Raw genomic sequence first — 57,671 nt, forward strand, 5'->3', positions numbered from 1 at the left:
TTTGATGGCGTAAATTCATAAAAACCAGACTGTGGCAGTGGAGATTGAAAACCAAACGTATAAACACTGTCCGCCAATGTCACGGTTGAATTCGGCGAGGCATCAACTATCGATTTCAAATAAGTATTAGAGAGAAAAACTTCAATATTCTGTGAGCCATTATTAAAAATCTCAGACATATTTGTTGTTGAAGACCAATTCGTCCAGCGTGTGCTATTACTGCCTTTGTATTGGATCTGTGCAGCAGCAGGGGCCCTTGCTAAACCTAATTTTGCACTATCAATGTACATCCGAACCGTAAATGACCCACTAATTGATGATCCTTTGGTTTCTAACTCCACCAATTTACAAATTACGCCAGACGTATTTCCAACAATACCGGTAGAACAAAAGTTCGAACCAAGCCCAATGGTTGGATTCCCATTACTGTCCACAAACACTTCTTGCAAGGCGCCCGTGCCTTTCAAAATAATGCTCCCTTTTTTATTGGTTGGAATGTAATGTTGCTGTGTACTTGTTCGCCCCCCGCTGGTCATACAGGTCGTGTTATTTAAATCGTAATCATCACGACTCGTACATGTTCTTAAATCAAAGGTGTATTCAGTTCCTGGCGGAATTTCCGCTAACCAGCGATAAAACGCTTCCGATAAAATAGGCCTTGAATAACCCGATTCACCCGGCGTACCTGTTTGCTGTATTTTATATGCTCCATTATCCCGTAATTGCTGAGCGGGCCAATAAGAGGTTGCAGGGCAATTTCGGTTGTTCGTCATACAACGGTTTCCAACAAACGGTTGGTTGACAGGGGAATTTTCTAACCAAATATCACCCATATTATAAGCAGAACTAAATGGCGTACCGGTATACCCCATATAACCTAAACTCAATTGGCTATTACGTTGGTATTTTGTGAAAACATTGGAACCCGAAAAACGCGGGTCAACTCTATTTGCCACAATAAAAAATTCATTATCAATCTGGTTTTCAACAATGACATATTCTTGCAGTGGAGCGGTTGCTGCAAAAGAATTCGGCGTTAAAACAGCGAATGAAAAAAAGAGTGCTGTTATCGATAATAATCGCATATTAAATTAGCCTTTAAAGAGATAATTAACGTTTAGCAAATGCTTCTTGAGGCTCACAAGTCACCTCACCAACCCATAATGCACCGCGTGCACCTTGCAGGTTTAAATCGGCTTCGCAAATAGTCTGTTGGTCGTCTTGTAATAGTGATATCACGGGATATCGAACATCAACGTCCATGGAAAACTCACCATTTTGGTCTGTTTTTGTTCGGCCGATGTGGTTTCGAATGGAGGCATATTTTATATATTCGCCATTAGGAGATTTCAGACGCCCAAATACGGTCACTAATTGCCTGACTTCGGGTTGATAAAGGGCAATATTTCCAGGATATAATGTGACGGATTTATTTCGGCCAGAGACAATATCAAAACTGTCTTTTGATTTGCCGTCATTCATTAATTGGATGTCATAGTCAGAATAAGGAGACAATGGAATAAACGTATTTTTTCCGCTAATTGGGTAGTTTTGGCCATTCACTTTAGCCACCATGCTGCCACTACCTTTAATATCTGAGTTAATAATGACGCCAGATTTACCTTGCTGCCCGCTCGGCGTGATCATTCCGTTACTGTAGGCCACTGAACCACGTGAAGTTAAGTTACCATTGAGTCGGTTATTATCAGGCCGGTTAATCGTCACAGTTCCTGAATTGTATTTCGTGTCGTAAGACGCATAACCTAGCGTTGAAAAATCAGACTCGCCATTATCTTTATCACGAACTAATTTTGAAACTGAAACCCCCGCATTGGTAATCACAGAGTCTTCAAAATTCTTATTCGCATAAATATTGGCTTTTACGTTCCCGTTTGTCGAAGAAACGCCCGTACTTAACCAAGTAGAGAGCGGCAAAGAGAAGTCAAGATTCACGTATTTTTCGTTGGTACTGTTTTGATTATCATAGTGATAGCGCTGAACGCCCGCTCTTAACCCTACGGTGCCATAACGACCAGAGAATAATGTATTGGCGTATTCATAGTTAATTGAGTCACTGCCAACACGGCGGTCTTTGGTATTACTGATAGTAAACGAGCCTGTTCTATCAATGATTTTGTCAAAATTAATCGTGCCGCCGTAAGAATAACTATCCGCATCATAAAGTGGTAAATCGCCCGTCACGACAGTCTTTTCTTTAGATGCCCATAAAGAACCGTACCCCTCAGGGATATTGACTGAAATCGTTGCAATGTTGCGATGGCTACCATGATTTTCTAACATGCCTTGCCAAGCAACTGAAATATAGTTATTTAAAGACGCATTAACGCTAGTTTCTTGTACAACAAACTTATCAAATCCATAGTTGGACATTTGGAAACGAACACCCGATAACACCGGGAAGTTATAGGCAAAAGAAACACCCGCTAAATAACTTTTTTCAGGGGTTTGACTATGTGAGCCCTCACCTCTCACATAATGGCGTTTATCGAAATCAATATATCCACCATAAATTTCCCAATTTAGTTTGTCGTAATTTCCCGTTATCGCACCGAAGGATTTATTAATTGTTTGGTGCTGCGTGGTGACAACTTTTCCATCAACAACCGTTTCGATAGTGACTTCATAAATACCATAAGGCAATACGCTCGTATCAACTTCAAAATTACCCATCGGGAAATTTTGAATATTTAATAATTTACCTTGGCGGTAAATACGCACTTCCCCAGGGCTATTTAAAAAAGCATAAATGGGCGTTAACGACTGTTGTTTGTTTACCACCATACTGGATGAATTATTCCCGATGGAAGCGGCATAAATTTTACTGCTACTGAGCGCGGTTAAACTGGCAATTGATTGCAGGTTCCATGTGCTCATTAAACCGAGCGCAAAGCGGAATCCATTAAAATCGCGTTCATACATTGCACGGTAAAGCTCAACATTCGAATTCGATTTTCCGATACTGTAAGCCGAAGCATTCACGTTAAAGTGATGCTCTGCGGCAGCAAATAAGGTATCTAAATTAAAATAGCTACTTGATGAGTCTTTCGCGTCTTTGACCCGGCTCTGAAACACACCTAAATCATAATTGGCGACGGCTGAAAGTGAATTAACTGAAGAATTTCCTAAGACAGATTGTCTCGCATGCTCTTTTGCTGCAAAAGCGGCTTTATCAACATCTAATGATAGGTTGAATGAAGAGATATTTAATTGAAGAACGGCATTGTTATCAATAACAATGCCGTTATTTTCATTAAAAATGGCATTTTGCTTACTTTCAAGCTTCTCAACTAATAAGTTATTAAGTTTCGCACCCTGATCATTATCAATGAGATGAAGACTTGATAATTTAATTTTATCCTGATCAATGACAATAACTGCATCCGCAATTTTGCTTTCACTCTGGCTTTTTTTAGCCTCATCATTCAGACGTAAAAAAACAGGTACAGACATTCCTTCCTCCAATGCACTCACAAATGCAGGAGGAATAATATATCCGCCAATCTTAATACTTTTCATTTCATCAGCATTAATCGAATTCGAAAAAATAATACTCAATATTGATAAAGCAATAGCACTCTTACGCATGATTTAAGTCCATTCTTCATTATTTGACAACAATGAACTCTCCTTTGTGCCAAATACCTACGCTTGATTTTTTATTTGAGAGATCGACAAATTGCAATTTAACGGCTAAATGTGGCATAAGGTAATATCGCTCACGGCAAACACCATCCACTGCATATTTTTGTTTTTCTGCTAAACAAGGTCCTGAAGCCACAACACGAAAAGAACTATTACCCGTATTCGCAACTTGGGAATTAATATATTGGTAATTAAAGTTTTCAATTCTTGGTGCGACAACTAAAATCGTACTAATTGTTGCCGATGTTGTTGCTGATGCAGATTTTGAACTTTGCGTAACCCCACTTTCACCAATAGGGTCATCTTTCCAATTCAATCTGTAATAACGTTCTTTATCATCCTTTGGCCCCTGATAAATAATTTTAAAAACATCTTTTGCTTTACCAGGAAGAATTAAATTAGCTGGTGTTGACAATATTTCATTAGGATCATTGACAGGAATAACCTTTCCATTTTCAAGTGGAGAGTCAATTTTTTCGATTGTTAGATTTACCAGTCTTGCTGTATCAACTGTATTTTCAATTTCTTTCGCTATCGTGTCTTCATCGGATGGTATTATCTCAGTAATATTCCCCACATTAACAGCGAAGCTATTTTTTAATGGGAGCCATGATAATAAAATTAAGGCTAATGTTATTTTTTTCATAATCATAAATTTCTAAGAAAGGAATAACGATAAAGATATTATTTCCTTATAGTATCTTTATCGTAGTATTCAATTATCCAATAAAGGGATAATTAAGGAGCTGGAGTAAAAGTACCGTCCCAAGTTGCGGTAAATTGAACTTTCACATCACCATCCCATGTACCGTCTGTTAATGCTTTAAAGTCTGTTGCTGCACCAGCCGCTTCAGCACTTGCAATAACAAAGGTGAATTCACCACGGTCTGTAGCACGGTCAGAACCATTGTAGATACCATCAGCAGCTAAGTTATCTAAACCAGAAGTTAAACCTTTTGATGTATCAATTAAGACTAAATCTGTATTTTTATTTAGATCTTCGCCATTCCATTTAACACCAACAGTTAATTTAGAATCGTCAGTTGTTCTTGCTAATGTGTTAGCAATAATTTTTGATGCTAATTTAAAATCTGTAGCGCCAGCTTGACCTTGAATTGCAATGTCGAACGCACCATTTTGCTGGTTAAAGCTTTTTTGGCCTTCAGCATAATTAAACGTTAAACTTTTTAATGGAGTAACAACTAACATACTTGTTGTATCTTTAATTGCTGTTGCTTGCCAAGTCGCAGTCGCTTGAGCAGTACGTGTATCGGCATTAGCAACGGTTGCAAAAGAAGCAGCAATAACTGTTGATAGCAAAACAGATGCCATTTTTTTATTTAACATATTATTCTCTCTAATTTAAATTTATATCAAAAAATAATTACATAGTATAAAAAACACTTTTAACCGTGCTTTTTATAAAATATAATCAATAAAATAATCAGAAAATCTGATTATTTTATTCAGATTACCCTAATAATTAGAAGTTATTTATAAAGTTTTTAGTAGAATAGCCTTTCCATGAAAGATATTTATTTTTACTTTCATTTTTTTCTGTTTTTATTCCAACTACCGATTCATCTTCAAGAAACCGAATTACATCTATCCATCTTTTATCCAGTATTCTCAAAAATTGTTCTAATTGATCTAGCGTAATAGATGTCGTTCCTATTTCATAACGAGAAATTTGTTGTTGGCTAACATTCATTAATTTAGCCAACTGCTTTCCTGTCATATTTCTTTCTTTACGGGATCGCCTTAAGAAAATACCAACATGACTACTGATTATATTAGATTTCATTAACTACACTCCAATATAAAATAATTAATTAAACATTTAATTCTCATTAATAATAAATACATTGAAATAAGAGTAAAAACGTTTATACCGATCAAATAGCGAAATTTGATAGTCGCAGCCTATTAAATGATGAATATTGATCACTTTAACTTATTGATATACGCATATCATGGGTATTTAAGATAAGAAATAGATAATTAACTGCCTGATAAATATATTAATTAAATATTATTAGTATATTTTAATTTATGGCAGGTATTATTGCGTGTAATTCCAAGCGAGTAATTACTCCTATAAGGATTAAAACACATAAAGTTACATTGAATTACAAATTGACACAAAGTACATTAATTTTAATCACGCGAACTCATAATATGAGTAAAATAATAAACTATAAACATAGATAGTTTTGGTTTTACTCATTAACAGCAATAACAAATTCAATATATATCTCTAAAAAAATAAAAATTCACCTTAATAAATCAATTAGAGGCTAAGGAAAAGTAAGGCTATCAGCCTCTTTACATGGCACATTTATCATTACTCATATTTCGAGTACGCGTAAATCAAATTTATTTTTGATATTTAGGTGAATACGCGCTTAAGCCCAAAAAGGGAAATCAGCTCCTTTAAAACAAAGCACCGATAGTAAGTGGATTCACTTAGAAGAACAATCAATATTATAATATTGAAATAAAAGAAGGGATTTATTAAAAAGCATCTCACGAAAAGCGCCATCAAAGATAGCGCTTCAGTACTCAATTTTCAGGCCTATCTAAATACTAATTTTTGCATGAATTCAATCGTTTTACTGTCTCTTCAATATCTATTTCATCTTCTGAAAACGTCAACGTCGTGCCATGCAGTGTGGTGATGGCTAATTTTTTCAGTGAACGCATATCACCGGGTTTAATTTCCGTTTTTGGGCGAATACTACTCATCAATGCACCGACCGATAACACGGTATTCGCTTTATCAATACCCGCATCAGCAGGAACTTCTTCACTGTAAACGAGGAAAGATTTAATCGCAGTGAGTTTTAAACGCTCACCTGCAATAAAAATATACTTGCTCTCAGGGATCACCTTGACTGCAAAAGCAGACAAACCTTTATTGTTGGTTGTGGGTTCAAAGGTGACTTCAGCGCCTTTTTTGATCAGCTCAGGGTTAGCAACCTTAATCACATGAAAATAACGGTTATCGCCATTTTCATCTTTGATAAATCCGAAGCCTTTATCGTCAAACCACGTTGTGATTGTTCCTTTCATTGCATTACCACCTAATTAATCGTTTATGAACTCAGTTTCTCTGGCAGCAGTATAAAGCACAAAGCAGGCTCAGACCATGCCTTTGGTTTTACGCTGAGAGTAAATTTCCCTGATCTCAAAAGCGACGAGGAGAGAAAAATTAGCTATTATGTGTTGCCATTCTTTACCCTGAGAACTCGATGTCTACGATTATTGATACCTTTATTGCCCCACCTTGCCATGAGCAGATTGATATCCTCTATCAAGACGAACATTTGCTGATTATCAATAAGCCTTCAGGGTTACTTAGTCTTTCGGGAAAGAATCCTCAAAATTTAGATTCAGTACATTATCGACTGGTGAAGTTATTTCCGGATTGTACGCTTGTCCATCGCTTAGATTTTGGCACTTCAGGGCTGATGATCATTGCCCTCAATAAAACCATCAATGCAGCACTGTGCCAGCAGTTTAGCCAACGAACCGTTGCTAAAGTTTATCAAGCATTACTGTGTGGGCACTTGGATGATAATGAAGGGATAATTGATACGCCGATTGCAAAAGACCCAGCGCTATTTCCACGGATGTCTATTGGCGAGGTAAATGGAAAACCTGCGCGTTCCCGTTATTTGGTGAAGGAACGCTTTCAACAGAAAATGGGGGATGGTACGACTGCCCCATTAACACGAGTGCAGCTCACCCCTGAAACGGGCCGCACCCACCAGCTACGTATTCATTGCCAATATTTGGGGCACCCCATTTTGGGCTGTGATTTATATGGCGGCCAATGTTTATCTGGCACAAAAAATGCGCCTCGGCTGATGCTACACGCCAGCGAACTGCATTTTATGCACCCAATTAGCCATAAACCACTTCATTTTATTCATGGAAGCCCATTCTAATACTCTAGGTAGTTCAATTGTCGCTAGGCGACAAGAAAGGGTAACCTTAGAAAGATAACAACGCTGCAGCTTGAAGTATGACGAGTATTACCACATCAAATCATCTGGGATCTGGAACTCCGCATACGGGTCATCTTCATCCAAAGCCTCTTCGCTTAATGCATTATTTAACACAATGCTGTCCACATCCCTTTGCGTAATTTTATCGGCGACAACCGCTGGAATAATTGCGTATCCACTTACATCACTGTTATCAATGAGCAAACGCGCAATCGCCAAGCGACCACTAATAAGTTGTTTTTGCGTAGTTTTATCTACCATCACTTGTTTAATGACATTGTTGTCGGTGAAGTTAAACGCAATATCGCCTTTTGCTATCTCAATTTTATTCATTTCGATTAGCTGCTTCACTTGCGCTTTATATTCTTTCGATAAAGCGACTTGTTTTTGCTGTTCACTCAACTGCTTGTCACGCTCAAGCTGTGCTTTTTTGTTTTCTTCTACGGCTTCTCTCGCTTCACGCGCTTGTACCCGTGATTTTTTCGCGGTTCTTTGAACTTTTGCCATTTTTTTACTGGTGACTAACCCTGCTTGTAGCATCTGTTCTTGTAAGGTGAGTTTTGCCATTTCTATTTCCGCATCAATTAAATTGTCAGTGAGATAATGGGGGGATTATACCTGTAATTTTTGAGCATGTACCGAGTCGAAAAGAAAGGCTCTATGTAGAAGAAGAGTAATAAATATTACTGCCGCTATTGTGGTTTGTAATTTCCCTGCTAAATATTTGAACAAGTGATACCAATAAACCCTAATAGCTATTTACCACGCCGTTAGGGTTTATTTTTATGAAACAATTAACCTATTTCTAATATTAATTTTTAATTTCTTCTGTTAAATCATCGCTATAAGTTTCTTTTGTCACACAAACACAAGCAATTGTGACTAAGGCCATGCAAGCTAAAAATGCAGAGATAGGCCATGAATTCCCTCCCGACCACACCAGTAAAAGCGTACCAATCATAGGAGTAAGCCCACCGACAATATTTGCGAGTTGGAAACCTAAAGACACACCGGTGTACCTAACTTTTGTATCGAATAGTTCAGAGAAAAATGCAGGTTGTACGCTAAACATCATTCCTAACCCAACTGAGTAGCAAAAAGAGGTTGCGAACATAAACATTTTAACGGAGCCGCTATCAATCATCCAAAATAAAGGAAAAGCAAAGATAAAAGTAATTGTAGCACCCGCTAAATAAACAGGCCGGCGACCGATTTTATCCGATAACCAACCAAAAAATGGGAAGGTAAAAATGCCACAGAAACTCGCTAGCAATAAACCGTTTAATGCTGTTTCACGCGTGAAATCTAATTCACGAGTCACGTAAGACATAAAAAATGCCACGGTTAACCACCCTAATACAATTTCCCCCATGCGCATACCCATAGCCAGAAATACAGATTTACGATAATGCTTTAACACCGTTAATACTGGATATTTCTGTTCTTTCGTTTGGCTAGCTTCTTGCTGACGTTGGTTTTCTTTAAAAACAGGGGTTTCTTCAATATTTGAGCGGATATATAACCCAATAAATAATAATAAGATGCTGACTAAGAAAGGCATTCTCCAGCCCCAGGACATTAAATCATCCTCAGGCAACATGACAACTAAAGCGAAAACACCGGTTGCAATAAATAACCCTAACACATTTCCTAACTGAACAAACGTCCCAAAAAAACCACGTCGATGTCGCGGTGCATATTCCGTAATGAGTGTTGTCGCGCCTCCCCACTCACCTCCGATGGCAAAACCTTGGCAAAGACGCAAAAAAATCAAGAGCAACGGAGCTGCATTTCCTATTGAGTCATAAGAAGGAATTAATCCAATACAAAAAGTGGATATCCCCATGATCATCAATGAAATCACCAACGATTTTTTACGACCAATTTTGTCTCCATAGTGACCAAAAACGATAGCACCGATGGGGCGGCTCACAAAGGTAATCGACAATGTTAAAAATGAAACGATCAATGCCATTAATGGCGATAAGTTTGGGAAAAATAATGTTGGAAAGACTAATGCTGCCGCTGTGCCATAAATAAAAAAATCATAAAATTCAATGGTTGTTCCTGCTAATCCTGAACCAAGAACGGTAACAAGCTTACGTTGTTGCTTTTTTTCTTGTTCACTTTCTTCATGTACCTGAGCCGTACTCGTTGTGGGTGTTAGTAGTGTCATTTTCAAATCCTCTACATAGTGATTATCTGTATGCTTGCATTAGTTATATTATGTAAATATTTTATTAATTTGCTAACTCGAGTTAGCTGATAATAGCAAAGGATATGGTTGCTCAAAGTTATTATTGATAATTTTGTGATGGCGATCTTTCAAACTTTTTTATCATAATGATTAATATATAAAAAATATTTTATTTATTAATGTGGCATTATATTTTTGTTGATTTCAAGAAAAAAAAACTGAAGACAATCAAATTAAACCTAATAATTAAAGTCAACATAATAAAAACAAATGGCGCAAATTATTAACAATTTATAAAAAGAAAACAAATTCATACTTTTCAAGAAAAAAACAAATCCTTTAATTACAGTAAATTAAAAAACCAATCATGAGTTCCGTCACATATTTGATTTAAACGAATTGAGTTAGACAACTAATAATAATAACTTGCTAACTCGAATTAGCACAATTAGAAACACAGCATCTATCATCAGGAGAGCTTCCTATGTTGACTTTTACCCCACCAGCCCATCCAAAACTAATAACAACTCAATCCAATGAAGTATTATTGGTGACAAATGCTGACTTACGCGAACCTGCGAACGTGACCTGCTGGCCGACTCAAGCTCTGTATGAACAACGTTTAGCAGATGCATTAAACAAGCTTGGTTACCAAGTCAAACGGGCACACCCCGTAGATAATGAGAGAGGTCATGGGTTCATCAGTAACCAGCGAGAAGGAAGTGATATTTTTGCGCAAATAGCACCTGACGCTCCTGTTATTGTGTTATTAACAGCATGGCAATATTCACACCATATTGCCCCTTCATTAGCTCATCATCGCGGTCCCATTTTATTGTTAGCCAACTTCGATGGCACATGGCCTGGGCTGGTTGGTATGCTATGTATGGCAGGTTGTTTAACAAGCTTAGGTTGCCATTATTCACGGTTATGGTCAGATACATTTACTGATGACTTTTTTATGAAAGGCCTGCAAACGTGGCTTGATGATGGCTTTCTCAATCATAAGTTAGATTATTTATACCCACTAAAATCAACTGATGCCGTTATGGGAACCCCTGAAGGTAAGATTGGTCGTGAAATGGGACAAGCCATGTTGCGGGATAAAGCCATCATTGGGTTATTTGATAGCTTTTGCATGGGGATGATTAATGGTGTTTTTCCACAAAAATCAATGATTGATATAGGGATGCCAATTGAATCCTTATCTCAATCCGCCTTATTAATTGAAATGCAAAAAGTACCGCAATCCCTACGAGAAGATTGCTTAACATGGTATCAGTCTCAAGGAATGACATTTAAGTTTGGTACAAACCACAGCAATGAATTAACCCGTGAGCAAGTATTAGAGCAATGTGCCATGATGATTGCGATGGCTCGATTCACGAAAAGGTTTGGTTTAAGTGCCGTTGGGGTGCAATACCAACAAGGCTTGAAGGACAGTTGTGCTGCTTCAGACTTTGCAGAAGGCGCTATCGGCAATTCAGCTCGCTTTCCTATACCCGATGAAAACGGCGAAATTATTGCTCCAAACTTACCTATCACCTGTATTAATGAAGTTGATATGGGTAGTGCTATCCCACAAGTCATCATGGCTAAGCTATTACAATCATTAAATATCCCCAGTGAAACAACGTTACATGATATTCGTTGGGGAAGTGAGTATGACGGTACGTTTTACTGGGATTTTGAAATTTCAGGCGCGGTTCCGTTTGCACACCTAAAAGGTGGTATTGCTGGGGCAACAGGTTATCGCCAACCGCCAATGTTTTTTCCTTTTGGAGGCTCAACAATCGCAGGGCAAGGAAAAAAAGGTCGCTTCATCTGGGCTAGGGCACATTATGAAGGGCTCCAAGTCGTTATGCATATTGGAACAGGTACCGCAGTTGAGCTTCCTGATGCTGAATTTGAGCGCCGCCGCCGAGCAACAAACTATGAGTGGCCATTATTAAATGCTGTACTTGATGGCATCTCTCGTGATTCATTAATGGCGGGACATCAAAGTAACCACCTATCGATTGCCTATGTTGATGAAGATATATTAGGCAATGTAGTCCAAGCCTTTGCCGCACAAGCGATGACGCAAAATATTCACGTGTTGATTGCAGGGGATGCTCGTCAATATTTTATCCATCAATAAATAAAAGAATAAGGAACTCGTTATGACTGACCCACTTTTTTCGCTACAAGATAAAACTATTATTGTCACTGGTGGATTAGGGCAACTTGGTGCGCAGTACGTCAAGACCCTTCATGAACGTGGCGCTAATGTTGCGGTATTAGCGACCCACGTTACACAAGCACGTTTGGCTCAAGTATTAGGTTCATTGCAAGACTCCCCTCGCATCGCATGTTATGAAGTTAATATTACTGATAAAATAAGTATTAATCGTGTATTAGATCAAATTGAATCTTTATGGGGAACACCCGATGGTTTAGTGAATAACGCGGGTATCGATACTCAACCAAGCGCACCGCCTGAAGTCTCTGGACCATTTGAAGATTTCCCAGAAGACGTTTTCCGTGAAGTGGTTGATGTAAACCTAGTTGGCACTTTTTTAATGACCCAACAAGTTGGAAAACGCATGAGGAAAGCGAAAAAAACGGGTTCTATTGTCAATATTGGCTCGATTTATGGTGTTGTGTCACCTGTTCAAGATATCTATAGCTATAAAAAAGAAGATACTGGCATTCCTTTTATTAAGCCTGTTGCCTATGCAGCTGCAAAATCGGGTATCTATAATTTTACTCGTTACTGTGCAACTTATTGGGGAAAAGAAGGTATTCGAGTGAATACGTTAACGCTCTCTGGTGTTGCTCGACAGGATCAAGACCCTCGCTTTCAAAAAAATTATACTGACCGCATTCCAATTGGCCGTATGGCTAATCCTGATGAATTTAATGGCGCTATTGTCTTTATGCTTTCAAACGCATCTTGTTATATGACAGGTGCGAACCTTGTCATTGATGGAGGTTGGACAGCATGGTAAATCAACAACAAGATAAATGGGCTAAATTTCGTGGGATTATGTCGGCTATTGTGACTCCAATGCATGACAATGAAGATATCAATACAGCAGCATTAGAAACGCTGGTGAGGCACCAGATCGCACGTGGTGTTGAAGGATTTTATTGTTGCGGATCATCTGGTGAAGGACCTCTTTTACATTTAGATGAACGAAAACAAGTTCTAGAAACTATTATCAATAGCAGTGAAGGAAAGGTGCCTGTAATTAGCCACATTGGCGCACCAAGAACTCAGGATGCCGTCGAATTAGCAAAACACGCAGAAAGTGTGGGTGCGAGCGCTGTTTCTTTAGTTCCCCCTTACTATTATAAATACAGTAATGAAGCTATCATTCGCTATTACCAACGTATTTTAGATGAAACATCACTGCCTGTTATTTTGTATAACATTCCTCAATTTACAGGGGTAGAGTTAGATCTCGAAACAGCGAAGACGTTATTCAGCAATGAACAAACACTGGGAGTGAAACATACCTCTCACAACCTTTACGCTTTAGAGCGTATGGTAGATAAACACCCTGAAAAAGTTTTCTTTAATGGCTTTGATGAAATTTTTCTTTCCAGTTTAGCGGCAGGAACCACGGCAACCGTGGGAACAACCGTGAATATTCAACCTGAGCTCTTTCTCGCGGTTCGCCATTGTTTTGCAAAAGGGGATTTTATCACTGCACAAAAACTGCAACATCAAATCAATGATGTTGTTGAAACTATGGTCAATAACGGTATTTTTCAATCAACAAAATACTTGGCAGGATTAGATGTCACCTATTTAGGCCCTGTAAGAGAACCATTTATTCCCTTGAATGCAGAACAAAAGCAAGCACTTGACTGCCTTCATTCCCGTTTACAAGGATATATCCACGCGGCACGCACCTTCATTTAATGAATAATGAGCCCTTATTCTCAGGGCTCATTCTTTCTTATATATCCCTAGCGACTGATAACGGCCGATAAATTAACGTCATTGGCACCGTTATTTTCACATTTGTCTTATCACCTTGGAGCTTATTTTGCATTAGATGAAAAGCATGTTGTGCCCACGCATCTTCATTCTGCCCCATAGACCAAACTGCATTTGGTAAAAAACCAAGCATGTCACTTTCATCAAAAGTGCCTATCGGAATTTCCTGAGGAATAAACCCATAAACTTGACGAAGCGCGCTCAAGGTACCTTCTAAGATAGGCAATGACGAAGTAATAAAAGCGGAGGGGGGTTGCTTATTTTTCTTTAAGAATTCATGCATTAAGCTCTGCCCATCTTCCTTACGATTATGGCGTGCAGTCAAAACCCAGCTTTGTCGCTCTGGCATTTCATTTAAATAACCTTGCAAACGACTTTGAATTGACGGCTGTTGGGTATCACCTGCAATAAAAAATAATGGTTCGACATTAACGGTCTTTTTAATCGACTGTACTAATGTCTTACTACCGCTATAGTTGTCACTTAAAACCAAAGAGACATCCATTTCGCCGAAATCTCGGTCTAAAAATATAATGGGGCGCTTACGGGCTAATTTTCGATGATGTTGCTGAGTTTCTAAAGAGGAAGGAACAATAAACAACCCATCTACATTGCGCTCTAATAAGCGGCGAACAACTTCTTTTTCATGCTTAGGGTCACTATAAGAACACGCAATGATCAGCTGATATCCTGCTGTTTGGCAACACGTCTCAAGCTTTTCTGCCAAGGTTGAGAAAAATAAGTTCGATAAACGAGGAACAACAAGGGCAAGCGTGTCAGTTTTGTTTAATTTTAAACTGCGCGCAGCATAGTTAACCACCAGCCCATGAGTTTCAACATAAGACTGGATCCGTTCTTGGGTCGCTTTGCTAATACGGTATTGCTCCGCTTTTTGACTTAAAACTAACCGAACCGTTGTCACAGAAAGGTTTAAGTCGTTCGCAATTTGCTCAACAGTTTTTGCCATAAGTTCGCTATAATCATTTATCAATAAGCTTAAGTATAAACTAATTCGAGTTAGCAATACAGACTAGGCATGTGGCTGTTAAGCTGAGTGCACAAAAAATCAAGTGAGCAAATCACTCTCACTTACGCTTTCTTCTTTAGGAAAAGCAACTCAATATACTGAAGATAATAACAGCTGAGTATAAGGGTGCTTAGGTTGTGTAAAAATCTGATCAACACTACCCATTTCCACAACTTTTCCGGACTTCAATATCACAATACGATGGCTAATATGCTGTACAACACCCAAATCATGGGAGATAAACACCATCGCTAGCCCCAGTTTTTTCTGTAACGAAAATAATAAGTCCAATACTTGAGCCTGGGTTGTCACATCAAGGGCGGATACTGGCTCATCACAAACGAGAATATCGGGTTCACAGGCTAATGCTTGAGCAATCGAAATACGTTGCCGCTGCCCGCCAGACAGCGAAGCTGGCCTACGTTTCAATAAATGACTATCAAGCGAAACTAAAGATAATAGCTCGTGCATTCGCTGTTGTTTCTGCGCAGCGGAAAGAGTGGAATGCAGCTCTAGCGGCTGCAACAAGACTTGTTCAACCGTATGTTGTGGGTCAAAAGAACTTAAAGGGTCTTGCACTATTGTTTGAATACGTGGACGAAGAACCCTGCGCTGACGCTCTTTTAGCATGCTCCATGGCTGGTTAAGCAACTCAATATTGCCATCATCCGGTGTTTGTAGTGCTAAAATCAGCTTCCCTAGTGTCGTTTTACCTGACCCAGACTCACCAACAATACCTAAAGTTTCCCCCCTTTTCAGGGTTAACGAAATATTATCAACCGCCTGTAATTTCTGTCCATTTGGCAACCGAAAAGCACGAGAAACCTGCTCAACAGCTAGCACCGTATCCGGCTCAGCGTCTTCTGGCGATAGAGACACGGGTACTGACCAATTTGCCAAAGGGTCGCGCCCTGTCAGCCAAGTTCCTCGTGAATGTCGGGTAGGTACAGATGACAATAGTTTTATTGTATATGGGTCTTTGGGAGACTTAAGCACTTGATGAACATCCCCACTTTCTCGTGGCCGCCCGTGCTGCATCACAATCACGCGATCGGCAATATCGGCAACCACTGATAAATCGTGTGTAATGAGTAAAATACCAATCCCTAAGTTCGCTAATGATTTGAACTCTTCCAATATCTGCTTTTGGATAGTGGCATCCAACGCGGTCGTCGGCTCATCCGCAATTAATACGCGTGGTTGACCAGCCAATGCAGACGCAATTAACGCTCTTTGGCGCAATCCGCCCGATAATTCGTGGGGGTACATTTGTGAGCGATTAGCTGGGTCAGGTATTCCAACCATCTTAAGTAACGTATTTACTTTTTGCGGAATTTCACGGCGAGAAACCAATCGGTGAGCCAGCAATGGCTCCGCAATTTCTTGACCTATTTTACGCAGTGGGTCTAAAGACGTCAGAGCATCTTGCAAAACAAAACCAATTTCTCTTCCGCGTATTTTTCGCCATTGAGATTGGCTTTGATGGCGTAAATCAATGTCATAACTTACCCCTTTTGAGTCCTTGCTCAATAACGCTAAGCGTTTGGCTGATACCTCTGCGTTATCCCCCGTGAGGCCAACTAGAGTGCGTGCTGTGACGGACTTTCCTGAACCCGATTCCCCAACTAATGCGATAATTTCACCTGCATGCAATGTAAAAGACACACCAGCAACAGCATGAAAATCCGTATTTTGGGATAAAAAGCGTACATGTAGGTCTTCAACCTGCAAAATAGGTTGCCCAGGCTTTGTTATTTTAGGGTTCATTAAAATTCACCTCGTGCAATCAATCGCTGTATGCGTCTTCCCGTCAATGTAATCGTGATCACTGATAATGCAATCACCGTTGCAGGCATTAAGCTTATCCATGGCGCACTGTCTAAATAGTTTCGACCATCGGCAAGCAAAGCTCCCCATTCTGCGGTTGGAGGAGTGACACCCAAACCTAAAAAACTCAATGCAGAAGCAGCTAATACCGCGTGACCAACACCAATAGTAGCTAAGATGAGTAAAGGGCGTAGTGTATTGGGAATAATATGTCGAAAAATAATGCGCCACGATGGCGTTCCAAGGGCAATCGCATGTTCAACATAACCTGATGATTTAACCAATAACACTTGTGAACGGACTAGGCGCGCATACCCAGCGATCGCTGCAACCCCGACCGCCAGTAATGTATTCTCAGGCCCGCGACCTAAAACGGCTATGACTAATAGCGCAAGCAATAAATCCGGAAAAGCCAACATGATATCGAGCAAACGCACGAGTGGTGTGCGAATAAATCGAGGGGCTAATACTGCCGCATTTCCTAATAATATCCCGCCTAAACATGCAATTAGAGTCGCTCCTAAACCGATACTCAGTGATAACGAAGTACCATAAACCACCCGTGTATATACATCTCTTCCAAGTTGGTCTGTCCCAAACCAATGATCTGTACTTGGGGGCTGCAAGATTGCCGTTAAATCTACCTCATCTGGCGCATAGTGCGTAAACCAAGCAGGGAAAAACATCGCGAGCAACAACACCGCCAGCACCATACTCGGTAGAAATAAGCCATGATATTTCATCACAAACTGAGGGATCACCTGCGGTCGTGTTGTCTTGATCCCAAATGTGTCACTACTCATCAGATAGCCTCCTGTTTGCGTAAGCGAGGGTCGATTAACAAATAAAGGCCATCAATCAATAAATTAATCACTACAAATAAAAAAGCAGAAAACATAACAAGCCCAAGTACCAACGGCATATCCCGGTTTTCAATCGCACCTAACATAATTTGACCAATGCCTGCTCGGCCAAAAACCGTCTCCGTTAATACTGAGCCTCCCAACACTGACGCTAACAATGTGCCTGTTAAAGTTGATATCGCTAATGCTGCGTGTCGCAAAATATGACGTGCTCGCAACATAAGCTCACTCACTCCACGCGTCCTAACTGTCGTGGCAAAAGGTTGGGCTAATGCCTCTTCCATTCCATCACGCAGTACCTGGCTTAACACCGCGATTAACGGCAAACTCAATGTGATCACAGGTAATACCAATGACATCACGCCATCATTTCCCGTTACAGGAAACCACTGCAATGAAAAACTAAAAATACTGAGCAGTAAAATACCAATCCAATACACCGGCGTACTCAGTAAAATGAGTTCTAAGCCAACAATCAGGTCTTTCGCTTGATGTCGGCGCCCAGCAGTTAGAACGGCATTAATAATCGAAACCAATAACGCAAAACCTAGTCCGCCCAACGCTAAAGGCAAGGTCTCTTTTAGCCCATTGCCAATCACAGAAATAACAGGTTGCCGATACAGATAACTTTGACCTAAATCCCCCGTCAATGCATGCCCTGTGTAATTGATGTATTGCTGCCACACTGGTTTATCCAGCCCAAATTGCTGAATAATCTCTGCCCTGACAGCATCATCAACCACACCTTCCCCGCCCGTTATCACGCTAACGGGGTCGCCCGGTATAAATTTTACCACCGTAAATGAGAGGGTTGCCGCCCCCCAAAGCACGGCAACGATCATCAATATGCGATGGCTAAATAACCGGAAATTACGGTTTAATCCAAGCATCATAGAAATTCGGTTTCGCATTAGTCGCCCAGTTAATACCTTGGACTTGTTTAGATACGCCCAACTGATACGCTGGGATGTAAAGTGGTACAACATAAGCCTGATCAATAATTTGCTGCTGGATTTCATGATATAAGCGCTCACGCTCTTTATCATTCGTCCCTACCGCCTCTGACAATTGCTTATCTAAGGTATTCACACGAGCGTGGTTATTGCCTTGTGGTGGCGTAAACGCAGAATGAAACACGGTACGTAAAATGTCAGGCTCAGGACGAACAAAGAAATTTGATGCGATATCATAGCTACTTGAAGCGGTTCGCTCATCAAATACACCTGCATCCACAGGGTCAAACTGGAGGTTAAAGCCCGCTTTTTTGACTTGCTGCTGAACAGCTTGGAACAAAGTGACATCTGCGGCTTCGACGTTAGTTGGAACATAAGTAAAGCGAACAAGCAATTGCTGGCCATCTTTTGTTCGGTATCCGTCTTTATCTCGCTGATTCCAACCCGCTTCATCCAACAAACGCCCAGCTTTTTCTAGGTCATAGCCCCATAAATTACGCACTGATGGGTCGTAATACAGCGTGGCGGGCCCCAACACATTATCGGCGGCACGTAGTGAACCGAAGAAAGCAGCATTCACCGCGACAGCTGGGTCAACCGCACTTTGGAAAGCCTTACGCAATTTCACATCTGAAAAGACACCTTTCCCAGTATTCAAATACAATACGCGGTTAACGCCTGGGTTTTCATGAGTGATCACATTCAATTTAGGGTTGCTTTTTACTTGCTTGAAATTTACTGGCGGAACGGCATCAATTGCTTGAATTTGCCCACTATTTAATGCCCCTAAACGAACAGATGCTTCAGGTAAATATTTAAACTCGATATGATCTAAATACGCAGGGCCTGTATGGTTTGCATAACCAGGCCCCCAATTATAGTCAGCGCGCTTGGTTAACTTGCTGCCACTTCCCTTAACAAATGAATCTAAAAGAAATGGCCCAGAGCCCACTAACGTGAAGCTAGTATTTGGGGTATTTTTCAAATAGGTGGGTGATTGAATACCCAGATAAGGCAAGCTCAAACCTTGCAGTAACGGTGCAAATGATTCTTCATAGCGAATAACAACGGTGTACTCATCTGGTGTAGTTATCGATTTAATCGGGCCTAATAGTGATTTCGAATAATGAGAAATAGTTTTAGGGTCTAAGATCCGCTCAAAATTATATTTAACTGCTTGCGCATTTAGTGGTGTGCCATCACTAAATGTGACGTCTTTACGTAAATGGAACACATACTCTTTATTGTTATCATTAATTTCCCAACTTTCAGCAAGCCATGGCGTAAAGCGATTATCCTCCGCTTGCCCAACTAATGAATCTAGCACATTACGCGATACCACAGCGGCAACTGAATACGCCGTCAATGATGGGTCTATAATCGGCGTGTCACTACCTAACCCCACCGTTAATGTTCCACCACTCACAGGTGTTTCTGATGCAGCAAAGCTTGAGGATGTCGCGAATAAACTTAACGCAACGGTCGCCGCCGTTAAAATACTGGCGTTTGGCTTTTCAAAATAGATGTCTCGTTTACTCATTCTTTATCCCTTTTCATATGATTGCTGCACGAATTACATTAGCTCTACTCTATGAAGAGGGATTTAAAGTGAGAAAGAATAAAAAAAACTGAGTTATTTAATTTAATTATAAGATGAAATTTGAAGATATTTACCCTCACTTATTCAATAACGAATTTAATACACTAAAATAATGAAATTAAAACTTATAATAATTAATTATACGAAAATAAAAATAGTTATATATCTATTTTATCATTGAGTTAATTTGTATTTCATTCATCAAATAGTTTTTGGTTAAAAACACTATTGAACACTCCAAAAAAACCATTACACCATGATAAATAATAGATTTATCTAAAAATCACGTTTCAAAAAATAACATTTCAATATCTGAAAGCATTTAATAACCCCCTGTTGAATATAACTTATATTTTTTAATTCTTATCGTTTTATAACCGCAATGATATTTTATGAAAAAATCATCTTGTTAAATAAATTCAGTTATAAGGCAGAACAAAATGGCCTCACATCTTATCGACTTTATATTAATTGGTAATAACTTTGGCACAGAGGAAATGCGCCATGTTTGGTCGGAACATAATCGACTAAAAAGCCAAGTTGCCGTTGAAGTAGCACTCGCGAAAGCAGAAGGTGAACTAGGTTTGATCCCAACCCAAGCCGCACAATATATCGAGCAGCACGCAGATGCAGATAAACTGAATATTGAAGAGATTGCGAGCCAAGGCGCGCAAATGAAGCATTCGTTAATGCCAACCTTGATAGCATTGCAAAAGCAATGTGGTGAAGCAGGTGAGTACATTCATTATGGTGCAACCACGCAAGATATCGTGGATACCGCCACCATGTTGCAGCTAAATAGTGCATTTAACATCATTGAGCGTGATGCCAAAGCATTAGTTATCGCACTAGCAAATAGTGCAAAACGCTATCAAAACACACCAATGGTTGGCAGAACGCATGGGATGCAAGCACTTCCAACGACCTTTGGTTTTAAAGTCGCCGTTTGGTTAGATGAATTTTTGCGCCATAGCCAACGCTTGAATGAAATTAAATCACGGGTATTAACTGGAAATATCAGTGGCGCTATCTGTACTTACGCGGCATTTGGCGACAAAGGGCCTGCTGTCGAAAAACGCACATTGGATATTTTAGGGTTAAGCACCCCGACTATCGGGTGGCAATCTGCGCGAGATCGATTCAGTGAATTCGCTTCTGTTTGTGCATTAATCAGTGGCACTCTCGGCAAAATCGGGAACGAATTATACAACCTGATGCGCACTGAAATTAATGAAATCGAAGAGCCATTCTCTGCGGGGAAAATTGGTTCCACAACCATGCCTCATAAGCGTAATCCTGCGGCTTTAGAGGGTTTGGCAAGTTTGACCCATCCTCTTTTAAAGAGCGTTTCCCTCATTTATGAATCCATGCATGTTGAGCATGAAAGGGACGCCATGAGTTGGCGCGCAGAATGGATAGCGTTACCTGAGATTTGTATTTACCTGTCAGCGCAGCTGAAAAATGCCATTGCTGTTATCGAGGGCGTCACCGTCAACGAAAAACAAATGCGCCGTAACCTTGACCTACAAGGCGGCTTGTTACTATCTGAAAAAGTGATGTTCGAATTAGGCACCAAAATCGGCAAACAAACGGCGCACCATATTGTGTATGAATGTGCGATGCAATCCTACGAGGAACAACGTTCATTCAAAGCTGTTTTGCAAGCCAATGAACAATTAGCTGGATTAATTTCTGAGCAAGAACTCGACGCATGGTTAGATCCAATTAACTATTTAGGGTCAGCACCTCAAAAAGTTGACCAAGTGATCGCCCACGCGAAAGCACTCGGTTTATTCGCAGAATAAGGACAAAGCCGTTATGTACCAATACCGTCAATTACTCGCTGCTGATGCAACTGTATTTTACCAACTACTTCATCATGCTTACGCAGAAATTAAGCATTTGGGTATTCGTTTTGATGCGGCAATCGCTGACTTAGCAGCAATGACTCAACACCTCAATAATCACGCGGTTTATGGGATGTTTGAAGACGGTATTTTAATTGCTTCTGTCACTTTACGTTACCCATGGGGCAAGCAACCCGGCCCGTTTGGTCTACCTCATATTGGCTGGTTTGCGACAGCACCCACACACCGAGGCCAGCAGTTAGGTAAAAAAATATTAGCGTGGTTTGAAGATAGTATTTTATCGCAACAGCTGCGGGCACCGGCTTATTCACTCGGTACCGCCGAGAGCCACCCATGGCTAGTCAATTACTATCAATCTTTGGGCTTTCAAATCATTGAAAAAAGGGATTTAGGCAAAGGCCACATAACTATTTTTATGCAAAAAATCATTGAACAACAACGTTATACACAATGGTTAGCAATTTCTAATCAACCGGAGAAAACACGATGAAAAAATACATTACGCTGATCGCAGGTCTCGTCGCGGCAACGACTTTGCTGACTGCTTGTGATAACAAAACCGAAAAAGCACCTGAGGCACAATCCAGCCAAGAACTGCGTATTGGTGCCACTGGGCTCAGTTTCCCAAGTGCCTATAAAAAAGATGGCAAGCTCACTGGCTTTGACGTTGAATTGGCAGAAACCATCGCAAAAGACCTCAATTATAAAATTGTCTGGGTCACCTCTGACTTTAGCGGCTTAATGGGGCAACTTGAGGCGAAAAAGCTAGATACTGTCGCAAACGTGGTGTCAATCACCCCCGCTCGACAAGAAAAATATGATTTCACGGCACCTTATAGCTACTACGGTAGTCAGCTTGTGACCAATAAATCAAACGAAAACATCAATACTGTCGATGATTTAAAAGGAAAAACAATCGCTGGGGTTTTGGGTTCTAACCACCTCGTAAACCTGAAAAAAGCCTTTGGTGACAATGGTGTCACTATCCGCACGTATGAAAGTCGTGATGCCGCAATGAATGATGCGATTAACAACCGTGTTCAAGCTTATGTTAACTCGCGTCCTATCCTATTAGCCGAAATCAAAGAGAACAATCTGCCATTAAAACTGGTCGGTGAACCCTTAGTGATTGAAGCTGTCGGTTTCCCTTTCCAGAAAGATGAAAAAGGCAACGAGCTCAAAGCGGCATTTGATAAAGAATTAGACGTGTTACGCCAAGATGGACGCTTAAAAGCGCTGTCAGAAAAATACTTTGGTGAAGATATCACCGCTAAAAAAGCCAACTAATTAGTCTAGGCTCTTACCAGCCTTAAGGACTCGGGCTGGTAAACATTTGTAAGGCATGAATGATGAATTTAGATTTCGACTATATTGTGCGGATCTTTCCGCAAATTTTAAGCTACCTACCTGTCACGCTATTTCTTGCTATTGTTTCAATGGCTTGTGCGATGACATTGGGGTTGACGCTCGCACTACTGCGGATTACAGGTATCAAAGCCGTTGTTAAAATCGTGGACTTATACGTGTCCTTATTCCGTGGAATTCCAACGCTAGTACAACTGTTTATTATCTATTTCGGCTTACCTCAAGCCTTTCCCATTTTTAGTGGGATGGATGCGTTCACGGCGGCAATTATTGGCTTTAGCCTCAAAAATTCTGCCTATATGGCCGAAATCTATCGTGCTGGATTAACCTCGGTCGACTTTGGGCAAATGGAGGCAGGCTTATCTATTGGCATGCAAAAGCGCCAAATTTACCGCCGTATTATTTTGCCACAAGCGATGTTAAACACGCTCCCTGCTACAGGTAATACCTTTATTTCATTGATAAAGGACACTTCAGTCGCCTTTGCTCTTGGCGTCACAGAACTGTTTGCAGAAGGTAAAATGATCGCTGCTGAATCATTACGCTACTTCGAAACATTCATTGTTGTTGGGCTCATTTACTGGCTCACCGTACTTATCTATAGCCGTCTTCAAACGGTGTTAGAAAAACGCTTAAGCCAATCATTACAACGTTAAGGAATGATAATGATCCGTGTATCGCAACTGAATAAAAGCTTCGGCGAAAATACTGTTTTAAATAACATTTCCCTCGATATTGAAGAAGGGGAAGTAGTGGCTATTATCGGTCCATCAGGCTCTGGAAAATCCACATTACTACGCTGCCTAAACTTGTTGGAACACCCTGAGTCCGGCACCATACAAATTGGCGATGTCCAATTAGACACACATAAGCACAGTGTTAATGAAGCCTATGCCCTACGACGTCAAACAGCAATGGTATTTCAAAATTACAACCTATTTAAAAACAAGACTGCCCTTGAAAACGTGACAGAAGGGTTAATTACCGTCAAAAAAATCGCCAAAAGTGAAGCCGATAAAATTGGCTTAGCCCTGTTGGAGAAAGTGGGTCTTGCAGAACATAGCCACAAGTATCCCGTCACCTTATCTGGCGGGCAACAACAGCGGGTGAGCATTGCTCGCGCACTTGCCGTCAAGCCACTCGCCATTTTATTTGATGAGCCAACCTCGGCTCTCGACCCTGAAAGAGTATTCGAGGTTCTTCAGGTGATTAAATCTCTTGCACAACAAAAAACCACCATGGTGATCGTGACTCATGAAATGGAGTTTGCAAAAGAAGTGGCTGACCGCGTGATTTTTATGGCCGATGGGCACATTGTCGAACAAGGCCCCGCTGAGCAAGTTATTCGCTTCTCTGAAAACCCACAAACGCGCCGCTTCTTACGTCAATTGACCAATATAGAGCCAATCGACGAATTCAATATATAACCAAAAAATATCCACAGGCACCTGCACCTCAATTGGGAGAAATTAAATGAACATTAGCCACCACGAGCAAGCACTTGCAGATAAAATTCAGGCATTTCGCCATGAAATGCACCGTTTTCCTGAATTATCGAATCAAGAACATCAAACAACACAGCGTATTCGTGATGCCTTAACGGAAGCAGGGATCACCATTTTACCCCTTCCACTCGCAACTGGGTTAGTGGCAGAAATCAAAGGCCAACAAGACGGCCCGTTAGTCGTATTACGCTCCGATATTGATGCACTACCGATTGAAGAAGAATCTGGCGTTGATTTTGTCTCTCAAAACAAAGGGGTAATGCACGCTTGTGGCCATGATTTTCATGCATCAGCAGCGCTTGGTGCGGCTATTTTACTGCAACAAAATAGCGCCAATTTAAAAGGTACTGTACGCGTTCTCTTCCAAGCCGCGGAAGAAACCGGCCAAGGTGCGCCAGCGCTACTCGCGACAGGTGCATTAGATGGTGCCCTTGCGATATTTGGTATTCACAATGACCCTACGTTGCCTGTCGGTGTTGTGGGAAGTAAAGAAGGCGCTCTTACCGCTGGAGTTGACCGTTTTGAAATTAAAATCGCCGCAAAAGGTGCCCATGCCGCTAAACCTCATGAAGGTAATGACCCATTAATTATCATTGCTCAGATTATTAATGCAACACAATCAATTATCAGCAGAAATGTTTCCTCTGATCAAAACGCCGTCGTGTCCATTACACAAGTTCACAGTGGCAGTACATGGAATGTCATCCCTGATACCGCTTACTTAGAAGGTACCGTACGTACCTTTAAACAATCGACTCGAGAACAAATTGAGCAGCGTTTACGTCAAATATTAGATGGGATCGCCACCACCTTTGATGCTCAAATAGAACTGTTATGGCACCCAGGTCCACCTTCGGTAGTCAACACGGGTGAATGGGTGGATCTCGCGCTACTCCAAGCTGAGAAATCGGGTTTTGAGGCTATTCGAGTCGAAGCCAGCCCAATTGGTGAAGACTTTGCCTTCTATCAGCAAAAAATACCTGGGGCTTTTATGATGATCGGTTCAGGGGGGCCATATGCCCTACATCACCCCAAATTCCGAGTTGATGATAAAGCATTATACCCAACAGCCCGTTACCTCGCTCAACTGGCTGAAACCACGCTAAACAAATACAGCGGAAAGGTGCAATGATTAGCGAGCTAACCACTATTTTGGCGGAGAAAATTATTGAGGCTTCTCCGCCTCTTTGCGCACAGCAAGCCGCACAAAATGGCATTAAAGATTACCTCGCTGTCACGCTCTCGGTGACAGAAGGCCACATTAATGATGCGGGTTGGCAACAATTAAGTGCCCTATACCCTGAGCGTGATCCGCGCAGTATTGCGCTATTATTGGGCTATGCAGGGCATGCCCTTGATTTTGATGATTTTCACGCGAATTTTCGCGGTCATCCATCGACGGTTATTTTACCTGCACTTTTTGCCCTAGCACCAGCTCAAGGCGAAATCGATAATGTGCGATTTTTAAACGCTTATTGTGTTGGGGTCGAAGTCGCTGGCAGATTAGGGTTAGCAGTCACTAACCAACATTATCAACTGGGTTTTCATTCAACAGGAAGTTTAGGGGCAATCGCAGCCACAGCCGCGTTATGCTACTTATTCGATGCTGATTTAAACACAACGGCCTGCGCGCTTGGCCTTGCGGCAACACAATCAACCGCACTACGCGCACAATTTGGTTCAGCGGTAAAACCTCTTCATGCTGGGCTGGCAGCACAATCCGCCGTAATGTCATTCCAATTAGCCTCTAGCGGTTTCTCATCTCGCCCCCATGGCGTGATTGAGGCATTCCTAGATGCAATGAGCCACCGGCAAGCGGCGCCTGAGCTTCTAACTAAAGATTGGGGGAAACCGTGGCGTATCGAGTCTCCAGGCCTTGAATTTAAACCTTATCCTACGTGTGCAGGTACTCACTCCGCTGTCGCCGTGACCCAAGTTTTACGTGACCGCTGGTTAAGCAGCGGAAAGCCACTCATCGCGCTTCTTGATAACCTTCAACGTATCGATATTGCTTTTCCATTGGGAGGAGATATTGCTGCCAACATTAGAGTGCCTGAAAATGGCATCGAAGCGCGTTTTTGCCTTGAATACATCATTGCCGCAATGTTGATTAAGGGAGATTTACATTTATGCGATTTCACTCAACCTGAGCTAGACCCACAAATTATGGCATTGGCTCAACGGGTTAACCGCAATCCAGATAGAAGCGTTCCGCCAGATGTACTTGCTCCCGAAAAACGTTTTCACCAAGTCACATTGTTTCTCGCAGGTTCAACTCAATTAAGCCATCGCTTAGACCGTCAGCAATTTCTCAAATTACCCGTTGATTTAAAACAAAAGTGGCAAAACTGCCTGACGAACGCGACCTATCAAGAAATTGAAGCCTGGTTAGAGCTATGCCTTTTCAATACCCCACAAAGCACGCTATCAATTAGAAATAAGCTCATTAACAGTTTGAATTAATTTTCCTCTATCAGTAATGCTGATAGAGGTTATTTCCTATTTATGTCGTTAATAATAACTTGATGAAACAGCGGCCAACCCCTATCCCTTTTCACCCTCTTACACAGAATGGTGTATACTCGCCGACAAGAACTTTACTCACGGTTAATTAATAATGAAAGAAATCGAAAAAACACAAATTAAACTTCTCAGCGATCGTTTAGACCTTATTCGTCACCAAATGGCAAGCATGCAATTGACGAACGAAGCGGAAAAATACGCAGAACTTGAGAAAGAAAAAGCGACGCTAGAAGTTGAAATTGCTCGTCTGAAAGCATTGCGTAACAAGAAGCTAAGCAAAGAAGCGCAAAAATTGGTAGATATGCCATTCAAACGCCCCATCACTAAGAAAGAACAAGCTGATCTTGGCAAACTGAAGAAATCCGTACGCGGTTTAGTGATTGTCCACCCAATGACGGCATTAGGTCGCGAAATGGAACTGGATGAAATGACCGGTTTTTGTAAATCTGATTTCTAGTAAGGAAATCAACGCAACTAAAACTTGTGATGCTCCACGAATACTGGAAGGTTCTTAATACGCTCTTCGTTGTTATGAACCGCCAGAGAATATTATCTCCCATGTCTCTGGCGATCACAGGAGTCGAGTCGTACTTTATGGGTAATAGCGTTGATATTAAATGAGTTTATTGAGTTGGATAAATATCAGTGCCCCCATTAATGCCCCCAGATTATTTTTTGAGTAGAAATTGAGCAGATAAATAATGATGGAACGGAACGATAAATTCAGTTTATCACTATACGAATTAGGCTCAGAACAAGCTGGCAGTTTTGAAGTCGATTGCTGTTGTTTATTATCTGTTGCTTAGATGAATTGTTTTTCGTAAGCGTCTAGGTGATGCTTAAAGAATTTCTCATATTCTTCAGCTGACTCAACTAAAACGGTCACCTCTATACACTGCCCTCCCCATTCCTCTGAATAATCTTCGATTGCAATGAATTCACAAGCAATTTCTTCATCAGTCTCAGAAATGAATATTTTACAATTAGTTGTATTGATACCTAATGTATAAAACTGAGTGGGTTCTAAAGCTCCGAACACAAACCCCATCGGTGGATCACTTATCTCTAACTCAGTGATGCCAATAATTTCATCTTTATTTATAATCTTATATTTCATTCAATTTTTTTCGGTTGCGGTTAGCGCGTCGATTAATGATTTCTTGCACATAATGCTCAATAGAAATGTGCTTTTCCCGAGTCACTTGCTCAATAAACACCTGAAGACGATCAAATTTAGAGTAAAGCGTCTCTGAAATAAGCCTATCGAAATCCCTTTGAGTAAAACGGTGCTCTCCATCCATAGTCGAACGCTGTAGCAATGTATGTGCTATGATTTCAAGGACTGCACGCCTGTAATCATCAGAAAGTAAAATATCCAGATCGTTTTGGCAAATATCAAACGTAAAACTGAAACTGGCAAAACCCGAGTCGACAGGCAGTGAATAGGTTAAATGAGAACCAGAGCGTTTAACATGAGGTTCATAACCATTCCCCATGAGTCGTATTGACTGCATGTTCTGTTCCTATTCTTTCAACCAGTTAATCGAGTTGGAAAACTATCCGTTAATTTTGCAAAAAACGCATTAATTCTTGCCACTCTTGCTTAAGCCTATTTTTGAAATATAACGTACAGAGATAGCTTTTAAATTTACCAAATACACTTTGCTCTTTCTTTTTCAATATACCAATTTCTCTCCATAATTCATCTGCATCAAAAGCAGTCCATACGGGAGGTACAGGGGATAACAGATTGCAGGAGCAGATAGGAGCAACATACCGACACAACATGACTTGAACATACTCAACGGGAAAATATTTTGCGATCGAGGCGATATATTCGAAATTCACCCAATTATCCACAAATATATCGGATAACGCTGCACAGAGGTCTTTATCTGTATACGTTCTATCCACAGCAGATCACTTCTTTTGCTTACTGGTTTTCAACAAATCTTTCAGCGCCGCCATGTTCACCCTCGCCCCTTCGATTTCTTTTAACCGACGGCGTTTTTGAGCAAAAATATCAAACACTGCTTTAGCCTTTTCGTCAGCGGCTTTCTTACTTATTCCACCAGCGCCTTGTAATACGTTACGGTCATTGAAACTTAAAAACTGATCCAGCTTAGTATCCCAATCCTGTAAGAAAACCTGCTTACGGCGTAGTGCTTGGTCTTCGGCAAAATCTAGCCACATATTGACGATACGGTTTAATTCTTTGAGTTCATTTTCACGTAGATAGTTTTTTGCAATAGTGACGTCTGTTTTGCGAACTTCATCGGATTTATAACTCGTTAAGCCCATATCTGGTTGACTGGCATCTGCGCGACTGGCAATAAGCTCAGCCGCAGTCATGCCCGTACAAGCAAAATGCAGTTTGTTTTGAATAGATTGGAAGAAACGAGTAGTTTCTTTATTAGAAGGTTCATAGTCTGCCGCCATAGTGAAGATCTCTTTCACTCGTAAATACACCCGCCGCTCACTGGCACGAATATCACGGATGCGTTCGAGCATCTCATCAAAGTAATCCGGCACGACTGACTGACCGATAGGCGGGTTTTTCAGCCGCTCATCGTCCATCACAAACCCTTTGATCAGATACTGCTCCAGCGTTTGCGTTGCCCACTGACGAAACTGAGTACCACGAACAGAACGGACCCGGTAACCAACGGCGAGGATCATTGAGAGGTTGTAATGCAGTGTATTGCGATTAACCTGCCGATTACCTTCCTGCCGAACTTGTAAGAAAGACTTACAAGTTGAATTTTGTACAAGCTCACCCTCTTCGTAGATAGCTTTAACATGCTGAGTTATTGCTTGAGGAGTTACTTGATAAAGGTTGGCAATCTCAGCCTGAGATAACCACAGAGTATCAGACTCAAAGCGGCATTCGACGTGAGTTTGCCCATCTTCACTGCGGAACAAAACAAATTCGCCCTGTGGCGCTTCAGGAAGATTTTCACTCATCAAATTGCCTCCACTCTCTATACGTTATGCATAAACTATGAACAACAATATAGTATATTTAACAAAAAAATAAGGCCATCAATGAATAGATAGAAAGCACATTATTTTATGCAAAAACAATGTGCTATCATTCCTATATTCTTTCTCTTCCAGAAAAATGTTCATACATCCTTTCTGTCATCACCCACAGCGCCTTATTCAATTTGATATCCCCATCAATACCATTCACCGAACGAGTACGAGCACGAGCACGCTTGCCTTTCGCATTTTTGCCAGATAACCCACCTTTAATTAAATTCTCCTGCAAGCGTTGATATACCGTCCACAGATCATCTTTCTTATCCTCCCAGCGACGCGGTTGTAATACTTGTTCCTCGGTAATCGGTTGATGTTCCTCACCAAAGCGATACTGAATTGGTGGCTATGCACCTGTTTAGATAATGGCACAACATGTGGTCGCTTCACCTTCATCACTTCAGCCGGAATTTCCCAAATCCATAAATATCCTGCCCACGAGCGAAACTAGCGGGTACATTCCAAAGGATAGTCGTTTCTCTTTTCCTCCAAAACGGTACTTCATTCTCCAAGCCTTCGATCCGTTAATGTTAACTTCGAGATACAACCCCCCCTCCATCTGCCATTTTATAGGGAGTTACCATTGGCCTTGAGGCCGCTACCTGACTGGCTTTGAGCTTCATTGTGGGGGCATCCAAAAAACAGGGGAAAATTATGCCCCCAATTTTGCCCCCAAACAGGGGTAGAAACCAGTAAACAAGGGGAGAATCAGACAGACTACAGAAAGATAAATCTTATTGATTTAAAAGGAAAATATGGATTTTAGGAGAAATTCAGAAACAGCATTTGGCGGAAGATCACAGGAGTCGAACCTGCCCGGGACTGCTGGCAGCCCCAACTGGATTTGAAATCCAGCCGCCTCACCGGAGACGACGATCTTCCTCTATAGATTGGAAAGTGATTATAGACTGAATTCATTATTTTCCAAAGCATTGAAACTACAACTATCCTCTTTATTGATAAAAGCCAACAAAAACCCCATTTATTGATAAGCACTGATAACAAAAATCGTTATCTTGATATTGAGGTTTTCATATCCGCCCCCATATACTTTCTTATATTCATAATGGTGTGCTGGTTTTATCACCCTATAACATGAATCGTTTTGGGTATAAGTTCGCCGTTTAACTTTTATTGTCAACACAGTAAGCCTTGGCCTACGAGCACAAGCCTGCAATCACAGGATGTTTTTATGACAAATTCATTATTAGCCGATTCTGCATTACCCCGTTTTTCTAGCATTGAACCTGCACACGTTTTTCCTGCTGTCGAACACGTGCTTACCGAATACCGCCAAACGGTTGAAAGCCTTCTGAATGCAACCGAACACTATACGTGGGATAACCTGTGCCAGCCGTTAGAAGAAGCCAGTGATAAGCTGTCTCGCGTTTGGTCTCCAGTGAGCCATCTGCATTCCGTGAAAAATAGCCCTGAATTGCGCGAAGCCTATGAGCAATGTTTACCGCTGCTGTCTGAATTCAGTACGTGGATGGGTCAACACGAACCTTTATACCAAGCGTATAAATCGTTAAAAGAAAGTGCTGAATTTAATTCACTCAGCCAATCACAGCGTAAATCTATCGAAAATACCTTACGTGATTTCGAATTATCCGGTATTGGTTTGCCTGTCGAAAAACAGCAACGTTACGGTGAAATCGTTGCACGTTTGTCGGAGATCGCTTCTAAATTTGGCAATAACGTACTTGATGCCACCATGGGGTGGACGAAGCTGATTAAAGATGAAAAAGAATTAGCAGGTATGCCAGAAAGCGCAATTGCCGCCGCTAAAGCGATGGCAGAAGCCAAAGGCGAAGAAGGCTACCTTTTAACCCTCGATATGCCAAGCTACCTGCCTGTCATGACCTATGCGGATAACGCAGAGCTGCGCCGTGAAATGAGCCACGCATACAGCACTCGCGCCTCTGACCAAGGGCCAAATGCGGGTAAATGGGATAATAGCGAGCTTATCGATGAATTAATGGCATTGCGCCACGAGCTTGCCCAGTTGCTTGGTTTCAAAAACTACGCAGATAAATCCCTAGCAACAAAAATGGCAGAATCACCAGAGCAAGTTTTAGGCTTCCTCAATGACTTAGCGGATCGCGCCCACCAGCAAGGCAAAAATGAGCTGGCAGAACTCACCGCTTTCGCCAAAGAACATTATGGCGTTGAATCTTTAGAATCGTGGGATTTAGCGTATTACAGCGAGAAACAAAAACAGCATAAATTCTCACTCAGTGATGAGCAATTGCGCCCTTATTTCCCTGAGCAACGCGTTTTGAATGGCTTGTTCGAAGTGGTTCATCGTATCTATGGTTTAACCGCCAAAGAACGCAATGACGTCGAAACATGGCATAAAGATGTGCGTTTCTTTGAGCTGTACGACGAAACAAATACCCTACGCGGTAGTTTCTACCTTGACCTCTATGCACGTGAACACAAACGTGGTGGGGCTTGGATGGATGATTGTGTGGGTCGCATGGTGCACAAAGATGGCTCACTGCAAAATCCAGTGGCTTACCTGACATGTAACTTTAACCAGCCATTAGGCGATAAACCCGCACTCTTCACTCATGATGAAGTCATCACCCTGTTCCATGAGTTTGGTCACGGCTTACACCATATGCTGACGCAAATCGATGTGGCTGATGTCGCAGGTATCAACGGTGTGCCATGGGATGCTGTCGAATTGCCAAGCCAGTTTATGGAAAACTGGTGCTGGGAGCCTGAAGCACTGGAATTTATTTCTGGTCATTATGAAACGGGTGAACCATTACCCGCAGAAATGTTAAGCAGCATGTTAGCGGCGAAAAATTACCAATCTGCAATGTTTGTCCTACGCCAACTAGAGTTTGGTCTGTTTGATTTCACCTTACACGCAGAGTATGACCCTGCAAAAGGTGCGCAAGTCATGCCAACGTTATATGCGATTAAAGAAAAAGTTGCGGTCGTGCCATCACCAAAATGGGCGCGCTTCCCACATGCCTTTAGCCATATTTTTGCAGGTGGCTACGCAGCGGGTTACTACAGCTATTTATGGGCTGATGTCCTCGCGGCAGATGCTTACTCGCGCTTTAGTGAAGAAGGTATTTTTAACCGCCAAACAGGCCAATCGTTCCTCGACAATATTTTAAGTCGCGGCGGTTCTGAAGAGCCAATGGCGTTGTTTGAGCGCTTCCGTGGTCGTAAGCCAGAACTTGATGCGATGTTGAAGAGCTACGGTATTCATGGCTAAACACATTAAGATCCAGTTGATCTGTGAAGAGGGTGCTGATCAAAGCACCCTTTCTCAACTTTCTGAAAAATGGCAGCTCTCCCATACACCAGATGCCACAATGGCGCTGGTGCTTACCCCTGAAAATTTACAGCTCCGCAAGCTTGATGAGCCCAAACTCGGTGGGATCTTTGTCGATTTTGTTTCGGGTGCGATGGCGCATCGCCGCAAGTTTGGTGGTGGGCGTGGTGAAGCGGTAGCAAAAGCGGTAGGGATCAAAAAAGAGTATTTGCCCGATGTGATTGATGCCACCGCAGGATTAGGCCGCGATGCCTTTGTGCTTGCCGCACTGGGATGCCGTGTTCGGATGTTAGAGCGCCATCCTGTGGTTGCTGCATTGCTAGACGATGGCTTACAACGTGGCTATCAGGACGCCGAAATCGGCCTATGGCTGCAAGAACGTATGTCTTTGATCCATGCCTCAAGTATTACCGCCCTGTGTGACATAACCCCTGCGCCAGACGTTATCTACCTCGACCCCATGTACCCACATCGGCAAAAGAGTGCATTAGTAAAGAAAGAGATGCGGGTGTTTCAGTCATTGGTGGGAGCAGATGATGATGCGGATGCGTTATTAGCGCCTGCGATTGCCTTGGCAAAACGCCGTGTGGTGGTTAAACGCCCTGATTACGCAGAACCCCTTGCGGGACAAAAAGCGCCGTCAGCGGTCACAACAAAAAGCCATCGATTCGATATCTATCCGTGCATTAAAAATAACGATTAAACGTAACGGCGAAGGGCGTATGTACAGGTGAATTATCAGTATGTTACAGCCGCCCTTTCGCGTACGTTTTTTTGTCAGAGGATTACAACACACCCTGCCCAAGCATTGCATCAGCGACTTTTACAAAGCCCGCGATGTTCGCGCCTTGAACATAGTTAATTTGTTTTCCTTCACCGCCAAACTCAACACAGTGGTGGTGAATATCCAACATGATGTGGTGTAAGCGCGCATCGACTTTCTCTGCTTTCCAGCCAAGACGAGCCGCGTTCTGCGCCATTTCCAGACCAGAAGTTGCCACACCGCCTGCGTTAGCGGCTTTACCTGGTGCAAATAACACACCCGCTTCAAGGAACAGCTCTGTTGCAGGAATAGTGGTTGGCATGTTTGCGCCTTCTGCGACCGCTTTAACGCCATTTTTGATTAACACTTTCGCCGCTTCAACATCCAGCTCATTTTGTGTTGCACATGGCAGTGCGATATCAACAGGAACATTCCATGGTTGCTGGCCCGCTAAGTAAGTTAAACCAAACTCTTTCGCGTATTCTTCAACACGACCGTAGTTGTTTTTAATCTCTTCTAAACGTGCAAGTTTTTCCGCAGTAAAGCCCGCTTCATCAACCACTGTACCGCTAGAGTCAGATGCAGTAACCACTTTCGCGCCCAGTTCCATACATTTTTCAATGGTGTACTGTGCTACGTTACCCGAACCTGAAACCGCAACACGCATACCATCGAAACTTAAACCATGGCGCTGTAACATTGCGTTAGTGAAGTATACTAAGCCGTAACCCGTTGCTTCAGGGCGAATTAAGCTACCGCCAAAAGACAGGCCTTTACCCGTAAATACGCAAGAAGTGTCGTTAGACAGCTTTTTCATCATACCCGTCATAAAGCCAACTTCACGTGCACCCACACCAATGTCACCCGCAGGCACGTCAGTGTTTGAGCCAATATGGCGATACAGTTCTGTCATCAATGCTTGGCAAAAACGCATTACTTCACCCGTACTTTTCCCTTTAGGATCGAAGTCTGAACCGCCTTTACCACCACCCATTGGTAAGGTAGTCAGTGCGTTTTTCAGTGTTTGCTCGAAGCCTAGGAATTTCAGAATGGATAAGTTAACTGATGGGTGGAAGCGCATACCGCCTTTGAATGGACCGATGGCTGAGCTAAATTGCACACGCCATGCGCGGTTGACTTGGACTTTGCCTTGGTCGTCCATCCAACACACACGGAATTGGATCACTCTTTCGGGTTCAACAAAGCGCTCAAGCAGGGCTTGGTCACGGTATTTTGCATTTTGCTCAAGGAATGGCCAAAGGGAAGTGAATACTTCACGCACCGCTTGTAGGAATTCCGGTTGTGAAGGGTCTCTTTTTTGGACAGACTCCAAGAATGAAGATAGTGATTGTGTCATCTATGTCTTCCTTTTTAACGTGTGGTTGTTGTGATGTGCCTCACTCTTTCTTGTCATTATTTTTAGGAAATGTGAGGTTGATTTGTGTTTTGCCTATTGAATATATCATTAGTTTGTATTCTAAATTCAAGGTTTTTTTTCACTATAATGCAAAAAAAATTGCTTGACCTGCCAATATCTACCTTGAATGACATATTTTGACACAAAAAAAACGCCTGCATAAGCAAGCGTTTTCAGTGAATAATATTTCAAATTGAAGAAGGTAGATTATTCTTCGTCGTCATTTAACGGAACAATCAACATATCCACATGAACTGTATTGATTAACTGACGAGCAGATGACATCAGCTTGCTCCAGAAATCTTGGTGGTGACCACAGACCACTAAGTCCATGTCATATTTTTTAATCGCATCAACCAATACTTGGCCGAGATCGCCGCTACCACTTAGGGTTTCTTGCATTTCATAACCTGCACCTGCGGCTAAGTCTTTCAGAGCATTACGCGTTTCATCTGTGATACGCTGCTGCATGTCACCTAAATTGACATCGATAAGGCCGGTGTACAGGTCTGAATAGTTAACATCAACATGGATCATGGAGACTTTGGCACCGTAAGGTTTTGCCATAGAGACAGCCTTATCCAGTAATACTTTACTTTCAGGTGATAAATCTACCGCAACAAGAATATGTTTGTAAGCCATAAGTAAACTCCTTCCGAATGCTGATTAATCCAGTGGTTATGCCTTCACCACATCTTAATAATACTATACCTGCTAATTGTGATAATTAAGTGTTGTGTTGATCACATCTAAGCAGATTAACCTTAAAATCATAAGCGTCTATAACATTTTATAAAACAATAACATCATTCATTCAATATTAATATATTCACCTAAACAATTCGAGTTATGGCTACACTTTCACAGACAAAAAACAACATAATTTCACGCTAAAGTGTGATACCCAATGATAAGTAGCAATAAAGTATTTTTTCAATAGAAACAAAAAGTAATCAAAAATTTGTGGGGGTTGCTCTTTTTTTAAGCGGTTATTTATCCTACAATGAAATGACTGAGTATAAATAAAATATCTTGCTGTATTTCCTTTTTGACAAGTGCTGTGAGCTGGGTTTCTAAGGAGGGGATTATGTTCAGTATGATTGCTTTATTTTGGGCACTCTGCATTTTATGCATCTTAAATATGATGCGTTATTTTTCATCTATTCGCGTTTTATTGTCTATTTTGCGGGATTCTGATCCGCTACTCTACCAATCCGTTGATGGGAATGGTTTTTTCACCACCCATGGCCAACTGAACAAACAACTTCGGCTTGTCCGATACATCAATAGCAAACAGTATCTTGAGCATTATGACCCTGAAGTCATTGCCCGTTGTGAGCGAATTCGTAAGCAGTTTATGACAATAAGCCGGCTTAGTATTCTTGTTGTCGTCAGCTTAGTTTATTTGTTAATGGCAGGCTAGCAGGCTTTCTTGAGGTAAAAAAATAGTGATGACCTTACGATCATCACTATTTGGTGTTTTTATATCGCTGTGTTCATGTCACTTTCGACGGCTTCACAACGGTGAAGCCAAGTGAAGTGCTGTTAGATAAACAGCAGAGATAGCCAGTACAACCCACCAGATAAGACAATCGACACTGGTAAAGTCAGTAACCACGCTAATGCAATACTTTTGATTGTTTTAGTCTGTACACCGCCGCCATCAACAACCATGGTCCCAGCCACTGCTGAAGATAATACTTGGGTTGTTGAAACTGGCATCCCGGTATAACTCGCCACACCAATCGACACTGCCGCTGTCACCTGCGCGGAAACACCTTGTGCGTAGGTCATGCCTTTCTTACCGATTTTCTCACCGATTGTGACCGCAACACGCTGCCAACCGAACATGGTGCCTAAAGACAGGGCTAAAGCAACCGCAATGATGATCCACAGAGGTGCATACTCAACGGTATACAGCAGGTCATTACTGAGTTTTTTCAGTAAGCTTGCATCTTTTGCATTGGTTTCAGGTAATTTCGCTACCGCATTCGCTGTATCAGAGATACACATCAATAAACGGCGTGCATGGTTACGTTGGTCAGGTGTTAACTCTTCGTAGCTCTGAATGCCGTTTAGCATCGTCTGAGCTTGATTTAAAATTGCACCTGTACGTGAACTATCGCAATGGAATTCACCACCTGGCTCAGTGCTACTTTCAGCAACTGCCGGGGCATTTTCTATCGCGTGGTTTAATGCAGGTTTATGTGTTTCATAGTATTGTTGCAGGTGGACTACAGCATCATGGGTTCTCGCGATATCATAACCGTTCGAGTTCATATTCATGACGAAACCTGCTGGCGCAACACCAATCAGCACAAGCATGATAAGACCGATACCTTTCTGTCCATCGTTCGCACCGTGCGAGAAGCTAACACCAACCGCAGATAAAATTAGCGCGGTACGGGTCCAAAATGGTGGCTTACGCTTACCATCTTTTTTCTCACGTTCTGCAGGTGTTAAGTGAATACGGCGACGTTTCTTTGTTCCGCTCCAATAACGGCGTAAAAAGAAAATCATCAAACCGGCAATCACGAAACCGATCGCTGGAGAAAGAATTAACGACATGAAAATACTGATCATTTTCGGTATATTCAAGGCGTCAACCACGGATGAGTCTGTCACTATCGCGTTGGTTAAACCCACCCCGATAATGGCACCAATCAGTGTATGGGAACTGGACGCTGGGATACCTAAGTACCACGTTCCGAGGTTCCAAATAATTGCAGCCAGTAGCAATGAGAAGACCATTGCAAGGCCGTGAGCGGAACTCACATTAAGCAAGAGGTCTGTTGGTAAGAGGTGGACAATCGCGTAGGCAACGCTCAACCCTCCCAGCAAGACACCAAAAAAGTTAAAAACCCCTGCCATGACAACTGCGAACTGTGCCCGCATTGCTCTGGTATAAATAACCGTTGCTACCGCGTTAGCGGTGTCATGGAAGCCATTTATAGCCTCATAGACCAGCACAAATAACAGTGCTAGAACTAATAATAGACCTGTATGAAATTCTAAACCTGTAAAAAGATGTAGCATAGACGTTAAGCCATTATATGTTGGACATGAACGCGGCGCATTATCAGTGACAAACGCTGGCGGTGGAAGCAAAATCTAACCTTTTTTTGATTTAACTACCCATCAAAAAAGTACCTCATAGTAATTACTCCATATATTTCAATGCATTAGTCAAAACAAAGTTATTCTGAATTTTTGAAACTTTTTTAACGATATTTCCCGAAAATAAAAGTTATTTGCTCTTTTTGAGCGAATTTTTCTAATTATAATACGTCTTGCACACTTTTCATCTGATCTCGCTCGAAGCTTTACATTACAACTATCTCAAGATGACGTAAAATACCCACATTCATAATGTAATTATGCTGAAAATCAAATAGCTATAGAGAAACTAATCGTGAAAAATATCGACGTTATTATTTTAGGTGCAGGTGCCGCAGGCCTATTTTGTGCTTCGCTCGCAGGTAAACGCGGACTGAACACCCTCGTCCTTGATAACGGCAAAAAATTAGGCAGAAAAATATTGATGTCCGGAGGCGGGCGCTGCAATTTCACGAATATGTACGCTGAGCACAGCAACTATATTTCCACAAACCCCCATTTTTGTAAGTCAGCACTTGCTCGCTATACACAATGGGATTTTATCGGCTTAGTCGCCAAATATAATATTCCATACCATGAGAAAACCTTAGGGCAGCTTTTTTGCGACAACAGTGCGCAAGATATTGTCGATATGCTGCAAAGCGAATGTAATTTGCCGAACATTTCGATAAAGCTCCGTAGTGAAGTCACTGCTGTCGAAAAAACACCAGAGGGCTTTCTCGTCACCGTGAATGGAAGCCAAGTAAATGCTCGCTCACTGGTTGTCGCTACAGGTGGATTGTCCATGCCGGGCTTAGGTGCTACCCCATTTGGCTACCGTTTAGCAGAGCAATTTGGCCACTCGATTATTCCAACCCGTGCTGGCCTTGTCCCATTTACACTGCATAAACCGCTTCTAGAAGCCCTGCAAGTGCTCTCAGGGATCTCTGTCGCGGCAACTGTGACAGCGGCTGACGGAACGCTATTTAAAGAAAATATCCTATTTACCCATCGCGGCCTCTCAGGCCCCGCTATTTTGCAGATTTCTAGCTATTGGAACCCCGGTGAGTATGTGAGTATTAACTTACTTCCAAACCTTTCGCTGAGTGATTTTTTAATGGAAGAAAAACAAGAACACCCGAATCAATCCTTAAAAAACACTCTCGCAAAACTGTTGCCTAAGCGGTTAATTGAAATCATGCAAGCACAAGGGCAAATCCCTGAGTGTGCCCTAAAGCAATTGAACCACCCACAAATTGAAGCGCTGCATAACACCCTACATGCTTGGCAAGTCCAACCCAACGGGACAGAAGGCTACCGCACCGCAGAGGTGACCTTAGGGGGAGTTGACACCCATGAAATATCATCAAAAACAATGGGTTCACTGAAAACCGAAGGGTTATATTTTATTGGCGAGGTCGTCGATGTCACCGGCTGGCTAGGTGGTTATAACTTCCAATGGGCTTGGAGTTCAGCGGCAGCGTGTGCCGAAAGCCTGCCCATTAACCATAGTTAATTTAAGGTTAACCAATATTAGCGATGTTTCTTTGTTTGTATCCTTTTAACCAAATTTCCCTTAATCCATTGAAAAATAATGGTTAATATTTAATTTCATAGAAATCATATAATTGCGGTTTTAATTATAAGATATATTATTTTGGTTAAAAATAATGCTTTACAAACGATAGTGATAACTATTATCATTATCATCACTTCCTTGATATGGTTACTTAGTCACCTATTGTAGGGAGTACGACATTGCTCACATTGCTTCCAGTGTTTACTTTAGCCAGCCTTGCGCTGGCTATTTTTTTATCTGCGTCATGGGTTAATTGGTTAAAACTTCCACAGCATCATTTTCTATTCATTTTCTTCACTTATCTCAAACCTACTTGTTCAAATTTTTTGGATCCTATGGTTAATGGCAGCTACTTTTCTCTCTTAGCAAAACGGTTAAACTGTCTGCAATTGATTTAGAGAGAAGTTCAACCACGGTTGGGTATCCAACTAGGAGATAACACGATGATCTATTTACGCAAAGCAAATGAACGTGGTCATGCTAACCATGGTTGGCTCGACAGCTGGCACACTTTTTCATTCTCCAGCTACTATGATGAAAAATTTATGGGTTTTTCAGCACTGAGAGTGATTAACGAAGACTTTATTGCCGCGGGCCAAGGTTTTGGTACTCACCCCCATAAAGACATGGAGATTTTGACCTATGTGCTTAATGGTGCCGTCGAACACAAAGACAGCATGGGCAACATGGAGCAAATTCCAGCGGGTGAATTCCAAATTATGAGTGCAGGTACGGGTATTCGCCACTCAGAGTACAACCCGAACAGTGATAAAGAGCTGCATCTGTACCAAATTTGGATCATTCCTGAAAAAACAGGCATTGAGCCACGTTATGAGCAAAAACGCTTTGATTCACTCGATGGTAAACAATTGGTTCTGTCACCAGACGCCCGTGACGGTTCACTGAAAGTGTATCAAGACATGGAATTATGGCGCTGGGCATTGCCTGCAAACGATGTACAAACCCACGAGATCGCCGAAAAACGGGTAGTGTGGATCCAAGTTGTCAAAGGCACCGTTGAAATTAACGGTCAAAAAACCTCTACCAGTGATGGTTTAGCGATTTGGGAAGAAACTCGCTTAACCATCAAGGCGGATGAAGATAGCGAAATTCTGTTATTCGACCTGCCTTCTGCTGAATAATCACCCACAAAAAAGGCGCTACACTGTAGCGCCTTTTTCTATAACACAAAACACATTCGCAAATTACAGTTTTGGACCTGCTTTTACTAAAGCAGCACCTGCTGGCGTGTCTGTGTATTTATCGAAGTTATTCACGAAACGGTTCGCTAAATCCTTCGCCTTCTCATCCCACTGCGCTTTATCTGCATAAGTATTACGTGGGTCGAGGATATTGGTATCCACGCCTGGTAATGCTGTAGGGACTTCTAAATCGAAGACTGGCAGCTTAATGGTATCGGCTTTTTCGATGTCGCCACTTAAGATTGCATCAATGATGGCGCGGGTATCTTTAATGGAGATACGTTTACCTGTTCCGTTCCAACCTGTGTTCACTAAGTACGCTTTCGCACCCGCGGCTTCCATACGCTTAACTAATACTTCTGCGTATTGTGTTGGGTGCAGTGATAAGAATGCTGCGCCGAAACACGCTGAGAACGTAGGCGTTGGCTCAGTCACACCACGCTCTGTGCCCGCTAATTTCGCGGTGAAACCAGACAGGAAGTGATACTGAGTTTGCTCAGGGGTCAAACGAGAAACCGGTGGTAACACACCAAATGCATCTGCCGTCAGGAAGATAACTTTTGTTGCATGGCCTGCTTTAGAAACAGGTTTTACGATGTTTTCAATGTGGTAAATCGGGTAAGAAACACGGGTATTTTCCGTTTTCGAACCATCATTGAAATCAACGGTGCCGTCTGCTAATACCATGACGTTTTCAAGTAATGCATCACGCTTGATTGCGCCGTAGATGTCTGGCTCAGCTTCTTTAGATAGGTTGATAGTTTTTGCGTAGCAACCACCTTCGAAGTTAAATACGCCGTCATCATCCCAGCCGTGCTCATCATCACCGATTAACTTACGTTTCGGATCGGTAGACAGCGTGGTTTTACCCGTGCCTGATAAACCGAAGAAAATCGCAACGTCGCCTTTTTCGCCAACGTTCGCTGAACAGTGCATAGAAGCGATGCCTTTTAATGGCAGCAGGTAGTTCATCATTGAGAACATGCCTTTTTTCATTTCGCCGCCGTACCAAGAGCCACCGATTAACTGCATACGCTCAGTTAAGTTGAACGCCACAAAGTTTTCTGAGTTCAGACCTTGTGCTTTCCAGTTCGGGTTAGTGCATTTTGCACCGTTCATCACGATAAAATCAGGTTCAAAGCCAACTAACTCTTCATCTGATGGACGAATGAACATGTTTTTAACGAAGTGCGCTTGCCATGCGACTTCTGTGATAAAGCGGACTTTCAGACGTGTATCTGCGTTTGCACCACAGAATGCATCAATGATAAACAAACGTTTGCCAGACAGTTGCTCTGTCACAATGTGCTTTAAATCAGCCCACACTTCTTGTGACATCGGTTTGTTATCGTTCTTACCTTTACCTTGGTCTGCCCACCAGACAGTATCGCGAGTGACATCATCACGAACGATATATTTGTCTTTTGGTGAACGACCCGTAAAAATACCTGTATCTACCGCAACCGCACCTAATGTGGTGACCGTGCCGCGTTCATAACCTTCGAGTCCTGGCTTAGTTTCTTCCGTGAATAATAGCTCGTAACTTGGGTTATAAACCACTTCAGCTACATCATGAATACCGTACTTTTCAAGTTCCTTCAGGGTAATGCTTTTAGCGCTCATTATATTGCTCCTGGTAAACATAACTAATCTGCAGATGATCATAATTCTTTACGACTAATTAACAGCGATAGTTATCAAAGAATTGAAAATGTATAATTTTTTTTAATTCATAATGAGACTTAGAGCACGTAATAATGCTTTAAAATTATAAAAAAAAGGTGCAGAATTGCACCCTCATCACATAATTAGGTTGCTAAATCGTATCAGTGAAGTTGCTGATTTCGCTCATCATTTAACCCTTCAATATCGGATTCAATAAATACGTAGTGTGAGCCACAAAATTCACATTCCATATCAATTTTTCCATCTTTGTGCAAAATGTCGATAACATCCTCTTTAGGTAAAGTTGCTAATGTGCTTTCACAACGTTCCCTTGAACAGGTGCAACGAAACTCTACAGATTGCGGGTCATATAATGTGACATCTTCTTCGTGATAAAGACGGTGTAAAACCTCTTTAACGCCCAGTGTGCTCAGCTCTTGGCCTTTAATCGTTGCCGTCAGTTGCACTAAGTGATCAAAGAAATCGTGACTGTTCTCATCAGCAGCAGGTAAAACTTGCAGTAACATCCCACCCGCACTCATTTTGCCATCAACTTCACCCACACGAATAAATAAACGGGTTGGTAACTGCTCTGATTGGCGGAAGTACGCATCGATACTTTCTTCGATGGAATTGCCTTCAATCGCCACAATCCCTTGATAACGCTCACCTTGATTAGGGGTGATAGTAATGACCATAAAGCCATCGCCAATCATTTGATTAAGCGTACTGCCTGCAACAACAGGGCCATCAACACGTGCAACACCGCGCATTTGTTGTAGGTTGTTGCCATTAATGACTGCCATTTTAACGGGGCCATCGCCTTGAATTTGAACGGTAATATCACCATCAAATTTCAACGTTGCCGTTAATAAACTCGTAGCAACAAGCAGCTCGCCCAATAAGCCTTTGACTGCGGTAGGGTAGTCATGATTTTCTAAAATTTGCTCGTAGGTCTCATCGACACTAATCATTTCTCCACGGACGGAATGCTGTTCAAACAGAAAACGGTGGAGTTGGTCTTGTTTTGACATAATTTCTCTCTATTGCTCGGGCTGTTGCTCAGGCCATCATTCGGATGACTCATGAGAATTCGTTTGTTTAAATTTAAGCAGAGTACGTCGCTCTTTTTTATCTGGACGACGCTCTGGGTGCGGCATCGTTAAGGCGTTCATTTTGCGCGCTAACGCTATTTTTTCTCGCTGCTCAATACTTTCTGTGGTTTCACAGTAAAGCCGCTGGGCTTCAGGGGCACCTCTGCGCTGGCTACTAATTTCAAGGATTTCAATCGTTCGCTCCTCATTTCCCTGCCTCAGCTTCACCAATGCGTGAAGTTCAACTATTTTACCGGGCTTAGTTCTTTGCCCATTATAATGAACTTTTCCCCCATCAATCATTTCACGAGCCATAGAGCGTGTTTTATAAAAACGCGCAGCCCAAAGCCACTTATCGAGGCGAACAGGTTCTATAGAGGGTTGATTCATGGTGTCTCCTCACAATCAGTCTGAATCAAACTAAAATGAGGCTCCCACCATTACGGGGTAATGCTAATGACGATTGGAAGGGTTATTAGCCTCAAAGCATTTATCGTAATATTGCGTAATATTACGTAATCGCTTCTTATTATTCAAAATACGGAACACAATTAGCGAGCCATTAAGTAACGCACAAAGGATAAGAAACAAAACAAAAAGCGTACTACAAACATACTGAGAGACAATATCTTCGTTTGGCTCTTCATGTAGCACAATATGCAGTGTGCCATTAGCATCCGTCGATAAGTTGGTCACAATCCCTTCCACGTTAAAAGGGGTATTACTCAACAAATTCGATAATCGATTGAGTTCTTCCCAACGTTGTAATTGCGATAACTCATTAAAATTAAACGATGGGCCCGCCATTAAATCCACTAACGGCTTGTTTTCATCACTGACAAACAAGACACCACCGGGCGGAGGGCTGTTAATTTTACGCACTTCTTTGTCTATTTCTTTCCTGATAAAGTCATATGTGGTGTCTTCGACGATGTTTTCCAAGGCCTCAGCACTTCCTGCACGTAATAAAACATGCGCACCACTTAATTTTCCTGATGAGGCCTTCGTTACTAATGTCGTCCATTCATCAGTACTGCCAAGGTTTGTCAGGGCATTTTTGAGTTTTAAACATGCATTGCTATCATGGCACAATTGGTCTGTTTGCATAATAATAGCCGTAAAATCAAAGATAATATTCATCCCCGATTTCATAATATCGCGCTGCAACCTAGGGTTCACACCAATCGCATTTTTATCTGGGTGCAACTGATTTTTAACGGTATTCAATAAAGAAATAGATTGATCTGCAATCTCAGACTGTGGCTCTGTCGACAAATTCACACTGTTCCAATAAATACCCGAACAATCAAATGGAACAAATTGCGCTTGGTTCGCGTCGTTCAAATTAGGTGGGCGATAACACATCCCCTTACCTTGTGCGGTGAGCGTGTCACCCACTTTAAGATCATAGGAGAGTAACTCACTCACCTCTGTCACATTCACTTTTTGTGTCCCCCCAAACCAAGCAAAACCCAATTTAATGGGTAAACTCATGGATTGATATGAAAACACCAGTGCAATAACCAATAAAGCACCTATCAGCATCAGGACATTTTTTTTATATCGTTTGTAAGGGTAGTAACGCTCTTCTTCGTGTAAGGACAAATATTGCCCATGACGAACCACCTCTCCTGTTGGGTAAAAATCGATATTAACAGGACGATTAGATTCGTATTTTAAATACTCTTCCCAGTGTGATGGGTAATGCAAATCAACGCCGCCGATTGATGCGTTAGTTGAATACTTTTTATCAAGCTCGCCATACAACTCCCAGCGCTTCGGCTGCCCATAAATACATTGAATATCTTGGTATTTACGTGGAAACATTCGCGAACGAAATAATACCAGTGCGCCAATAGCAAAAACCAGCAACGTCCCCACAAGCCCCCAGCCCTGTAACAATCGAATAGAGATTAAGGTGAGGTAACCTAATAAAAAACTTAGACAAATCAGCCCTGCACCGAGCCATCCTGTCGAGTTATGTAAACGGTGCTCTTCGGCGGTTTCCTGACGAACGCGCAGTAGCTCCACATTATGTTGCCCACGCTCTTTGATTGCCGCTTCTGGCAAAACGGTGTCGGAGACAGATTTTGCTGACCACTCATGACTAAAATCCCTCAATGAGTGGCTGTTTATTGATACAACTAATGGCAAGTGGTCGGTATCTACGATTTCCATCACATTTTGCCGTTGTAAATACGGTTCCAATTGAGATGGCATTTGTACTTCGACCGTATCGATAAAATAACGCCAACTATTCCCTTGTTCTTGGCGTAAATTAAAGCGAGTCACCGAATGGCAAATTGTCGCTATTGTCGAGTTTTTCTTTATTTGCCATGCTTTTTGCGAGGAGTTATTTGAAACGGAAGCGCAATAATTTAAGTACTGAGAAATTGTCTGGTAATCCGAGTCAATCATTTTCCGAAAGGAAGGTGAGGCTACAGAAGGTATCTGATAGACACCCGAATGCCGCCCCCGCCTGAAATACAGGAAGGAAGCCATTATAGTTAGGCTGATAACAATTATAGCCGTTATAATGACATGATTTAACATTGTTTCCCCAACTGAAAATGAATAAGAAAAGCATAGCAACCATGCTGCTTTCTCAAAATAAGCCAATTCCTATTCTATTTATAGTTTTTGTTTTAATTTACAATATGTTGTAAAAAAATATTTTATTTATTTATCTGTGCTATTTTTATGCGCCAAACATACTAACAGTATTTTATCTACTCGATCATCTCTATCATTTTTTTTTGATATAGGTCATAGTGACAGGATGTTGTCATACTATTGACAACGCCGAGTAAAAGAACCAAATACATAAATGAAATATGCTTTTAGCAATAGATTTCACCCATCTTGTTTGGAAATCATTATGACAGAGCTAAAAAAACCTAAAATCTTGAATGTTCAAGATGTTGCTCAATCAAAATTATTCAGTATCCAGTCAGTTGATCTCGAATTCAGCAACGGTGAAAAACGAGTCTATGAAAGAATGCGCCCAGCTAAACGCGAAGCGGTTCTCATCATACCTATCATCGGCGACAGCCTAATCCTTATTCGCGAATACGCCGTTGGGATTGAAAACTACGAACTCGGTTTTCCGAAAGGTGCTATCGATCCTGGCGAAATTGCACTTGAAGCAGCTCAGCGCGAACTTAAAGAAGAAATCGGCTATGGTGCTAAGCACATTACTCAGCTTGCAAAATTAACGATGTCACCATCCTATTTTTCTAGCAAAATGAACATATTAGTTGCGCAAGACCTCTACAGTGAAAAACTAGAAGGTGATGAACCTGAACCTCTACAACAAGTTAGATGGCCAATTGCACGCATGATGGAATTGCTAGAGCACCCTGACTTCAATGAAGCTAGGAATATTAGCGCACTTTTTTACTTAGAACGTTACTTAAAAAGTAGTAAGTAAACTTACTTATTTTTTGTGTGTGCATTTTATATAAGTCACGCTTATTTTCTACACCTGCACGCCATATGACAAGCAGATAATACTCATTTAATGTGTTTTTATAAAAAAACACCCCATGTTTTAATAACAATGGGGTGCTCATTAAGATATTGCTAACCACTTTTTTCTTAGAACAATTCTTGGCTAGCGCCACCTTCAGTTGAAATAGTTGTTCCCACCTCTTGTACAGAATACTCTTTAGGTTCAGTTCCTTCGATAAAATACTCACGACGTGAAGAACCTAATTTTCCTGTACGACTGTCAATGGACACCGAGATAACCCCTTTCGGTGGCTTCATGGTTTTCACTGGAACACCAGCCAGAATTGATTTCATAAAATCATCCCACATTGGCTGAGCACTTTTCGCTCCAGCTTCCCCTCGCCCAAGTGTGCGTTTATTATCATCAAAGCCAATCCACGCTGATGCCACCACATCTGGACCATAACCAGAAAACCAAGCGTCTTTTGAGCTATTAGTGGTTCCTGTTTTACCACCAATATCACGGCGACCGCCTAAATCTCTAGCTGCCCGCCAACCCGTTCCCGACCAACCAGGCTCACCATAAATATTCGTCATCATCGCATCTCGAATTAAGAACGCGAGTGGCGTACCAATCACATGAGGTGCGTACTGAGGTCCTAAATCCACATTGCCTTCGCCAGACGTTGCCACTTCCATCGTTGGTTCTTGGTTAACCATATTACGACCTGACTGAGTGACTTCTTCTGTAGACTCGTCATCAATCCCTTTCATTTCAATGGTGCGTTCAGTATCACCGTAAATCACTGGGATATTAGTACAATCTGGGCATGCTATTTTAGGGTTCGCTTCAAAAATGACTTCGTCATTATGATTTTCTATCTTCAAAATATAGTATGGATCAACGAGGTACCCCCCATTGACCATAACGGCATAACCACGCACCATTTGCATTGGGGTAAAGGATGGCGCTCCCAACGCTAATGCTTCTGTGCGGTTAATATTTTCACGTGGGAAGCCAAAACGCATCAAGTAATCCGCTGCGTAATCAACGCCCATGGCTCTCATTGCTCGAACCATTACCACGTTTTTCGACTGCCCTAACCCTTGACGCAAGCGAATTGGGCCATCATAGCGTGGAGGCGAGTTTTTCGGGCGCCAGTCAGAACCTGCACCTGCATCCCAGCGGCTAATTGGCACGTCATTTAGCAAAGAAGACAGCGTAAGCCCTTTATCCATCGCTGCGGTATACAAGAACGGCTTAATATTTGAGCCCACTTGGCGCAATGATTGCGTCACACGGTTAAACTCACTCATATTAAAATCAAAGCCACCCACTAGCGCGATAATCGCACCATCATTAGGGTTAAGTGCAACAAAAGCGGCGTTTACATCAGGAACTTGCCCTAACCACCAGTTGTCTTTCACTTTACGTACCCAAATTTGCTCACCTGCTTGGACAACCGCATTCACCGCTCTTGGCGATGCACCTTGTTGGGTATCCGAAATGAACTTACGTGCCCAACGTACACCGGTCATCGTAATATCAATTTTTGAACCATCCGCCAACATAACATTCGCTTCAGAGCCAGTAGCTGATAGCACAACTGCTGGCATTAGCGGCCCATAAACAGGAGATTTTTTGAGTTTTTCAATAATTTTTTCGGATGTCCAAGCCGCTTCCGTTGGCTTCCATAACACTTCAGCAGGACCACGATAACCATGGCGGGTGTCATAGTCGATCAAATTATTGCGAACCGCTTCTGTTGCAGCTTCCTGATCTTTACGGATCACAGTGGTATACACTTTATAGCCATCGGTATATGCATCTTCACCATACTTATCATATAGTGTTTGGCGTGCCATCTCGGCGAGATAAGGCGCAGAGAAATCAATCTTCGGCGCATGGTATGACGCCACAATTTTCTCGTTTCTCGCTTGCTCATACTGGTCTTTAGTAATGTATTTTTCTTCCAACATACGAGAAAGCACAACATTACGGCGATTTACCGCACGGTCATAAGAATAAAGCGGGTTAAATGTTGATGGCGCTTTTGGCAATCCAGCAATCATCGCCATCTCACTCAGAGTTAGCTCATTCACTGTTTTTCCAAAGTAGACATAAGCCGCAGCACCCACACCATAAGCACGGTTACCCAAATAAATTTTATTTAGGTACAGCTCCATAATCTCGTCTTTCGAAAAAAGCTGTTCGATGCGAATTGCTAAGAATGCTTCTTTGGCTTTGCGCATTAAGGTTTTTTCAGGACTGAGGTAGAAGTTTCTCGCCAACTGCTGAGTGATGGTACTCGCCCCTTGGGACGCGTGACCAGATGACGCCATCACCGATACAGCACGGAAAATACCAATTGGATCAATACCATGGTGGTCATAAAAGCGGCTATCTTCTGTTGCGATAAACGCTTTCACCATTAATGGTGGAATTTCAGCCAATGGGAGTGGAATGCGGCGTTTTTCGCCATATTGGGCAATCAACTCATTATCCGCACTGTATACCTGCATTGGAATTTGCAGACGAATGTCTTTCATGGTTGCAACGTCAGGTAACTCCCCTTCGACATATTTATACATGCCATAAATCGAGGCGGTTCCCAAAAAAATGCAACAGAAAACAAGAATAAAAAAATATTTTACGAACTTCACCGGAAAATTCCCATGCTCGGCTAACAAGAGGGTTTAGATATCACTAACGCATAGTATAAAGCTTATACAGCACAATAGAAAATGTAATTTAATCGTTAATGATAAGGAAATTAACTATGTACACATCAAAATGGAACATTGGGATCGATATTTATCAAAATAAAATTCAGTTAGTTGCCACGAAACGCCGTCGAAAATACTGGTCTTTATGTGAATGTTGGCAGCAGCAATTTCCTTTCGAAATAACGGATAATTCAGACCCTGAACAACACCAAATTCTACTGAAACTTTTAATACAGTGGCGTCAGAAATTACCGAAAAACTGTGCTGTTTCTATCGCCTTACCCGCTGTTCGTACATTAAAACAACAACTTTCATTACCAAGCCAAGTCCACCTACAACAACCTGAACTTGGCTGGTATCTGCAATCACAAGCGGAAAAATGTTTTCCAATGAACGTTCATGAACTGACTATTGACTATCGTGTCGTCGACCAACAAGTTTACCTCAATGGGGCTCGAAAAGCGGATATTGCTTTCTGGCAAAATCTCTTAGCACAAAGCGGGTTTAATTTACTGGCAATTGATGTTGCCCCTATCGCATTACGCTACATTGCTCGCTATTGTGGCTTACCTGACGAATGCTGGCTTGTTCATTATAGACAAGGTGAATGGTTATGGTCAGGTCCAATTAGCCTACCTGCAAATTATAACCATGTTTCAGACCATGAGATCACCACCCTTTCTCAGCTTTTACCTCATCTAACAACAGAAGGCCATGGCTCCGCGTTACCCATTTACCTCATAACCGATCACTCAAATATAGCCCAACCTCCCGACACAGCAACCCCACAAACCGCTCATGAGAGCCACCTTCAATGGCCATCACACAAATGGGAATTACTACAAGCCTTTCAACACCATAATCTAAAACTTCCGCGTCAATTAGGCGACTTTGTCATAGCTGCTGGGCTCGCGCTGCGCCATAGGGATATTTAACAAATGAAAATTGCAAATCCATATCAAGTGAATTTTTTACCTTGGAGGCAACAGGAGATGATGAAAAAGAAGCGTGAATTTATTCTTTTCACTTTCGCATTATGTTGTTCAGCCATAGTGGCTTGTTGCTTTTTATATTTATTTCAACAAATTAATATTGATAAGAAAAAAATATCGCTGTATAGCGCACAAGAAAAGCACCAGCAAATCCAACAACTAACTCAGGAAATAGCTCATCAACAATCTCAATTAAATCAGCTAATTGAAAAACAGAATAAATATAAAGCTGTCGAGCAAAGCAACCGAGCACTACTCGTTTTGTTACATAGCTTGCCTGAAATCACTCCGGCCAAAAGCTGGTTGACCTCTTTCCAATTGATTAATGATCAACTCGATATCAAAGCTAATAGCTATGACTTCCAAAATATGGCGCTTTTTGGCCAGCAACTGGAAAACCAGAAAAGCTTAAGTGACATTCAATTCATGCAACTTAACCGCAAGCATCAGCTAAACCGCCTACATTTAACGGCAAAATACCAAGGAGAAAAAAATGAATGAAACATATCATGCCTTTTGGTATCGCCCTTTTTGGCAACAAATTTTGCCAATAGTTACTTTCATCGGGGTGTTTTTTATTGCTGGCTATTTTACGTACTGGAAGCAGTCATCTTCACAACTCAATGAATTAGAAATTGAAAATACGAATTTACTTAATCGCATTCAACAAGAAGAGCTACGCATTCTGCAATCCCCTTCTATCAATCTATTAACACAACAGATTCAGAGCATTGAGCTACCCTCAATACACAAAGCTCCCCCGATTGCACTCTTTTCACATTTTCATTCATTGGTTAGTCAGTCTGGAGTCACACTTAACCAGTTACAACCCGTGAATAATAATGAGGGGTATCTTATGGAGGTTCAGGGAAATTTTGCCAATATTTCTCTTTTTATCCAGAAACTCATTTCCTCATCAACGTCCGCTGCATGGTATTACCCAGAAATAACATTATCCCTACGAAAAAATACCCTTATTGCCTCCGTAACGCTTTCATCAATATTTCACTTAACCACTATCAAGGATGAAAATAGCTATGAATAGCCCACGACTTATCACTTTGAGGCGAGTAACCGCTATCTTCTTATTAATGCTTAACCCCGCTTTTGCAGAGCAAATCCGAGATCCTTTCGTCCCACTGCAACCCATAGAAGAAAACATTCTCTCTCAAGCCATTGATCCCTCATTACCTCCTAGCATCAATAATGAGGTTTGGATTGAAAAAATTTTCAAATTAGTCTCAATAAAAGCCCAAGAAGTTCACCACTTACTAAAGCAACCTGAAACAGCGTTGTTGTCCCCAAAAGCGACCATTCGCCACGAGGACACAACAAATAGCGTGATCATCAAAGACACCCAAGAACGTCTCACTCTCATTGAAGAATGGATAAAACATAAAGATTTACCTCAACAACAAGTTCAGATCACCGCACACATCATTAGCAGTAGTAAGACAGCGCTACAGGAGTTGGGTCTTGAGTGGGGGCTTCTGGCAAGCAATACAACGCACAGTCGGCTTAACCGCTATAATCGCTATCACTCTGCGCCGGGGCAGTTTTCATTTAATGTCTTAAAATTGAGCGATGGGTTACTTGAAATGAAGCTCAATGCATTAGAAAAAGAAAATTTATTATCTATTATTGCTAGTCCTCGGTTAGTGGCCTCACATCAACAACCTGCCAGCATCCAACAAGGGACTGAAATTCCTTATGTCACCAGTAGTGAAAAGAAAACTCATGTTCAATTCAAGGACGCCGTTTTAGGTATGGATGTCACTCCCACTATTATCCGCGACGAAAAAGTAGCGTTAAACCTAAAAATTAGTCATAACTCACCAGATACCGCACTGACTAGTAGCCAAAATCACCATTTAGCAATAAACAAGCAGGAAATAGCCACTTTCGTCACCATTAAAAATAATGAGACGCTGATATTGGGTGGCATTTTTCAGCAAAAACAAGAAAAAACGCAAACAGGCCTGCCCTTCCTTTCACAAGTTCCTCTTTTAGGGGCATTGTTTACAAATAGTGCGGAACACATCGATAGGCGGGTTCTCGTCGTTTTTATTACACCAAAACTTATCAATATTTAGTATGAATAAAATAACTCCTATACTTCAAGTAGTTGAATACACAATAAGTCAAAGAGAGAAAAAAAAAAGGGTTTTTATGCCATAAACCTACCGGATAAATTTGACGCTGACGTCGTTTTAGCATACAAGGTTATCCATTGAATGTTCTAACTATCCTTAGATTAAAGAACAAGCTGTCAGTCGCTTATAAAACAGCCACAATTATTTTGCTCTACAATTAACAGAAATATTACGCTCCAAATGGTATTTAAAATCTGTTAAAAATCATGCTAAACAATGCATTAGGCAATAAAGACGGCTCAAATATAGAAACCTGTAATTTTAAATGTGGCACTTTGTTCGCTTAGTGCCACATTTATATAGTTGCAATCCTAGTTGATGTGTTGAGATAATTTTCTTATCTGATCTCACATCATCACTAATGAGGTTTCAGTTTAGGTCCCGTTGCTAATTTTTTATTGGCGGGGCGGGTTCATTAACGAATAATCGTAGTAATACCAAAAAACATGGCAGAGAAACGCAATATCTTTCTGGTTGGACCAATGGGCGCTGGCAAAAGCACTATTGGCCGTCAGTTGGCACAACAGCTTAATATGGAGTTTTTCGACTCTGATCACGAGATAGAAAAACGCACCGGCGCGGATGTCGGCTGGGTATTCGACCTTGAAGGCGAAGAAGGCTTTCGTGATCGCGAAGAAAAAATCATCAATGAACTCACTGAGAAACAAGGCATTGTACTAGCGACGGGTGGCGGTTCTGTTAAATCCAAAGAAACCCGCAACCGCTTATCAGCTCGCGGTGTCGTTGTGTATCTCGAAACCACAATTGAGAAACAGCTTTCTCGTACGCAACGTGATAAAAAACGCCCACTGTTACAGGTTGATGAACCTGCGCGTGAAGTACTTGAGAAACTGGCTGACGAGCGCAACCCTATGTATGAAGAAATCGCGGATATCACGATTCATACGGATGAACAAAGCGCTAAAGTCGTTGCTAACCAAATCATTGAAATGTTAGAAAAAAACTAACTTATCATCGTGTTATTTTGTCAGTAATGAATTCAAGGTAGAACAAGATGGAAAAGGTCACCGTTACGCTCGATGAGCGCAGTTATCCAATCAATATTGCCCCCGGTTTATATAACCAAACAGGAGCATTTTGGCCATTAGCTGCTGGTCAACGAGCAATGATAGTGACAAACGAAACACTGGCACCCATTTATCTTGAGAAGATAAAACGTGTTCTTGAGACTTCTGGTGTCAAAGTGGACTCCATCACCCTACCGGATGGCGAACAGTATAAATCATTGTTTATTATGAATGATGTCTTTACTGCATTACTTGAAAAACATCATAACCGCGATACCACCCTCATCGCTCTTGGTGGGGGAGTTATCGGTGATTTAACGGGTTTTGCAGCTGCAAGCTATCAACGCGGTGTTCGCTTTATCCAAGTTCCAACCACATTGTTATCCCAAGTAGATTCATCCGTCGGTGGTAAAACCGCAGTCAATCACCCGTTAGGGAAAAATATGATTGGGGCATTTTATCAGCCTGCGTCTGTTGTCATCGACCTCGATTGCTTAAAAACACTCCCGCCAAGAGAGCTGGCTTCTGGTCTCGCTGAAGTCATTAAATATGGCATCATCCTTGATGGTGAGTTTTTCACTTGGTTGGAAAACAATATTGATGCGTTGGTTGCTTTGGACAACCAAGCGATGGCTTACTGTATTCGCCGTTGCTGTGAACTCAAAGCACAAGTCGTTGCTGCCGACGAAAAAGAAACGAGTGGCCTACGTGCCTTACTCAACTTAGGGCACACTTTCGGCCATGCGATTGAAGCACATATGGGCTACGGTGTTTGGTTGCATGGTGAAGCGGTTGCAGCGGGTATGGTCATGGCTGCTAAAACAGCTGAATTAATCGGCCAATTCACTCCAGAGCAAACACAACGCGTTATTGCGCTGTTAGAACGCGCCTCACTCCCAGTCAAAGGTCCTTCGCAAATGAAGCCTGATGATTATCTACCACACATGATGCGTGATAAAAAAGTGATGGGTGGAAAATTACATTTAATTCTACCAACAACTATCGGGCATTCAGAAATGCGTTCTGATATTGATTCGCAAACGGTAATTACCGCGATAACATCCTGTACGCCATAAAATTATGGCAAAATGACCTTATGCATCACCAAAAACAAAGAAAAGACCTAATTTGTACTGGTGTTTTAAAATGTTACTGGTAGATGCAGTTCAAAGTCGTTAAATTATACGGTATGCCTACGCCTCTATACGAAACTCAACAAAGCATAATGAAAATATCATTCTGACTAGCATGGTATTACGAAAGAATCTATGCTTTAAAAATGAGCAGAAAACTCTGCTTGGTCGTTAACAGGTTGTACTGATAAGAGACATTTTATCTCTACTATAGGCAAATTTTATTCGGGAGAGGAAAATGGACGAATTTAAACCAGATAACCAGCCGCAAGGTCAAAATGATCTTAGGCCAGATACATCAGACAGGCCAGCAGGGCGCTCGCGCCAATCAACAACTGCGAAACCAAAAATCGCCTTATCACGCCAGCACATCATGATAGGCGTTGGTGTGCTTGTTTTACTGCTACTGATTATTGCCATCAGTTCCGCATTAAAAGCCCCTACAGAGCATGAGCGTCAGCAAACAACCAGTAATAATAGCGGGCAGAACATTGATTTATCTGGTTCTTCCTCGTTGACCAATACACAAGGTCAAACCCAGCCAGGACAAGCCCAAGAAATTACGGGTTCACAAATCACGCCAACACCAACCCAAGGTGAGCTACAAACCCAGCCAAATGGTTTAGGTGAGCGAATCGAAATTCCAGGTGATGTTGTTGATGCCTTAAACCAAGGCCAAGTTCCTACTCCGGGCACAGCACAGCCACAAAATGTGACACCGCTGAACCCACCTGTTGTTAAACCTGTTGAGCAACAACCAACAGTGAAACCGGTAACACCAGAAAGAACACCACCAAAAGCGGTAGAGCCGAAACAACCCACTCAACCTAAGCAACCAATAAAACCTGCTGCAACGGCCAATAACCAAAGCAGTAATGTCATGTCAGCACCAGCAGGAAGCTATACACTTCAATTAAGCAGTGCTAGCCGTTCAGACACATTGGAAGCTTTTGCAAAAGAAAACAAACTTGCCAACTACAAGGTTTATAAAACTATTCGTAATGGGCAAACTTGGTATGTTCTTATTCACGGTAACTATAATTCAGTGACAGACGCTAAAAATGCAATAGGGACACTTCCTGCTGCCGTTCAAGCGAAAAAACCGTGGGTGAGAAATATGAAACAAGTCAAACAGGATCAAAAATAACAACGTTTTTCCCCGGGCGCATTATGTTGTCCTGACAGAGTATGAATGCAGTTACTCTAAACGATTGTAATAATAAGACGGCATGAAAAAAAAACGCGCTTTTTTAAAATGGGCTGGGGGTAAATACCCCCTTGTGGAAGAAATCCAAAAACACCTTCCACAAGGTGATTGCTTAATTGAGCCTTTTGTTGGTGCAGGGTCAGTGTTTTTAAATACCAGCTATGATTCTTATATACTGGCAGATATCAACAGTGACCTCATCAATCTCTATAACACGGTTAAACACCGAACTGACTTTTTTATTGAAGAAGCCCAGCGCATCTTCACGCCTGAATTTAATACCTCAGAACAATACTATTTGATGCGTGAAGCGTTTAATAAATCCGATGATACGGAAAAACGCAGCGTACTTTTTTTATACTTAAATCGCCACTGTTATAATGGTTTATGCCGTTATAATTCAAAGGGTGAATTTAACGTGCCTTTTGGCCGCTATAAAAAA

The 57,671-nt window shown here is 41.8% G+C and carries 51 protein-coding genes, 1 tRNA gene and 2 pseudogenes (2 of these 54 cut by a window edge); 26 read left to right on the forward strand and 28 right to left on the reverse strand.

Features of this window, described 5'->3' with window-relative positions; genetic code table 11:
* The 6 genes from AC4IFO_RS10090 to AC4IFO_RS10115 all read right to left on the reverse strand — a co-directional run.
* Positions 1-1,085, reverse strand: partial view of a fimbrial protein gene (locus AC4IFO_RS10090; RefSeq protein WP_490733990.1) — the 5' portion only. 532 nt of this gene lie to the left of the window's left edge; 1,085 of the gene's 1,617 nt are visible here — the first part of the coding sequence; it begins with the start codon at positions 1,083-1,085; its stop codon lies beyond the left edge, outside the window.
* A gap of 25 nt (positions 1,086-1,110) precedes the next feature.
* Positions 1,111-3,606, reverse strand: coding sequence for a TcfC E-set like domain-containing protein (locus AC4IFO_RS10095; RefSeq protein ID WP_490733992.1), 2,496 nt, complete (start codon positions 3,604-3,606; stop codon positions 1,111-1,113).
* Positions 3,607-3,625: 19 nt separating this feature from the next.
* Complete coding sequence (locus AC4IFO_RS10100; RefSeq protein WP_206085167.1) at positions 3,626-4,309, reverse strand: EcpB family pilus assembly chaperone; 684 nt, start codon at positions 4,307-4,309, stop codon at positions 3,626-3,628.
* A 92-nt stretch (positions 4,310-4,401) separates the two neighbouring features.
* Positions 4,402-5,010: a common pilus major fimbrillin subunit EcpA gene (ecpA, locus tag AC4IFO_RS10105; protein WP_219245265.1), complete on the reverse strand. Its 609-nt coding sequence runs from the start codon at positions 5,008-5,010 to the stop codon at positions 4,402-4,404.
* Positions 5,011-5,146: 136 nt separating this feature from the next.
* Complete coding sequence (locus tag AC4IFO_RS10110) at positions 5,147-5,467, reverse strand: helix-turn-helix domain-containing protein (protein ID WP_490733993.1); 321 nt, start codon at positions 5,465-5,467, stop codon at positions 5,147-5,149.
* Positions 5,468-6,249: 782 nt separating this feature from the next.
* Positions 6,250-6,735, reverse strand: coding sequence for a cold-shock protein (locus AC4IFO_RS10115; RefSeq protein WP_490733995.1), 486 nt, complete (start codon positions 6,733-6,735; stop codon positions 6,250-6,252).
* A gap of 179 nt (positions 6,736-6,914) precedes the next feature.
* Here AC4IFO_RS10115 and AC4IFO_RS10120 point away from each other — a divergent pair, with 179 nt between their 5' ends.
* Positions 6,915-7,613 (forward strand): RluA family pseudouridine synthase, encoded by a 699-nt coding sequence (locus AC4IFO_RS10120; protein ID WP_490733997.1) that lies wholly within the window; start codon positions 6,915-6,917, stop codon positions 7,611-7,613.
* An 87-nt stretch (positions 7,614-7,700) separates the two neighbouring features.
* On the opposite strand, the gene AC4IFO_RS10125 is transcribed toward AC4IFO_RS10120, so the two are convergent.
* Complete coding sequence (locus AC4IFO_RS10125; protein ID WP_490733999.1) at positions 7,701-8,240, reverse strand: DUF2058 domain-containing protein; 540 nt, start codon at positions 8,238-8,240, stop codon at positions 7,701-7,703.
* Positions 8,241-8,484: 244 nt separating this feature from the next.
* Positions 8,485-9,849, reverse strand: a complete 1,365-nt coding sequence (locus tag AC4IFO_RS10130) for an MFS transporter (protein ID WP_490734001.1) — start codon at positions 9,847-9,849, stop codon at positions 8,485-8,487.
* Between the two features lie 505 nt (positions 9,850-10,354).
* Between AC4IFO_RS10130 and AC4IFO_RS10135 the strand changes: the two genes are divergently transcribed.
* Genes AC4IFO_RS10135 through AC4IFO_RS10145 form a run of 3 tightly spaced genes read left to right on the forward strand, consistent with a single transcriptional unit; the run spans position 10,355 to position 13,780 of the window.
* Entirely contained in the window at positions 10,355-12,010 is a 1,656-nt protein-coding gene (locus AC4IFO_RS10135; RefSeq protein ID WP_490734003.1) for a signal transduction protein, read from the forward strand.
* A gap of 22 nt (positions 12,011-12,032) precedes the next feature.
* The gene (locus tag AC4IFO_RS10140; protein ID WP_490734005.1) at positions 12,033-12,860 is read left to right on the forward strand and encodes an SDR family oxidoreductase; all 828 of its coding nucleotides are present in this window, start codon (positions 12,033-12,035) and stop codon (positions 12,858-12,860) included.
* Positions 12,854-13,780: an N-acetylneuraminate lyase gene (locus AC4IFO_RS10145; RefSeq protein ID WP_490734007.1), complete on the forward strand. Its 927-nt coding sequence runs from the start codon at positions 12,854-12,856 to the stop codon at positions 13,778-13,780. Before AC4IFO_RS10140 ends, AC4IFO_RS10145 begins: the two co-directional genes overlap by 7 nt.
* 37 nt (positions 13,781-13,817) lie before the next feature.
* On the opposite strand, the gene AC4IFO_RS10150 is transcribed toward AC4IFO_RS10145, so the two are convergent.
* The 5 genes from AC4IFO_RS10150 to AC4IFO_RS10170 form a co-directional block, all read right to left on the reverse strand.
* A complete protein-coding gene (locus tag AC4IFO_RS10150) occupies positions 13,818-14,825 on the reverse strand; it encodes a substrate-binding domain-containing protein (RefSeq protein WP_490734009.1) in 1,008 nt (335 codons plus the stop codon).
* A gap of 150 nt (positions 14,826-14,975) precedes the next feature.
* Positions 14,976-16,652 carry a dipeptide ABC transporter ATP-binding protein gene (locus tag AC4IFO_RS10155; RefSeq protein WP_490734011.1) on the reverse strand — a complete coding sequence of 559 codons (1,677 nt, stop codon included), beginning with the start codon at positions 16,650-16,652 and terminating at the stop codon, positions 14,976-14,978.
* The gene (locus AC4IFO_RS10160) at positions 16,652-17,455 is read right to left on the reverse strand and encodes an ABC transporter permease (RefSeq protein ID WP_490734108.1); all 804 of its coding nucleotides are present in this window, start codon (positions 17,453-17,455) and stop codon (positions 16,652-16,654) included. The genes AC4IFO_RS10155 and AC4IFO_RS10160 overlap by 1 nt, the downstream gene beginning before the upstream one ends.
* 59 nt (positions 17,456-17,514) lie before the next feature.
* A complete protein-coding gene (locus AC4IFO_RS10165; protein WP_490734110.1) occupies positions 17,515-18,468 on the reverse strand; it encodes an ABC transporter permease in 954 nt (317 codons plus the stop codon).
* Positions 18,446-20,068 (reverse strand): ABC transporter substrate-binding protein, encoded by a 1,623-nt coding sequence (locus AC4IFO_RS10170; protein ID WP_490734013.1) that lies wholly within the window; start codon positions 20,066-20,068, stop codon positions 18,446-18,448. The genes AC4IFO_RS10165 and AC4IFO_RS10170 overlap by 23 nt, the downstream gene beginning before the upstream one ends.
* Before the next feature lie 500 nt (positions 20,069-20,568).
* On the opposite strand from AC4IFO_RS10170, the gene purB reads away from it, so the two are divergent.
* The 8 genes from purB to AC4IFO_RS10210 all read left to right on the forward strand — a co-directional run bounded on the left by purB (position 20,569) and on the right by AC4IFO_RS10210 (position 27,846).
* Positions 20,569-21,933: an adenylosuccinate lyase gene (gene purB, locus AC4IFO_RS10175; protein WP_490734015.1), complete on the forward strand. Its 1,365-nt coding sequence runs from the start codon at positions 20,569-20,571 to the stop codon at positions 21,931-21,933.
* 13 nt (positions 21,934-21,946) lie between these two features.
* Entirely contained in the window at positions 21,947-22,486 is a 540-nt protein-coding gene (locus AC4IFO_RS10180; RefSeq protein WP_490734017.1) for a GNAT family N-acetyltransferase, read from the forward strand.
* Positions 22,483-23,283: an amino acid ABC transporter substrate-binding protein gene (locus AC4IFO_RS10185; protein WP_490734019.1), complete on the forward strand. Its 801-nt coding sequence runs from the start codon at positions 22,483-22,485 to the stop codon at positions 23,281-23,283. The genes AC4IFO_RS10180 and AC4IFO_RS10185 overlap by 4 nt, the downstream gene beginning before the upstream one ends.
* A 62-nt stretch (positions 23,284-23,345) precedes the next feature.
* Positions 23,346-24,017 carry an amino acid ABC transporter permease gene (locus tag AC4IFO_RS10190; RefSeq protein ID WP_490734112.1) on the forward strand — a complete coding sequence of 224 codons (672 nt, stop codon included), beginning with the start codon at positions 23,346-23,348 and terminating at the stop codon, positions 24,015-24,017.
* 3 nt (positions 24,018-24,020) lie between these two features.
* The gene (locus tag AC4IFO_RS10195; protein ID WP_490734021.1) at positions 24,021-24,788 is read left to right on the forward strand and encodes an amino acid ABC transporter ATP-binding protein; all 768 of its coding nucleotides are present in this window, start codon (positions 24,021-24,023) and stop codon (positions 24,786-24,788) included.
* 46 nt (positions 24,789-24,834) lie between these two features.
* Complete coding sequence (locus tag AC4IFO_RS10200; RefSeq protein WP_490734023.1) at positions 24,835-25,998, forward strand: amidohydrolase; 1,164 nt, start codon at positions 24,835-24,837, stop codon at positions 25,996-25,998.
* Positions 25,995-27,329, forward strand: a complete 1,335-nt coding sequence (locus AC4IFO_RS10205; protein ID WP_490734025.1) for an MmgE/PrpD family protein — start codon at positions 25,995-25,997, stop codon at positions 27,327-27,329. Before AC4IFO_RS10200 ends, AC4IFO_RS10205 begins: the two co-directional genes overlap by 4 nt.
* Before the next feature lie 154 nt (positions 27,330-27,483).
* Positions 27,484-27,846, forward strand: a complete 363-nt coding sequence (locus AC4IFO_RS10210; RefSeq protein WP_490734027.1) for a YibL family ribosome-associated protein — start codon at positions 27,484-27,486, stop codon at positions 27,844-27,846.
* A gap of 345 nt (positions 27,847-28,191) precedes the next feature.
* On the opposite strand, the gene AC4IFO_RS10215 is transcribed toward AC4IFO_RS10210, so the two are convergent.
* The 7 genes and pseudogenes from AC4IFO_RS10215 to AC4IFO_RS10245 all read right to left on the reverse strand — a co-directional run bounded on the left by AC4IFO_RS10215 (position 28,192) and on the right by AC4IFO_RS10245 (position 31,310).
* Entirely contained in the window at positions 28,192-28,506 is a 315-nt protein-coding gene (locus tag AC4IFO_RS10215; RefSeq protein WP_490734029.1) for a hypothetical protein, read from the reverse strand.
* Positions 28,496-28,903, reverse strand: coding sequence for a hypothetical protein (locus AC4IFO_RS10220; RefSeq protein ID WP_490734031.1), 408 nt, complete (start codon positions 28,901-28,903; stop codon positions 28,496-28,498). Before AC4IFO_RS10220 ends, AC4IFO_RS10215 begins: the two co-directional genes overlap by 11 nt.
* A 49-nt stretch (positions 28,904-28,952) precedes the next feature.
* Positions 28,953-29,303 carry a DUF7079 family protein gene (locus tag AC4IFO_RS10225; RefSeq protein ID WP_490734033.1) on the reverse strand — a complete coding sequence of 117 codons (351 nt, stop codon included), beginning with the start codon at positions 29,301-29,303 and terminating at the stop codon, positions 28,953-28,955.
* A gap of 6 nt (positions 29,304-29,309) precedes the next feature.
* Positions 29,310-30,353 carry a virulence RhuM family protein gene (locus AC4IFO_RS10230; protein WP_490734035.1) on the reverse strand — a complete coding sequence of 348 codons (1,044 nt, stop codon included), beginning with the start codon at positions 30,351-30,353 and terminating at the stop codon, positions 29,310-29,312.
* Positions 30,354-30,486: 133 nt separating this feature from the next.
* Positions 30,487-30,768, reverse strand: a pseudogene (locus AC4IFO_RS10235) (DUF932 domain-containing protein); the annotation flags it as partial.
* Positions 30,769-30,867: 99 nt separating this feature from the next.
* Positions 30,868-31,051: pseudogene (locus tag AC4IFO_RS10240) on the reverse strand (Arm DNA-binding domain-containing protein); the annotation flags it as partial.
* Between the two features lie 164 nt (positions 31,052-31,215).
* A tRNA-Sec gene (locus AC4IFO_RS10245) sits at positions 31,216-31,310 on the reverse strand.
* A gap of 310 nt (positions 31,311-31,620) precedes the next feature.
* On the opposite strand from AC4IFO_RS10245, the gene prlC reads away from it, so the two are divergent.
* Together prlC and rsmJ are read left to right on the forward strand one after the other, a co-directional pair.
* Positions 31,621-33,663, forward strand: a complete 2,043-nt coding sequence (prlC, locus tag AC4IFO_RS10250) for an oligopeptidase A (RefSeq protein ID WP_490734037.1) — start codon at positions 31,621-31,623, stop codon at positions 33,661-33,663.
* A complete protein-coding gene (rsmJ, locus tag AC4IFO_RS10255) occupies positions 33,656-34,426 on the forward strand; it encodes a 16S rRNA (guanine(1516)-N(2))-methyltransferase RsmJ (RefSeq protein ID WP_490734041.1) in 771 nt (256 codons plus the stop codon). The genes prlC and rsmJ overlap by 8 nt, the downstream gene beginning before the upstream one ends.
* An 82-nt stretch (positions 34,427-34,508) precedes the next feature.
* Here rsmJ and gdhA read toward each other — a convergent pair whose 3' ends face one another.
* Together gdhA and uspA are read right to left on the reverse strand one after the other, a co-directional pair.
* Positions 34,509-35,843, reverse strand: coding sequence for an NADP-specific glutamate dehydrogenase (gene gdhA / locus AC4IFO_RS10260; RefSeq protein WP_219245246.1), 1,335 nt, complete (start codon positions 35,841-35,843; stop codon positions 34,509-34,511).
* Between the two features lie 267 nt (positions 35,844-36,110).
* Entirely contained in the window at positions 36,111-36,545 is a 435-nt protein-coding gene (gene uspA, locus AC4IFO_RS10265) for a universal stress protein UspA (RefSeq protein ID WP_219245245.1), read from the reverse strand.
* A gap of 445 nt (positions 36,546-36,990) precedes the next feature.
* Between uspA and uspB the strand changes: the two genes are divergently transcribed.
* Positions 36,991-37,326 (forward strand): universal stress protein UspB, encoded by a 336-nt coding sequence (gene uspB / locus AC4IFO_RS10270; RefSeq protein WP_430254992.1) that lies wholly within the window; start codon positions 36,991-36,993, stop codon positions 37,324-37,326.
* 122 nt (positions 37,327-37,448) lie between these two features.
* On the opposite strand, the gene pitA is transcribed toward uspB, so the two are convergent.
* Positions 37,449-38,939 carry an inorganic phosphate transporter PitA gene (gene pitA / locus AC4IFO_RS10275; RefSeq protein WP_219245244.1) on the reverse strand — a complete coding sequence of 497 codons (1,491 nt, stop codon included), beginning with the start codon at positions 38,937-38,939 and terminating at the stop codon, positions 37,449-37,451.
* Between the two features lie 376 nt (positions 38,940-39,315).
* Between pitA and AC4IFO_RS10280 the strand changes: the two genes are divergently transcribed.
* On the forward strand, positions 39,316-40,515 hold the full coding sequence (locus AC4IFO_RS10280; RefSeq protein ID WP_490734044.1) for a BaiN/RdsA family NAD(P)/FAD-dependent oxidoreductase: 1,200 nt from the start codon (positions 39,316-39,318) through the stop codon (positions 40,513-40,515).
* Between the two features lie 506 nt (positions 40,516-41,021).
* On the forward strand, positions 41,022-41,720 hold the full coding sequence (locus AC4IFO_RS10285; protein WP_490734050.1) for a pirin family protein: 699 nt from the start codon (positions 41,022-41,024) through the stop codon (positions 41,718-41,720).
* Between the two features lie 63 nt (positions 41,721-41,783).
* On the opposite strand, the gene pckA is transcribed toward AC4IFO_RS10285, so the two are convergent.
* The 4 genes from pckA to AC4IFO_RS10305 form a co-directional block, all read right to left on the reverse strand.
* On the reverse strand, positions 41,784-43,403 hold the full coding sequence (gene pckA, locus AC4IFO_RS10290) for a phosphoenolpyruvate carboxykinase (ATP) (RefSeq protein ID WP_219245241.1): 1,620 nt from the start codon (positions 43,401-43,403) through the stop codon (positions 41,784-41,786).
* Positions 43,404-43,606: 203 nt separating this feature from the next.
* Positions 43,607-44,479 carry an Hsp33 family molecular chaperone HslO gene (gene hslO, locus AC4IFO_RS10295; protein WP_490734052.1) on the reverse strand — a complete coding sequence of 291 codons (873 nt, stop codon included), beginning with the start codon at positions 44,477-44,479 and terminating at the stop codon, positions 43,607-43,609.
* Between the two features lie 36 nt (positions 44,480-44,515).
* Entirely contained in the window at positions 44,516-44,929 is a 414-nt protein-coding gene (gene hslR, locus AC4IFO_RS10300) for a ribosome-associated heat shock protein Hsp15 (protein WP_490734054.1), read from the reverse strand.
* 63 nt (positions 44,930-44,992) lie between these two features.
* Positions 44,993-47,092, reverse strand: a complete 2,100-nt coding sequence (locus AC4IFO_RS10305) for an IgaA/UmoB family intracellular growth attenuator (RefSeq protein ID WP_490734055.1) — start codon at positions 47,090-47,092, stop codon at positions 44,993-44,995.
* A 325-nt stretch (positions 47,093-47,417) separates the two neighbouring features.
* Here AC4IFO_RS10305 and nudE point away from each other — a divergent pair, with 325 nt between their 5' ends.
* Positions 47,418-47,969 (forward strand): ADP compounds hydrolase NudE, encoded by a 552-nt coding sequence (nudE, locus tag AC4IFO_RS10310; RefSeq protein WP_490734057.1) that lies wholly within the window; start codon positions 47,418-47,420, stop codon positions 47,967-47,969.
* Positions 47,970-48,136: 167 nt separating this feature from the next.
* Here nudE and mrcA read toward each other — a convergent pair whose 3' ends face one another.
* Entirely contained in the window at positions 48,137-50,653 is a 2,517-nt protein-coding gene (gene mrcA, locus AC4IFO_RS10315) for a peptidoglycan glycosyltransferase/peptidoglycan DD-transpeptidase MrcA (RefSeq protein ID WP_490734059.1), read from the reverse strand.
* Positions 50,654-50,769: 116 nt separating this feature from the next.
* Here mrcA and pilM point away from each other — a divergent pair, with 116 nt between their 5' ends.
* The 8 genes from pilM to dam form a co-directional block, all read left to right on the forward strand.
* Positions 50,770-51,651 carry a pilus assembly protein PilM gene (gene pilM, locus AC4IFO_RS10320; protein ID WP_490734061.1) on the forward strand — a complete coding sequence of 294 codons (882 nt, stop codon included), beginning with the start codon at positions 50,770-50,772 and terminating at the stop codon, positions 51,649-51,651.
* 3 nt (positions 51,652-51,654) lie between these two features.
* Entirely contained in the window at positions 51,655-52,209 is a 555-nt protein-coding gene (locus AC4IFO_RS10325) for a PilN domain-containing protein (protein WP_490734063.1), read from the forward strand.
* Entirely contained in the window at positions 52,202-52,753 is a 552-nt protein-coding gene (locus AC4IFO_RS10330) for a hypothetical protein (RefSeq protein ID WP_490734065.1), read from the forward strand. The genes AC4IFO_RS10325 and AC4IFO_RS10330 overlap by 8 nt, the downstream gene beginning before the upstream one ends.
* Complete coding sequence (locus AC4IFO_RS10335) at positions 52,746-53,801, forward strand: secretin GspD/PilQ domain-containing protein (protein ID WP_490734067.1); 1,056 nt, start codon at positions 52,746-52,748, stop codon at positions 53,799-53,801. The genes AC4IFO_RS10330 and AC4IFO_RS10335 overlap by 8 nt, the downstream gene beginning before the upstream one ends.
* A 506-nt stretch (positions 53,802-54,307) precedes the next feature.
* Positions 54,308-54,829 carry a shikimate kinase AroK gene (gene aroK, locus AC4IFO_RS10340; protein WP_490734069.1) on the forward strand — a complete coding sequence of 174 codons (522 nt, stop codon included), beginning with the start codon at positions 54,308-54,310 and terminating at the stop codon, positions 54,827-54,829.
* Positions 54,830-54,876: 47 nt separating this feature from the next.
* Positions 54,877-55,965, forward strand: coding sequence for a 3-dehydroquinate synthase (gene aroB / locus AC4IFO_RS10345; protein ID WP_490734071.1), 1,089 nt, complete (start codon positions 54,877-54,879; stop codon positions 55,963-55,965).
* A gap of 295 nt (positions 55,966-56,260) precedes the next feature.
* Entirely contained in the window at positions 56,261-57,169 is a 909-nt protein-coding gene (locus AC4IFO_RS10350; protein WP_490734073.1) for an SPOR domain-containing protein, read from the forward strand.
* A gap of 82 nt (positions 57,170-57,251) precedes the next feature.
* A protein-coding gene (gene dam, locus AC4IFO_RS10355) for an adenine-specific DNA-methyltransferase (RefSeq protein WP_490734075.1) crosses the window boundary here: on the forward strand, positions 57,252-57,671 show its start. Its footprint extends 483 nt past the window's final position; the window shows 420 of its 903 coding nt (coding positions 1-420); it begins with the start codon at positions 57,252-57,254; the stop codon falls past the right edge of the window.

It is taken from the genome of Providencia sp. UF-224 (genome assembly GCF_058245955.1).

Coding starts and splice junctions, on each gene's coding strand:
- AC4IFO_RS10095 (WP_490733992.1), bottom strand. CDS start 3,606: ATGCGTAAGAGTGCTATTGCTTTATCAATATTGAGTATTATTTTTTCG.
- AC4IFO_RS10100 (WP_206085167.1), bottom strand. CDS start 4,309: ATGAAAAAAATAACATTAGCCTTAATTTTATTATCATGGCTCCCATTA.
- ecpA (WP_219245265.1), bottom strand. CDS start 5,010: ATGTTAAATAAAAAAATGGCATCTGTTTTGCTATCAACAGTTATTGCT.
- AC4IFO_RS10110 (WP_490733993.1), bottom strand. CDS start 5,467: ATGAAATCTAATATAATCAGTAGTCATGTTGGTATTTTCTTAAGGCGA.
- AC4IFO_RS10115 (WP_490733995.1), bottom strand. CDS start 6,735: ATGAAAGGAACAATCACAACGTGGTTTGACGATAAAGGCTTCGGATTT.
- AC4IFO_RS10120 (WP_490733997.1), top strand. CDS start 6,915: ATGTCTACGATTATTGATACCTTTATTGCCCCACCTTGCCATGAGCAG.
- AC4IFO_RS10125 (WP_490733999.1), bottom strand. CDS start 8,240: ATGGCAAAACTCACCTTACAAGAACAGATGCTACAAGCAGGGTTAGTC.
- AC4IFO_RS10130 (WP_490734001.1), bottom strand. CDS start 9,849: ATGACACTACTAACACCCACAACGAGTACGGCTCAGGTACATGAAGAA.
- AC4IFO_RS10135 (WP_490734003.1), top strand. CDS start 10,355: ATGTTGACTTTTACCCCACCAGCCCATCCAAAACTAATAACAACTCAA.
- AC4IFO_RS10140 (WP_490734005.1), top strand. CDS start 12,033: ATGACTGACCCACTTTTTTCGCTACAAGATAAAACTATTATTGTCACT.
- AC4IFO_RS10145 (WP_490734007.1), top strand. CDS start 12,854: ATGGTAAATCAACAACAAGATAAATGGGCTAAATTTCGTGGGATTATG.
- AC4IFO_RS10150 (WP_490734009.1), bottom strand. CDS start 14,825: ATGGCAAAAACTGTTGAGCAAATTGCGAACGACTTAAACCTTTCTGTG.
- AC4IFO_RS10155 (WP_490734011.1), bottom strand. CDS start 16,652: ATGAACCCTAAAATAACAAAGCCTGGGCAACCTATTTTGCAGGTTGAA.
- AC4IFO_RS10160 (WP_490734108.1), bottom strand. CDS start 17,455: ATGAAATATCATGGCTTATTTCTACCGAGTATGGTGCTGGCGGTGTTG.
- AC4IFO_RS10165 (WP_490734110.1), bottom strand. CDS start 18,468: ATGATGCTTGGATTAAACCGTAATTTCCGGTTATTTAGCCATCGCATA.
- AC4IFO_RS10170 (WP_490734013.1), bottom strand. CDS start 20,068: ATGAGTAAACGAGACATCTATTTTGAAAAGCCAAACGCCAGTATTTTA.
- purB (WP_490734015.1), top strand. CDS start 20,569: ATGGCCTCACATCTTATCGACTTTATATTAATTGGTAATAACTTTGGC.
- AC4IFO_RS10180 (WP_490734017.1), top strand. CDS start 21,947: ATGTACCAATACCGTCAATTACTCGCTGCTGATGCAACTGTATTTTAC.
- AC4IFO_RS10185 (WP_490734019.1), top strand. CDS start 22,483: ATGAAAAAATACATTACGCTGATCGCAGGTCTCGTCGCGGCAACGACT.
- AC4IFO_RS10190 (WP_490734112.1), top strand. CDS start 23,346: ATGAATTTAGATTTCGACTATATTGTGCGGATCTTTCCGCAAATTTTA.
- AC4IFO_RS10195 (WP_490734021.1), top strand. CDS start 24,021: ATGATAATGATCCGTGTATCGCAACTGAATAAAAGCTTCGGCGAAAAT.
- AC4IFO_RS10200 (WP_490734023.1), top strand. CDS start 24,835: ATGAACATTAGCCACCACGAGCAAGCACTTGCAGATAAAATTCAGGCA.
- AC4IFO_RS10205 (WP_490734025.1), top strand. CDS start 25,995: ATGATTAGCGAGCTAACCACTATTTTGGCGGAGAAAATTATTGAGGCT.
- AC4IFO_RS10210 (WP_490734027.1), top strand. CDS start 27,484: ATGAAAGAAATCGAAAAAACACAAATTAAACTTCTCAGCGATCGTTTA.
- AC4IFO_RS10215 (WP_490734029.1), bottom strand. CDS start 28,506: ATGAAATATAAGATTATAAATAAAGATGAAATTATTGGCATCACTGAG.
- AC4IFO_RS10220 (WP_490734031.1), bottom strand. CDS start 28,903: ATGCAGTCAATACGACTCATGGGGAATGGTTATGAACCTCATGTTAAA.
- AC4IFO_RS10230 (WP_490734035.1), bottom strand. CDS start 30,353: ATGAGTGAAAATCTTCCTGAAGCGCCACAGGGCGAATTTGTTTTGTTC.
- prlC (WP_490734037.1), top strand. CDS start 31,621: ATGACAAATTCATTATTAGCCGATTCTGCATTACCCCGTTTTTCTAGC.
- rsmJ (WP_490734041.1), top strand. CDS start 33,656: ATGGCTAAACACATTAAGATCCAGTTGATCTGTGAAGAGGGTGCTGAT.
- gdhA (WP_219245246.1), bottom strand. CDS start 35,843: ATGACACAATCACTATCTTCATTCTTGGAGTCTGTCCAAAAAAGAGAC.
- uspA (WP_219245245.1), bottom strand. CDS start 36,545: ATGGCTTACAAACATATTCTTGTTGCGGTAGATTTATCACCTGAAAGT.
- uspB (WP_430254992.1), top strand. CDS start 36,991: ATGTTCAGTATGATTGCTTTATTTTGGGCACTCTGCATTTTATGCATC.
- pitA (WP_219245244.1), bottom strand. CDS start 38,939: ATGCTACATCTTTTTACAGGTTTAGAATTTCATACAGGTCTATTATTA.
- AC4IFO_RS10285 (WP_490734050.1), top strand. CDS start 41,022: ATGATCTATTTACGCAAAGCAAATGAACGTGGTCATGCTAACCATGGT.
- pckA (WP_219245241.1), bottom strand. CDS start 43,403: ATGAGCGCTAAAAGCATTACCCTGAAGGAACTTGAAAAGTACGGTATT.
- hslO (WP_490734052.1), bottom strand. CDS start 44,479: ATGTCAAAACAAGACCAACTCCACCGTTTTCTGTTTGAACAGCATTCC.
- hslR (WP_490734054.1), bottom strand. CDS start 44,929: ATGAATCAACCCTCTATAGAACCTGTTCGCCTCGATAAGTGGCTTTGG.
- AC4IFO_RS10305 (WP_490734055.1), bottom strand. CDS start 47,092: ATGTTAAATCATGTCATTATAACGGCTATAATTGTTATCAGCCTAACT.
- nudE (WP_490734057.1), top strand. CDS start 47,418: ATGACAGAGCTAAAAAAACCTAAAATCTTGAATGTTCAAGATGTTGCT.
- pilM (WP_490734061.1), top strand. CDS start 50,770: ATGTACACATCAAAATGGAACATTGGGATCGATATTTATCAAAATAAA.
- AC4IFO_RS10325 (WP_490734063.1), top strand. CDS start 51,655: ATGAAAATTGCAAATCCATATCAAGTGAATTTTTTACCTTGGAGGCAA.
- AC4IFO_RS10330 (WP_490734065.1), top strand. CDS start 52,202: ATGAATGAAACATATCATGCCTTTTGGTATCGCCCTTTTTGGCAACAA.
- AC4IFO_RS10335 (WP_490734067.1), top strand. CDS start 52,746: ATGAATAGCCCACGACTTATCACTTTGAGGCGAGTAACCGCTATCTTC.
- aroK (WP_490734069.1), top strand. CDS start 54,308: ATGGCAGAGAAACGCAATATCTTTCTGGTTGGACCAATGGGCGCTGGC.
- aroB (WP_490734071.1), top strand. CDS start 54,877: ATGGAAAAGGTCACCGTTACGCTCGATGAGCGCAGTTATCCAATCAAT.
- AC4IFO_RS10350 (WP_490734073.1), top strand. CDS start 56,261: ATGGACGAATTTAAACCAGATAACCAGCCGCAAGGTCAAAATGATCTT.